Raw genomic sequence first — 55,663 nt, 5'->3', positions numbered from 1 at the left:
ATACCTTCGAGTGTCAGCGTTCCATCCGATAGTTTTGCTGATGCTGCGTGCTGAACGAACAGCGCCTTCGCCTCGCTTTCAGCAGACTCGGCAATGGTATAGGTCGCCATGCTGGCTAGTGCCGAAACCAAAACGGTGCCTTTGAGTAACGTGTTCATGGCTTTCCCTTCTCTGGATATCAATTTGTTTGATCCGGATTCATCAACTCTCTGTTGTATCGACGAGCGAGCGAACTGGGTGTTTCGGTTCCATACTTCGTCAGGAAATGACGCTTTACAAGCCGGTATTAACAAATCTTAACTTAGCGCAAAGGCAGAGATGAATTACTGGAGGGTAGAGACATTTTCAGCTGGGCGTTGCTCTAGAAGGCTTAAGGTGCTTACACTTTGGTTAACAACCTGAAATTGCGTTGTGCGCCCTGTAAAGAACAATCTGACGCTTTGACGTCGATCAGAAACAGACACTGAACTGCAGGAGATAAAAGGTGAAAAAACTTCTATTGTCATTTGTTGGAGTAGGCGCGTTGACTGCGTCTGTGGCGCTGGCCGACGACACCGTGCAGAAAAATTATCTGTTCGTTGAATCGGCGGACAAGGTCGAGCTGGTGGATGGCAAGCTTGTCCTGCACGGCGTGGATGATCAGGTGTCTGTCTTTGCAGACCGTCCCTATCGTGATGCGGGCGTTATCTCGATGGCTCACTTCCTAGATGTATGGACGTTTGGTGACGACAGCTTTGAGGCGGACCCGCCAAATGCCGCACTATCGGGTGAAATCGACGGTAAATCTCATGTTGTCATCGTCGAGATTTCTGCGCCCAAGGTAAACGGTGATAAACTCGAATATGCCTACAAAGTCATCGAAGGCGAAGACATCGGAACTATGGACAACGCAGTGATGTTCATCGATGGGTGGTGGAGTGAGTCTTATACTGGTCCCTTTGGCGGCTTGCCGGGAACCGGAGGCTGAGCAAGAAACAAACGCGCGCAACAGGGTAAGCCAAATTTGCGTTCTTACTTTGTGGCTGTTTGATTAAGACTTTCTCATGCTCTCTTGAAACGCGTGACGACCAACGCGAACTTGAGGGGAGTGAATATGTCTTAAGAACCACGTTCTTCGAGTAGAGACTTCCTTGTATTTACCCAAACGCAGAATGCCGCTTAGGGAGTGTGAGATGAAAACCACAGCCAGAATTCTCGGAACAGCAATGATGACTGGTGTGATCGCCACTGCGGTCGTGGCGCAAACGTCAGAGGACAAGAATGCGCCTGAAAGCTTTTTGTTTGTTCAGCATGCAGATGCAGCGACGTTTGTAGGCACAACGCTCACCTTAGAGGGCGCGGACAAAAGCATCATCGTATTTACGGATCGACCTCATCGGGCTGCATCCACTATACCGGTGTCTGAACTTGTAAAAAGATGGGGCGAAGGCGATGATAGTTTTGCCGCCGATCCGCCAAATGCCGCATTGGTTGGCGAAACCGAAAACGGCGATCCCGTATCCCTGATCGTCGAAGTAACCGCCCCGGCGCTCAGCGATGGTGCGATGAGTTATCAATACAGCGTCATCAAAGGCGAAGCTCAAGGGACAATCAAGAACCCCTATGTGGTGATCGATTTGAGCTATTTGGGCTTCAACGTCGCGTCGACGTTATCCACCGTTGACACAGCTGTCGGAATTCCGGCGCCGTCCGGCGAGCTGAACTGGGCGGATACGAATGACTAGGTTTTTTGCAGCAAAACAAGGTACTTACGCTGCGCTAAAGATGCTTCTTTCGAGGATCAAAAAATGAATCAGTACATTAAGCCTTGTTCCATCGCGATTGCCACAGTTGGCTTTGCAACCGCAGTCGTGGCAGAGTCATCCCAAGACTTTACGTCCACGGAAGGCGTTCTCCTTGTACAGCACAGCGACAAGGCCGCGATGTCCGGCGGTGTGCTCACGCTGGTGGGGGCTGACAAGAACCTCATTATGTTCACGGATCGTCCACATCGGGCCGCCGCAGCCATCCCAAGTGAGCATCTGGTCAAAATCTGGAGCGAAGGCGACGATAGCTTCGCTGCCGATCCTCCAAACGCCGCTCTGGTGGGCCAGAAAGACGGCAATCCTGTCTCGTTGGTCGTAGAATTGACAAACCCAAGGACATCAGGTGAGGACTTTGTGTTCGGTTACAAACTTATTGAAGGCGAGGAAGTTAGCGAGATAGATCAGGCCTACATCGTGATTGATGACTGCCTTGTCTGCTATTCTGATTTGGTTCAGTTTGCGACCGGTGATCCTATACCGTACATGATTAACCCAAATGACCCAAAATAACGAATACATCCGGGTCAACTCTTCGGTCTAATTCTTGTGAGGTGAACCTGGGGTTGTGACACGTGGGTAGTTCTAGTTATCTCCAAATGATTGCATAGAATGTATCTAGAATTTGTTGAGGTAATTGGCGGCCTCTTCAGGCTGACGAATTGAAAGATTTACGTTGCGCCACCGAACTCGGGTATGGATAGTGTTTATGCATTCTCGACCAAACTGCCGAGCCCTCGATGACTTCATTTGCCATATTTTTTACCGCTCTTGCTGTGCTTGGTCTCGCGAGCCCTGTCGTCGCGCAATCTGATGATCTAAATCAACCCAGTGTGGTTGTTGCTCTGGCGACAATGCAAGATTTACAAAAACAGGATGAGTTCGTGGGCCGGGTCGTCGCTGATCAAAGTGTCGACCTTCAGGCCAGAGTGGACGGCGTCCTGCAGGAGGTCAACTTCACCGAAGGTGGGTCTGTCAAAAAGGGCGATGTGCTGTTCCGCATCGAGAAAAGGAAATATGCGGCGGGTGTCGATAGCGCTCAGGCTGCTTTGAAAAGCGCTCAGGCTTCTGCACTGAGCGCCAAAACGGAACTCGACCGGCAACAGACACTTTTTGACAAAGGCGATGCTCCCAAATCCGTTCTGGACACAGCGAAGGCGACGTTTGATGAGGCTCAGGCCTCAGTGGATGAGGCACAGGCCGAACTTGAAATCGCGAAAATCGATCTGGACTATACTGAGATCGTCAGCCCTCTGGACGGGCGGATTGGGTTGTCAGTTGTCGACGAAGGCAACATCGTAGACTCGGACAGTGGTGTTCTGGCAACCGTCACAAGCGTTGATCCCATGCTGGTGAGCTTTTTTGTCAGTGAGCCCGTATTGCTGCGCGAACGACGCAATGGATCGATTTCGCCCCAGGGCATCAAACTGGCGACACAGATCACTCTGGCCGACGGTCAGACCTACGATACGGAAGGCAAAGTGATCTACGTGGGCGACAGCGTCAGCCAAGACACCGATACTATCGAGCTAAGGGCAACCTTCTCTAATCCTGACGGATTTCTTATTCCTGGTCAGTTTGTCATCGTCACGCTCAGTGGCTCGGACGACACCAAAGTGTTGACCGTGCCACGCAATGCGGTTCAGTTCGACAAGCAAGGCCATTTTGTATTCTCGGTGGATGACAAAAATACGGTTCACCGGAAAGATATTGAAATCGGCACTCAGACCGCGACCAGAGCCCAAGTGAATTCTGGCCTGAAAGATGGTGATCGGGTGGTCGTTCAGGGGCTGCAGAAAATTCACGACGGATTGGTCGTGCAACCTGTCGATAGTCAGAGTTAGGTCTTGGCTTGATCTCTCACTATTTCATCAATCGCCCGCATTTTGCCGCCGTCGTTGCGATTTTGATGGTTCTTTTTGGGGCGGTCTGCGTTCGGCTCATGCCAATCTCGGAATATCCGAACATTACGCCACCGCAGATATATGTGACCGCGACCTACCCGGGCGCAGATGCGCAAGTCATTCAAGAATCCGTGGCCACGCCCATTGAAGAACGCGTGAATGGGATCGACGGCATGCTGTACATGCAGTCCACAAGTTCGAATGACGGCAGCTATGAACTGAGTGTTTCGTTCGACTTGGGAACAGACCCCAATGTTGCGGCGGTGGAGGTGCAGAACCGCATTGCCCTGGCCAGCGCTGAATTGCCATCCGTTGTGCAACAGCAAGGTATCGAGGTCACCAAACAATCCGGAAACATGATCCTGGTGATCAACCTGACATCGCCTGACGGGTCGCGGGATGAACTGTACCTCAGCAATTACGCGGCCGACTTTTTGCACGATCCTTTGCAGCGTCTACCGGGGGTCGGTGGTGTATCTCAGTTCGGCCAGTTGGAATACAGCATGCGGGTGTGGATCAACCCGGTTCGCATGGCTGCGCTGAATATCACCGCCTCAGAGATTGCTGATGCGATTGAAAGCCAAAACGTTGTAGCCGCCGCCGGCCAAGTCGGAGCCCCGCCATTTGGCGATGCCCGCACAGATTTTCAATTCAAGCTTAGAGCCGAAGGTTTGCTGCGGGATGCAGAAGAATTTGGTCGGATCATCATTTCTACAAGCGACGACGGATCGATCACCCGACTGGAGGATGTGGCACGGATTGAGCTTGGTTCAGCAACCTACGCCGGGTCCTCCCAATTGAACGGCAAGGATACGGCGGCGATTGCGGTGCATCAGGAAAGCACGGCCAACGCGCTGGAGATTTCAGACAGCATCCACAACTTGATGGGCGAGCTTTCAAAGAAGTTTCCCGAAGGGGTCTCATATGAGATCACGTATGACGTTACGGATGCCGTCCGTGTTTCAATCGAAGACCTTCTGAAAACCCTGGCGCTGACTGCAGGTTTGGTGATCGCGGTCACGTTTTTCTTTCTGGCCAGCTTCCGAGCGACCATCGTTCCCGCAATTGCGATCCCTGTCTCACTATTGGGTGCAATCGCATTGATCTATGCGATTGGGTTCAGTGCAAACATGATCACACTGTTTGCTTTGGTTCTAGCTATCACTCTGGTGGTTGATGATGCGATCATCATCATCGAAAACGCCGAACGGATCATGACCGATGAGGGGCTTGAGCCGCGCGACGCGACGCTCAAGGCGATGTCACAGGTCAATCGTCCGATCATCGCGACCACTTTTGTGCTGGCAGCCGTGTTCGTTCCGGTGTGTTTCTTTCCCGGAGTGACCGGAACGATCTACTACCAATTCGCAGCGACGATCATCTTCGCTTTTGTGCTGTCCGCCGTGAATGCGCTAACCTTGGCCCCGGTGCTTTGCGCCATGGTGTTGAAATCGGGTGTGAAGCCGATTGGCCCGTTGCGGTTTGTGCCTGCGGCAGTGTCTTGGATTAGACAGCAGTATATGCGGCTTGTGTCACTAATGCTGCGATACATCGTTGTCTCTTTGCTTGTCTTTGCCGCTTGTGTCGGTGCCACCATTTATTTGTTTAAAACCGTTCCAACCGGCTTGATCCCACAAGAGGACAACGGTGTTTTGTTGGCGGCCATGGCACTGCCGGATGGGGCCTCGCTTCAACGGACCCAGGCTTTTATGTCTAAAGCTGGCGAGGTGATTCAAAAGGCGCCCGGCGTGGAGACCGTTACAACCGTGTCCGGTGCCAGCATGCTGACGGGTGTCCGCTCCAACGCTGGAATGGCGATCATCACGCTCCAGCCATGGGACAAACGCACCAGCCCGGATTTGCATTGGGATGCGATCATGCAGGATCTGGATCGGCAACTGGCCATTCTGCCCGAGGCACAAAGCTACGTGTTTCCCTTTCCAACCATCCACGGGCTTGGATCGACGGGTGGCATCTCGGTCGAGCTTTTGGATCTTGAGCAAGGAGACGGAGCGCAATTGGATTCCGTCATGAATGCATTCGTTACAGCTCTGAATGCCGCGCCGGAATTCGTTCGCGCAAATGGCAGCTTTTCGGGTCAGACTCCACAATACCGCTTGTCTGTCGATCGGGATCGCGCCGAAACGCTCGGCGTAAGCGTCTCGGACATCTTCACCGCATTGCAAGCCAATCTAAGCACCTTCTTCGTGGACAACTTCATCCTGTCGGAGCGGGTCTATTGGGTCGTCATTTCTGCAGATGCACAGTTTAGGCAAACGCTGGATGATGTGGAAAACATCTACGTCAAAAACAGCGCTGGTGAGTCTCTACCCTTACGAAACTTTGTGAGCAGCGAACCGGTTCTCGCACCGGATGCAATCCCGCGATATAACCTGTTCACAGCCGCCTCTGTCAGCGCACAGTTGGCAGACGGTGTCAGCTCGGGCGCGGGCATCCAAGCCATGCAAGAGATTGCTGACAAAACGCTGCCAGACGGCTTTCGGATCGAATGGTCGGGTGTGACCCAGCAAGAGGTCAAGTCTCAGGACATGGTGCCTTACATCATGCTGTCAGCGCTGATTTTGGCCTACCTGTTTCTTGTGGTGTTGTACGAGAGCTGGATACTGCCGCTGTCGATTATCAGCTCAGCCATATTTGCATTGCTGGGCGCGCTAATACCCATCGCCTATTTCCCGTTTCTCACCAGCAACATTTTCGCGCAGATTGGCATGGTGTTGCTGATCGGATTGGCCGCCAAAAAGGCGATTATGGTGGTCGAGTTCGCCAATCAAGAAAGGCAAACGGGGGCTAGCATCCGCGAAGCAGCTTTGAAGGCGGCGGAAATCCGGTTTCGCCCGGTCACGATGACCGGATTGTGTTTCATAGTGGGCGTCTTGCCGCTGGTATTGTCCAGCGGGGCCGGCGCTGCAGCACGTTTGTCCATTGGTTACCCGGTTCTTTTCGGCATGGTGTTGGACAGTACACTGGGTCTCTTGATGATCCCTGTTCTATTCGCGACGTTTCAGTCACTCAAAGAATACTTGATTGAGGCCGCTAAATCACGATAGCTTTCTCTGCCATTTCACCGACGCTGTGTTCCAATGTAGCGAAAGTTCAATCTAGAATTCGTTTGCGAACGCGTCGTATAGAGGTTGCTGCGTTGCACAATAGTTCCTGCGCTAGGGTCAGGATGCATTGATTCCTGCCGCGCCGCGTGATTCACGGCTCCGAAAACGGGGCGGTGATAAAGGCGATCTTTTCTGGCTAAGCGACGAGCAGTTGGCCAAGCTTTCCCCGTTCTTCCCTAAGTCGCACGGCAGGCCACGGGTTGATGAAGATAATCCCACTCAACACACGCCGATCGTCGACATAGGATTCGCCATGGGACTTTGGAAAGAAGGGCTCAAGACGCGACATCTGCGCATCCGTCAGCCAGAAAAGATCAGACATGTTCACCACTCGTTTTTGAGCCGTGAATCATGCGGCGCGATAGAAAACAATGGGTCCTGACCCTAGCAATCCTTTGATTATCCGATCTTGAGAGCGGTGCTCTGGCGAGTTGGAAGCTCTGGTTCGAAAACCACTGGCCGGGTGACGACGTCGAGCTTCTGCAATTGCTGAGAAGAGCTGGGAGCTACATATTGCCTTCGCGCTTTCCGAAAGACGAAGACACAGCTCGCTACCTCGCATTCTTCGAATGGGTCACGGCGACGAATGGTGAAGAGCTGGGCTAGGACAGGTTACACAGTTTCATCGCCTTTCTGTGCTGAAACCTAGAGGGGGGGATCAAAAGTTGCGAGCTTTAAGCCAAGGGACCGGCGGGGGTAACCAGATTTTTCCGCGTGGAAGTTATAAGGGGGGTGTCGAGGGAAAGAGGGCGGATATTCGAACTCCAGGTTTGAAGTGGGACTTTGCAATGCTTCGTTTTAACGGCAGATTTGTTCGCGTTTCGCCAATTCGACCTGCGTGTATTTTGCTTTCGCAGCGAACGCCCGGAAAGCGAGCTGCAATCGCAGCATCGGACGCCGTCGCTCAAGGTCGGCTCTGGGCCGGCCTTGTAGGGGTCGACGTGGGGGTTTGGCGAAGATGCGGCGGTGCATACAACAAGCAACTTGGCAATACCCAGTAGATGATTGTCTGGGTGGAATTATCGTCATCCGCAACTTGAAAGCGAATATCTAATCCTTCTGAACGACTATACAGCGGAAGCTGACTCAGGTCCAGGGTCGAACTGAGACGACAACTCGTCCGCCAGACCGGTCAATCACTTCGACGCATAGTGCTTCTCCGACATCGACCGATCCGAGTCCAGCTTTCTCAAGTACGTTTGTCTGCAAGAAACAGTCTCTGGTGTCATCGAAGACATTGACGAAGCCGTAGTTCTTTTCCTTGCAGAACCACCTGACCCTTGCAGGCAGCATTGAAGTCGGCTTGATGGGTTGGAGTCCAATTTGCTTGTTGTGCGGGACTGTCCAGGAAGCCTCCGACCGGATGCTCAGGATCTCAACGATTTGAAGTCCTCTCTGTTTGACACTTGCAAATGCCTCTAGTGTGCAGCCGTTTGCGATTGAGGTCTGGCCAAAATCATGCAGCGCGTTCTGATGCATTAAGGCATCCTCGCCCGACACATTGCAGGTCACAAAACCGTATCCTTTCATGGCCGAGAACCATTTCAAAGTTCCCTCAATATGCCGCAGTGTGGCATCCCCACCTATTGTTGATCCGTCCAAAACCAAATTACGTTCTAACGTTACAAGTTTCACGGGCTTACCCTTGTTCGGAAACGTGGAATTTGTTTGTCAAATTTATTAAGCTGTGTGAAAGGGTTGGGGGGCTACTTTCTGAGGCCAGAGAGTTCTGATTTGCTTGCCCATGTGTTTGCATATTCGGACAACAAATTAGTCTGCTCTTTGTGGAGTGCCATCAGAACACATGCCGCCCACATGGCCGCGCCATATTCTGAATCGCTGTCATGCAATCGTAGAGCATTCAATATAGCGGTTTCTGGGGTTGATGGCTCATGCACCGATTTTAATGTCCTTGTTCCTAGGCACTATTGAAGCTCGCAAGAATACCAACATTGATCTGAGTCGAAGCAGCACTGAAAGTCAGCAAAAAGTCTAACATCCGACCCCCAAAGCCCTCCCATTTTCTGGTTTTGCTGTCTTGTCGCCAAAGCGAACAATTCTCAATATGCAATGCTGCCATTGAATGGATGAGAAACACTTCGTTAACGTTCTATTCATAATTTCCCACGAATTGTGAAGAGCCTCGTTGGATCTATGGGATTGCTCAGACTAAACACATATCTTCTGCAGAAACTGCCATATGCGACAATACCACATGAGATTACCGGTTGTGTCGCAAATTTTTATAACGACCGGAGCTAGCGCGATGCTAGTTGCAGCTATCCTGCGATATCAGCAAACATCCGAAAGCTGGAAATCGTACCGTATCGCTAGAGAATTTCTTCTTGCGGATCATGTTAGCTACCTCAATGCCATCCAATGTTGCGGAAGCCGATCCGAAAGACTTGAACCAGCACATGTGCCGTACGCGCCGTTTGATATATCTGTGATCTTATTCAATCAAGTTGTTCAAATACTTGGACCTGATCGTCTGTACTTTGGCTTGATGGCCGAACCACTTCAGCATTCTGTTTTGTGCTTATCTTCGAACTCTTTGAGGACATCGAACAAGGATGCAACGTCAAAGGCGATCAGGGCCAACTCGGTGTCCCATCGGATGAGTCCCACGCAGACGCCTGCGCCAATGGTATCGCTTAGAACGGTCAGGTCGGGTTCAGGCACTTGGGGAGCTACTAGTCTTTCGACCGAGAGAAGTTGCTCAAGCCTGTTTTGCCGGAAATCCCTTAGATCAGAGAGCAAGCCTTCTGGGCCATTGGCGTGCTCTGCCCGCTCCATACCAAACTGCAAGGATGCCAAAGTAAGATTCTGCAACCTACGTACAACCACATCAAGCATTGAGCCGTGGTCAATGGAATTAGCCACACTAAGAATTCCTTGACGGATTGCCGTGACCGATACCATTCCGGAAACACCGTACAAATCGGAGCGCAATGGGCCTGGGATCAAAGCGAAATCAGATGTGGGGCCAATTGCGTCGGTGAAACTGACCATCAGATTCACGATGTCGTCGGAATTCACGATAGGTGCCTGGTCAATGATCCCTTGAAAACCCAGATTGCTGCAGTCAGAAACTAGAACCACTCGGCGGCCTGTGACCTGCAATTCCAGAATGTTCTCATCGGATACGAACCGCAGTGTTGTCCCAAGCACAGCGTTTTCGATTTCACGTAGCATTGCGGCCATTGGATCAGCAGCCTCCAACGGCAGCCTTCCATTTAGAAACGGAAAGCGGCATGTCGCTAACTTGGACAAATTGCTTTGAAAATCGGTCAAGTCAGGCATCGGGCCTCTCCGATCCGACCCGAGTTCTGGATCAGCTTGTCCCACTCGTCTGCGTCCAAAAGCTGAAACTCTGTGACACAGTTGCCGCTATCTTCGACGTTCAAGTGCAGTGACGTAACAACCGAAGTCCAGAGGTTAACGTCCGATAGCAACAGGCCTGGCTTGCCCACCATTGCATTGACTATGGATGTTTTGCCGGATTTGATCTGGCCTATGAACGTAATCTCAGGCAAAAAATTCTCAAGATCGCGTGACATCGATCGCAGTTTCTTTAGCGTGTTTCGACCGCCGAGGCTTGCAATATCTAACAGTCTCTCTTTGCTAAACTGAATGTAGCTGCTGAGATCGTTCAGAGGGCCCAAACCAGCATTCAGAAAGACCTGAGCTCCAGGAGCAAGTTGATCGGAACTGACTTGACTACCTGTACGCACTACCATGGACATAACCCTAATCATCTTTAACACACATGATGAGTTAAAGGGTCAATAGGTAGGCAATATGACTATATCGGGGCATCATTCGCATTTTTTGAGTTCTTGGCTCGGGACAATTCTCGCTTTAGTTGAATTGCGGCCATGATGGTTTCGGTTACATCTGCCCGTTCTGCTTCGATTCGGAACAACTCAACCAGGTCTGCAAGCTCGCGCAGCATCTGAAATGACCCCCGCATGTTCACGTCATCCGACCACGCGTCCAGATCGAGTTCAATCTCTTCCAGAATCTTTGCCATTTCGGTCAGAAATTCAGAGTTTGAAAATACGTTGCCTAGTGCGGGAGAGTCACTCAGTCGGGACAGTTTGTTAATTGCGTCATCTAAGTTGGGGGCTGGAATGGCATCTGGAATAGGACTAGCGGCAGGTGTTGGTTCCTCCACCGGCCGCGTAGGATCGGTCACCGTATTTCGAGCATCTTCAATACTAGCGTCGTCGGGACCCAAAAGGCCAACCGCACCTTGCAGGAACAGTTCAGCCTGCCCCGTTGCGTGCTCTCTCGCCGCGTCAATGTCGCGCCTTAGAATCGAGATCAGTTTGTGCCCGCCTGATGCGCGAAACAGGATCTTGTCCAGACTAGAGCCCGACCGGGCCTGCGAGGCGTCCTCAGGTGAAAGGCAAACAAAATCCAGAAACTCAGACCCAAATTCAGCGCAAAGGCGTGCTTCGGTTTCATCGCGCTCGCGTCCCGAGTTGATCGAAACCAGGATTGCATGATCCTTCAACCTATTGGGCATCTGTGCCCAAACCCGTTGATCTGTATGATCAAAATCATGGGTACACCATATCGCAATATCTGTTTGCAGGGCTAGCCATTCAATAGATGCACCTGTTAGATCCGCTGCCGCAGTGGCCAAAACAGATATCTTCTTCAGGGCTCTCGAAGGCAACGCCAAATTTACCTCAGTGGCATCGGTTTCTGCCAGTGCAATTAGGTCGAAGGGAGATGGGTAGTCGACCTTTGCTCCGTCGCGCTTCACAACCGTCAATTCTTCTTGCTCGGCAAAGCTTAGGCGAACGAAGTCGCACATGACGGTCTGCGGGAGCACGTCTTGCCCCAATACGAAATTTACCAGGTTGGCCCGATCGAGATACGTCGGAGCCAATATGGAAACGCGAATGGGTCTTGTAAGTGCTGCCAAATGCGCGCGTGCACGCGTCGCAACGTCTGCGTTTGCTCCGCCATTTGTCGCGGCAGCCTGCAGACGCGAGTGAAGGGCTAGCTGCGGGCATGATGGACTATTCATCTTACATGCCATTCCAGCAGGGTACCGACGACAAGGTCAGAGAAAATCAACCATATCCTCATCGTCATCTCCCACAATCCAGTTGAACGTCTTGTCGCACAACGCTTTGAACACCATTGTTGTTTCTCCGATGGAAATGCGATCACCGTCGTTCAATTTTTCGGTCGAGATGATTGGTTTACCCTGCAGGCGAACAATGTTTGTCTTGCCGCCGTGACCGAGGAAATAGCCGTTCTCTTCGGGGTCGTAAGCAATCGCGGCGTGATTGTCGCGCGAGACCGCCATATCTCCGAAATCCAGACAAATGGTCTGATCAGGGTTGCGACCGATCCGGGACAGCCCGGATCGAAGTGTGAATGCGTAGCCCCGACCGGGGCCGCTGACAATCACAAGCCACCCTACCGGCAAGGTTTGTTCAGGTTCAGGCGCATTGTCCGGGCTGAACAAATCCTTGGTTATACCTTCGGATGTGTCAAACCCGATCAGACGCGTACGCGTGCCGCGCGGGTTGGCGCTGACGGGTCTGGACACAGGTGCGGAGACAAGCTCTTCCATTGGTGTCTCGGTCATCCGCTGGAAAGGCTCCGCGCCAACATTCGGAGCGATGTCAGCGACACCGACCGCGCCAACCGAATGGTTAGGAGACATCAGACGCTGTCTCAAGTTCCGGGCGTGTTGGTCGGTGTCATCTTGTGGTGTAGTTGATATTGCAGATGATGCGTCTTCAGCAGGCAGCACCGACTCGGTTGCAGGCCTGCGGCGACGGTTCACTAAGGTATCGAACATACTCATATGCAACATCTTTCCTTTAAGAACTGGCCGTTAGACCAGTTCGGTTGATACGTCCTGCAGAAAGTCGAGCAGGCTGTCGGGGCTGACCGCTTCAGGGTTGACGGAATTCGACGGAAAGTACCGCAGGAAGATACTACGTGTTTCGCCTTCCATGCCTTCGTGGTGGCCCATCGACCAGGTCGGGAAAATCCGCTCGCGCACATCCTGACATGAAATCAGGATGATGTTCAGGTGCCGTGGGTCGGCAGAGATCCGATGATAGATCGAGCTGACTTCGGCGCGTCCGCCTTCCAGAACCTGCAGGAAGTAGTTGCCGTTAAAGTGAAGCATGCCGGTGACGTTCATTGCGGCGTTATTGCGTTTACAGACTTCCAGCAACTCGCCCAGATTCAGGCTCATGGATGGGTTGCGCTGGCTGTAGTAGATGAGACGAGTAAGATTCATTTTTCCACTCCGTTGAGAAACAGGTTTTCATTCGACGCGGCAGCCGTTGCCGGGATTGGATCAACGGGCCGGGTCTTGTTGCGGTTCTGTGTTGTTGGTTTGAAAGGCACCGTACCCGAAGGGGCCGACTGTGCCGGACGCCGTTCGACTGGTTCGAGACGCCGCCGCGTAGCACCCCGGCTCGAGGGCCCTTGATCTCGCAAAGCACGACGTTTGCGCTGTCGTTCGCGTTCCAGTTCCAGATGGGCGCGGCGCAACTCGCTGCGGGCTTGATGCGCGCGGCGATTGGCTGTCAGAAGCTCTCTCTGATAGGCTCCAACGAGGTCGGTTTGCACCCTGGTGATGCCCTTACGACCAGACCGGTAAAGCACCAGCAAAAGGATCACAAACGCACCCAGCATCAAATAGTCAGGCAACGGCGCTTCGAAGGCCTGAATATCTGCAAGCAAAGCCTTGGTCGGTGCTTCCAGTTGGGTGATTTGTTCAAGTATTTCCATAACTTCGACCTCTTTTACTGAACAACAAATTCGATTGACTGGTCCGAGGCGCTGGCCACTTGTAGGTCGGCATCAGGATTGCTGCTGTCGACGACAGCCAGGTCCAGGGTCCATGTTTCAAGGTTCCAGCTGACGCGCAGATCGGCGATTCCGGTGCCCGCCAATTCAAGGCTGCCAATGACTTGCAGACCCGCGTGCGAGCAGTCCAACGTGGTCTGGACAAGCTGGCTGACGTCATTCACCCGATTGTTCCATTCAGGGCCTGAAAGCGTTGCCGCGTGCAGCGACACCAAGCGAGACTCAATCCTTTGGATACAGTAGGGATCGTTCGAGTTGTCACCAACCATGGCCAGGAGACGGCCTTCTTTTGCGGGCTCTGCCGGGGGTTCGATGGTCTTGGCAACGGACGCTGTTTCGACCGGCACTTCAGACACAGCAGCGGTTGTCTGTTCTATCACAGGGGCCGGTTCGGCCACGGGTTCCGCAAGTGCGACCAGCCTTTTTGATAAGTCCAGGACGGGTGCGGTGTCAGAGCTTTCTGAATTGTTGAAGAATTTATTTAACGCCGTATTGCCCGGTGTCACCCCAAGCGAAACGATTGCAGCCACGGTCAGCAACCCGGTTGCCACGATAAAGTTCGGCCCGCGACCCTTTTTGGCCTCGGCGTTTTCTGCAAGTCGGTTGGCTCGAGCCAGTGGCAAGCCAGCGCGTTTGCCGGGAGCACCATCCATTTGGCGTGCCTTAGACATCATGCTTTCCTCTGAAATCTGAACAAAACGCTGCCGTTATTCGCTGCCAGCTTTTTGACATCGATGTTCATACCAGCCGCGACTTCGGTCAAAGTCTGCTCGTTATCCACCAGCGATACCGGTGAATTGTCGTCGGACAAAATCAGGTCTAACCCAAGTTCGACAACCATCTGCTGTAAAACGCCTTGAAGGCGATGAGAATAAAGGATCATTTTCAGTGTTTCCGGTTGCTTGCTGTTTCATCTGAAAATGATATTGGATAGTGTCATAATTGAGAAAAATGAGAGGCAATTACCAACAAAAGAGGGGTATTATTGTGATTACCTCTTTTTTGGCGTTCTGAGGTACTGAAAAATTAGAATTCTTTCGAGCGCCTCTCATGCTTTAGGTTTTGCTAAGTCTCGTGGGCAAAAAAACCGGACCTGAGGCCCGGTGTTTTTTTGGTTTTGTCGCTGGATCATGGGACCGATGGCTCAAAAGCTCACCCCTGAACGGTGCTTTCGATCCAGACCTCGACCCGCCGGTTCTTAATCCGTCCTTCGTGCGTTAGGTTGCAGGCTGCGGGTGCAATTTCGCCATATCCGACTGGGGATATTTCGATGCCCGGAAGCTGATCCGTCGCTTCGGTATTCAAGTAGGCCGCAATCCGATTGGCCCGGCGTAGAGACAGGCGTCTGTTGCTGTCAAAGGTTCCGACATCGTCGCTGAAACCGACCAGTTTGATCTTGGTTCCACTCGGTTGATCCTTGAGGAATTCCACCAAACGGGTGAGTTCCGCGGCCCCGCGATCATCCAATCGAGAGGAACCCGAACGAAAGTGAAAGGTGCTGGACAAGCGATCAAACTGACCTGCCGTTTCCAGCATTTCATCAACGACACCTTGCTCATAGGCGTCAGTTCTTGACGCGCGCAGGGTTTCACCACGCAATCCAGCCATGTGTTGCGGCAGCCTGCCGATGCTAAAGCTGGTGAAGCCAGCGACCGAAATCGCATCCTCGGCTTCTTCCGATTTGGCGAAACTCAGCAGACCCCGCGCAAAATCGTTGTCCAGATCGCTACGGTTATACAGATAGACCCGACGGACGAAGGGGTATTCCTCGGTCTTGGCATAAAAATCATTGGGTTCTGTTACTACGCCACAAGCGTCGATGATATTCATTGCCTTGGTGCCGCGCTGCACTCCGAACGGCAGGAAGCTGATCGCGCCGGGATTTTCCAAGACCTGCGTTGCGGCTTCAATGTCGGTACCCACCGCCGTAATGCCGGAAGGTGTGATGTCCGTGCCGTCGAACAAGACAGATTCAAATAGCTCGCGCGAGGCGGTTCCGGTGTCGCGGCCGATAACCTGAATCGGCACGTCAGGGCCATTCAACTGGGACCAGTTGGTTATTTTGCCCAGATAGACATCGCGCAACTGGTTCAGCTCAATCGCCGAAACCGGGTTATCCGGATGGGTCACGATTGCGATGCTTTCCAGCGCCAGCAAATGTTCCTGACCAACAGATGTCATGTTGCCCGCACCACTGGCGGCAAGGCCGCGCGCTTCTTGGCTCTCAATGCGTCGGGTCGACATGCCAATTTCGGCCTCGGCAGCTTCCAACGCATCAAACGCTTCACCGGAATTCGAAGGGATCACAAGGACGCTATCCAGATCATCCCCGAACCCTTCGGCGGTGACGAGGTTAAGCAGTTTATTCTGGCTGTTGGGAAGAAGCTGCGTCGAGATTTCATTGCCCACATGCACCGCATACCCGGCTATCAATAGGGGCATCAACTCGGTCGCCATGACACCTGATCCAGCGATCCGTAGGCTGACATCGCTGGTGTCAATTGTGGGGCAGCCTTCACCATTGCACGTCACCCGATCGGTGCTGACGCGCATCTCCCCAATGGGCGTTTTGATCAGAAAGTGGCCGTCAACGAGGTCCAGAAATTCGCCGGACAAACGCAGCGATCCGTCGGGAGCTGACAGTTCCACTTGCCCTGCCGCGGCTATCGTGGGCAGGGCACTGGCGATGGCAATGGCACTTGCAACGCTTTTGCTTAGCTTAAAGATGTTCGTCATAGTCAGATCTCCGTCTTCTATGGTTCGCAATCGGGGTGCGCGACGCTCGCTTCAGCGCGCCCTGTAGTTGGGTCATTCGCTTTGTGACTTGGCATTTTACAGCGCCATGGCCTGATTGATGATGTCCGGTGCCTCTTCGATATCCGGCACCAGCGCTGCCAGGATGGCATCCTCTTCGGCCGACCGATGGACTGGCTGTGTTTCAATTCGTCGTTCGGTTTTTGGTTCGGGTGACATCACGGGCATCTGGTCGATTTGCAGAACCATGACTGAGATATTGTCTTGTTCGGGCATTGCCGCGGCTTCGACAGCTGACATCAAGTTTTGGGTCACCACGGCGCTGCTGCTGGCCGCCGTTTTGTTGGCCAGTTTCAGGATTGTGCCGTCGGTCAGGGTCTGCAGACCATCGCTTGCCAGAATCAGGATATCGTCCGGCTCTAGAGCCATGGGCGTTTCCGGACAATCGATCCGCGGAATTTCCTCACCCAGCACAGCCGAAGTCAGGCAATTCCGATCCGGATGTTGTGCGGCAACCTCAGCGCTCAGCTGACCTGACGCTACCATCGCGTCAATCTGTGGCGCCATCGAGTGATCTTCGTTCAGTTTTTGGATTTCACCATTGCGGATCAGGTAGAGGGGGGAATCCCCGACAGACAACCAATAAAGCTGATTGTCACGAACAACGGTTGCGATCAGAGTGGCTCCCATCCCTTTGGAATCGGGGTTGTTCTTGATGAAATTTGACATGGCCGTATTAGCCTCTCCCACCGCTTTTTTGAGCAGAGCGGGAATGTTGGCGTCGCCGGATTTCAACATGTTCCGACGCATTTTTAACGCGGCAAACACCTGGCTGACCACCAAAGCGCTGGCCATATCGCCCGAGGCATGCGCGCCCATTCCATCGGCAAGCACACCTATGCCGTAGGACTCGCACATTGGGAAATCCGCCACAAGGCAATCTTCCTGATAGTCGCGTGCGCCGACATCAATTCCGGTCGAAACATCGAAACACGTTTTAGAACTGGCTTTCATCGCCGTCCTCCGTATGGCTGGTCATGTCCCATTGGAACGCGGTGTCACACAGCGCTTTGAAGTGCAGTTTGGTGTCTCCAATCTGAATCTCTGCGCCGCTTTGGACCGGTGTTGTCGTTGTGATCGGTGCACCATTCATGCGGACCAGATTGGCCTTGCCACCGTGACCCAGAAAAAACTCGTTGGTGATTGAGTCGTAGACAACGGCCGCGTGGTTATCTCGCGAAATCGATCTGTCGCCGAAATCCAGACACACCGCCTGATCTTCGCCCCGTCCAATCGTCGAAAGGCCCGCCATCAAGGGAAAGCTTTGACCGCGCCCCGGCTCGGTCGTTACGACCAACCAGCCGACGGGCATATAGCTTGGGTTTTCGACTCTTTGCTCGGCCTCCGGCGGCTCTAAGTCTCCTGGTCCGTTGCGGGTGTCAAATCCGATCAGCCGCGTTTTGCCCACGTTTTCCCGGGGGCGCGAAACAATGGCGGGCGAGGTACTCTGAGCCGTCGAAAAGGTGATCGGCTGTTCCATGATCGGGCTTTGCCATAGGTCATCAGTTTCAATCGGCAGAGATCGGCTGGGATTCAGGCTCCGGCTTTTGTTCTTCTTGAGAAATCGCATCAAGATGCCTCCGCCATGCGAATGCGAGTGATCATTGTCAGGCTCCTGTCTCGATGCTTTCGACCCACATTGTGCCTGCACGACTGATCGCCAGACGCACCTGATCCTGACCGGAGGTGATTTTCTGAGCCAGCAATCGCGCCATTGTGGCACCGTCCGAGATACGTTCATTGTCACCCACCATGGCCACCACCGTGTCGCCGGCCATAAGGCCGCTATCGGCGCCCGGTGGCACGTTTATGACCTGAGTCAGCCAGACAGAGCCGTCAAATTGGGTTTGAAAACGAAACCCATTCATGAGGTCGGTCAAATAGATGATCGGCGCGGATACCTGTGTATAAAGGCGGGCACCCGTTTCGGGAACTTCAGCGACAACGCGGAAATTGATCTGCATCCCATCACTTTGCCTGGCCAGTGTTCTGAGCTGGAGATCAAGGTCGGTGACCGGCGTGCCCTCAACTTCCAAAATACGGCTACCTATCGGCAGTCGATTTTCCAGGCTCTGCGTTACTTTAAGAACGAAGTTTTCTTGATCTAGACGAAACGGCAGATCCAGTTTCCAAGACGCTTCCACCTCTCCATCCGCATAGGAGTGAATGAAGTCCTGTAGGACTGGGTCAACTGCCACCTTTGTTGCTGAGGTATTTTCCGGAACAACAGCGGGCTGCTCGACGGGCACAGTCGCTGTGGGTGCCGTAGTTGAACCTGGCGTGACGGGCGGCAGAACTTGATCGAATGGCTCTACTGAAGCCAATTCTTGCAGAGATACCGGAGCTGCCTTTGTCGAGGCAGTGCCGATTTCAACCTGATCCTGATTCAATAGAAGATAGGCCGATCCCCCAACGATACCGGCTGCAATCGCAATCGCCGATGCACGCGCAACCAGTTTTGATGCGCTTCTGACCGGCTTGACCGGACTTTTAGTCGCTTGGCTTGCAGGACGGGTGGATTTGCGGCGCGCAGATTTCAATTGCTTGGAAACGCGGCTTGAGATCGTTTTGACCGGAGCTTCCATCAGCAGAGACCACTCCGCTGACGTTTTCATCCGGTCTTTGGGCAGAATGGCCATGGCTTTGTCGATCGCTGCGCAAAATGCCTCATCATAGTCCGAGGTCAGCTTGCCAAGCGGGATATAGGAATCCGGCTCCTTGGCCACATGCGCCGCGATCCGAACCTGGCTGTCCGGTGGGCGCTGTCCTGTGATCGCATGATAGAAGCTTGCCGCCAGTGAATAAAGGTCACTGCTAGGGTCCTGTTCACTGCCAGCGATGTAAAACTCTTGGGGTGAATACCCGTCCTTGACTACGCGCAGGGCCGATAGCGCGCGCGTGGCTTTAGTGGCCTGATCCCGTGCAGCGCCAAAATCGATTAGCACTGGGGTCAGCTCATCGGTTACGATGATGTTGTCTGGAGAGATATCCCGGTGCAGCATTCCGGCAGTGTGCACAAATCCGATTGCATCCAGCAATTTACGAAGGATCGCGCGAACCTGATCTGGCCGCAAAAGCATGACCTTCTGTTCAATAATGGCAAGCAGATCGTGGCCCTTGACGAAATCGATCGCCATATAGGCGGTATTGTTCTCTTCAAAGACTTGGTGCACGCCAACGATATAAGGGTGTTTGAGTTTCGCCAGCGCTCTTGCTTCTTGCGAAAAGAGCCGAACAATTGAGCGAAGCTCACCGACATAGGCCTCGGACCGGGCCTCAATCTGGCGCCCGTTGCGGCGGCAAAACGACTGGGGAAAACACTCTTTGATGACGATCTGTCGATCCAGACTGTCTGTTGCCAGATAGGTGATGCCAAACCCGCCGGAATTCAAATATTGCGTGATCTTGTATTGACCCCGCATCAACTCGGTACCGGGCTGAAGTTCGTCCCCGGCCGTGTGGTGATCCTGTTGCCGTGCGTCATCAACCATGGTCTTCCTCACAATACGAAACTCTTTGCTCACAGAAGATGATTGAGCTCCAAATCAGGCGAGAAAATGTTAGATAGCGGTCAAATTTAAGAAAATATCTCGCAAAGAGGGGTTTTTATCATCCAAATTTAGAACAAGCGCGCAGTGCGCCCATGTTTTGGGAAAATTCAAAAGGAGGGTTGGAATTACGACATAGTTGCGCGAAAAACTCTCTGACAGATTGTTCGTACCGCGCAAGCTTGGTAAATAGTCGTCACATTGATATCTCTAAATCATACAAAAGGCGGGTCCGATGAGCGCAAAGGAAGTCGTATTTCTGAAAGAGGCTCTTTCATCCGAAGATGTCTATGGGCATGTCGGGCAAAGACTGCGCGGATTGCGGTCTGAAAAGCGTATGACACAAGCGGAAGTCGCGCGCCTCCTGGAAATCAGCCCTCAACAATATCAGAAGTATGAAGATGCACAAAGCAAGTGCAGCTTGCCATACCTGATGAAGCTTGCCGCATTTTATCAAGTCCCTATTGAATCTCTTCTCCCACAATCTGAAAGCTCGGCCAACATGCCGAGCCCAACGGCAGAAATTCCTGTCGAGGCAGATTTGCTGGCCCGTTTGGTTAGTTCATTCGTGAAACTCTCAGACGTGAACGAAAAGTTGAGGTTGGTACAATTGGTTGAAGCGATTGTCTCTGCCGAACAGAAATAGGGGACTCGATGGAACAAAGTGACTTTAATCGGTTTGTGAAGGATCGCGGAGAAGAAGGTGCAAGCGAAGCCATCGGTTCGCATTCAGCGGTTGTTTGCCTCGCTCAACCGGGCGTTCCTGTTATCTACGTGTCCGACGCATTTGAGTCCCATACCGGCTATCGGCTTGAAGACGTAGCGGGGCGTAGTCTCGGGCTACTGCAAGGCCCTGATACCGAGCCCGAAGCAATTGACCACTTCAGAAACCTAATAAAAAACGGGCAATCTGGAACAGTCCGCATCACAAATTATCGGAAAAATGGTGAACGTTTTGTCCATGAATGCGAGTTGCGCCCGATTTTGGACGATGGGAAGAATGTGACACATTTCATCGCAATACAGAGACCGGTTTAGCGCTGGTTGTACCGAGAAGTCATAACTTGCCCATGCTCCTTGCGATTGCAGGCCAAGTTCCGCAATCAACGTGGAAAGTTAACGGCGTTGCTGCGCAAATTGGTTTAGATCAGTTTGAGACAAGTGTTCTTTTTTCTTAAAATCATCGACTGATGATTTCGGCGATTCAACTGCTCGCGGTACTTCTTTCGCAAAATGGTTCCTAAAACAATTCAAGATCGTTCGTTAGAGGAAACCAACAATGGATATGTGAGCGTCTCTTGGTTTCACGCCTAGGATAACGCGAGGCCGCGCTGCCCTCGTTCAGACGCCCTCTCGTCGAACCATCGAACCACTACTGCCCAGTCAGCTATCGGGTTCCGATAACAACAAATATGATGAGACGTAATACAGATTGTTTGTAGACTCTTGAGTGGTTCCACTTGACCTCCAAATTCACATGAAATAGGTGATGCCTTACTTGAGCGGGCGTTGTGTAGTGGTAAGACCTTAGCCTTCCAAGCTAATGACGCGGGTTCGATTCCCGCCGCCCGCTCCAAGCTACATTTTTCGACAGAATGCCCGAAAACGAAACTTCTAAGATCTCTCAAGTTTCTGTTTTTATGCAATAAATAAAAGATCAATGCGCTTGTCTTCCAAACAGGCTGTGTCGGTTCGATTCCGTCTACCCACCCCAGTTGTATCCCCCGCGATTTCTGCGTCAAATAGCCCTGAGGCTCGGGCAATTTCAGCGCGTGAGCTTGACCCCGGTTGCCTCTAGCGCCAAGAAGCAGAAACCCGGAATTGATCAGGAAACACAGGCCCGACATGGCAAGACAGACTGCGACCGGTCAGACACCATCATCACCTCCGGGGGCTAGTGAAGAGCGTGCCACCTCGAAAAAGCTGAGTGTTCTAAGGGCGCTTTGGCCCTTCATGCGCCCTTACGGCGCACTGATGTTTGGTGCAACGCTTGCTTTGTGTCTGACCGCTGGGATGACGCTGACCTTGCCATTGGCCGTGCGACGCGTGGTCGACAATTTCCGCATCCAGGATGGGGAACTGCTGGATTGGTACTTCCTTGCGGCGCTGGGCATCGCTGGTGTTTTGGCGGTGGGCACGGGCATTCGGTATGCGCTGGTCACGCGGTTGGGCGAACGCGTGGTGGCCGATATCCGCAAGGCGGTGTTTGACCGGGTCATTGGCATGAGCCCCGCGTTTTATGAGCGTATCATGACCGGCGAGGTGCTCAGCCGGATCACGACGGACACAACCTTGATCCAATCGGTTTTGGGCTCATCCGTTTCGATCGCTCTGCGCAATATGTTGATGTTTGTGGGTGGTTTGGCGCTGATGCTGCTGACATCGGCAAAGCTGACAGCGCTTGTCCTGTTGTTGATTCCTGTGGTGATCGTACCGATTCTGGTTCTGGGCCGTCGCTTGCGCGCCATTAGCCGTGAAAATCAGGATTGGATCGCGGCGTCCTCTGGTAATGCGGGTGAGGCGTTGGGCGCGGTGCAAACGGTTCAGGCCTTTACCCACGAACGGGCGAGCCGAGAGCAGTTTGGTGAGATGACGGAAACCTCCTATATCGTCTCGCTGCGCCGCATTCAAACCCGTGCGATCCTGACCGTGATCGTCATTTTTCTGGTGTTCTCGGGTATCGTCGGCGTGCTTTGGATGGGGGCCAATGATGTCCGCAACGGGGTGATGACCGAAGGGGTGCTGATCCAGTTCGTGATCTATTCGGTGATCATGGCAGGATCAGTCGCCGCGCTGTCCGAAATCTGGAGCGAGTTGCAACGCGCCGCTGGCGCAACCGAGCGGCTGGTTGAGTTGCTTAACGCCGAAGATACGGTCCTTGATCCTGTTCAGGCCAACGTGCTGTCACAACCGGTTCGCGGTGAAATCCGGTTTCAGGATGTCAGTTTCCGCTATCCTGCGCGGCCCGATGTGGTAGCGCTGGATAGCCTGTCCCTGCAGGTGAACCCCGGCGAAACCGTTGCCTTTGTTGGCCCTTCCGGGGCTGGCAAGACGACGGTTATTCAGATGATCCAGCGGTTCTATGACCCGAACTCCGGGTGTGTTCTGCTGGATGGGGAAGATCTGACCAGTTTGGATCGGACGGATTTCCGCCGCCATATTGCCCTTGTTCCGCAGGACCCGGTAATCTTTGCCGCCTCAGCGCGCGAGAACATCCGGTTTGGCCGCCTTGATGCCTCGGATGCCGAGGTTGAAACTGCCGCGCGCGCCGCCGCTGCGCATGAGTTCATTGCGGCACTGCCCGAAGGCTATGACAGTTTTGTCGGCGAGCGTGGCGTGATGCTGTCGGGGGGGCAAAAACAACGCATCGCCATCGCCCGAGCCATTCTGCGGGATGCGCCGGTGTTGCTGCTGGACGAGGCGACCTCGGCCCTGGATGCGGAAAGCGAACGGGCGGTGCAGGGGGCGGTTGATCAGATGCGCGCGGGCCGGACGACCCTGATTGTGGCGCATCGTTTGGCCACGGTGAAGAAAGCAGACCGGATTGTCGTGATGGAAGCGGGGCGCATTGTTGCGCAGGGCACGCATGACGATCTGGTGGCGCAAGATGGGCTTTATGCCCGCTTGGCGCGTCTGCAATTCACCGATGGGGTGGCCGCAGAATAGGATGACGTAGGGACAGATCAGTTTCCGCCGTAGCGTTATTCTACATTTTCAAGTTTTCCATCGCTAAGCCCTTGCTTGTGTCAGCCGGGTTGTGATCCCATCTATGTGAGGATCAAAACCGCGTGAGACACGTGGGAGAATACAAGACGGGGAGGAGCCACATGGCCTTTGTAGGGCGTGAAGACAAACTGCGTATCGAACAGGAAATGGCGTGGGAGGATCGTGATCTGCCGGTCACCTTCCATCAACTGTTGTCTCGGACAGCAGAGAAGTTTCCCAATCACAACGCGATCAGTTTCCAATTGTTTTCCGGTCCGACAGACAAGGCCGAAACGCTGACATGGTCTGATTTGCTGGGGCAAGTCAATCAGGCGGCGAACCTGTTCCGCTCGCTTGGCGTGGGCGAAAACGACGTCGTTGCTTATGTGTTGCCCAACTGCAATGAGACTTTGGTTACCATGATGGGTGGCGCGGTTGCAGGGATCGTGAATCCGATCAATCCACTGTTGGAGCCCGAACAGATCGCCGCGATCTTGCGGGAAACCGAAGCCAAGGTTGTGGTGACCCTGCGTTCCTTCCCAAAGACGGATGTGGCGCAAAAGGTGGAAGAGGCTGTGCGCCATTCGCCGAAGGTGCATACGATCCTTGAGATTGACCTGAACCGCTATCTGACCCCTCCGAAATCATGGATCGTTCCGCTGCTGCGCCCGAAAATGGGCGACAAGGAAAAGCTGGCCCATGCGGATTACAAGAATTTCAACAAAGAACTGGCGAAACAGCCCAAGACGCTGACTTTTGCAGACAGCACCGAAGATCGCGTCGCATGCTATTTCCATACTGGTGGCACGACCGGAATGCCGAAAGTGGCGCAGCATAAATATTCGGGCCTGATCTATAACGGCTGGCTTGGGCATACGCTGCTGTTTGATGAAAATGACGTCATCATGTGCCCGCTGCCGATGTTCCACGTCTTCGCAGTACATGTGATCATGATGGCGGCAGTCTCATCCGGGGCGCATGTGATCTTCCCGACACCGCAAGGGTATCGCGGAGATGGTGTTTTCGACAATTTCTGGAAGCTTATCGAACGCTGGAAAGTCAGTTTCATCATCACCGTGCCCACAGCGATTTCTGCGAAAATGCAGCGCCCGGTGGATGCAGATATCTCAAGTGTCAAAACCGCCTTTTCGGGGTCGGCGCCGCTGCCGGTTGAACTGTTCCGCCGTTTCGAAGAAGCAACCGGTGTGACGATCGTCGAAGGCTATGGCCTGACCGAAGCGACCTGCTTGGTCTCGTGCAACCCGGTTGATGGTGAGAAAAAGATTGGGTCTATCGGCATCCCGTTCCCATACACGGATGTCAAAATCCTGATGGATGGACCAGAAGGCCCCAAGGAATGCGCTGCTGACGAAATCGGAGAGATCTGCATCTCGAACCCTGGTGTCTTTCCGGGTCACACCTACACCGAGGTCGACAAGAACGAGAACCTGTATCACTTCAAAAAATACCTGCGCACAGGTGATCTGGGTCGTTTTGACGAAGACGGGTATCTGTGGATCACTGGACGCGCGAAGGATTTGATCATTCGTGGCGGACACAACATTGATCCGGCTGAAATCGAAGAAGCCCTGTTGGGGCATGAGGCCGTGGCCTTTGCCGGAGCCATCGGGCAGCCCGATGCTCATTCAGGTGAATTGCCCTGTGCTTTTGTCGAACTGGTCGATGGCGCTTCGGTCACCGAAGAGGCATTGTTGGAGTTCTGTAAGGTCCACGTACACGAACGTGCGGCACAGCCCAAACACATGACCATCCTTCCGGAACTGCCGAAAACTGCGGTTGGCAAAGTGTTCAAGCCGGACCTGCGCAAAAACGCGATCACGCGCGTTTACAATGGCGCGTTGGAAGAGGCTGGAGTGGCCGCTCGCGTGGTTTCGGTCATTGACGATAAGAAACGCGGACTTGTTGCGCAGCTTGACGCGAACGGTTCATCCGAAGACGATGTCAGCAAGGTGCTGGGATCGTTCACCCGGCCGTGGGAGTGGGCTGCCTGACCGGGAGGTAACATGGATTATGAACGTCTGATCGATGAAGAAACATGGGCGTTCATAAGACGCACGGCAGAAAGCTATCCCGACAACGCGGTTGATCTGTCGATCGAAGATCAACGCAAGGTCTATGACGCGATGTGTCAGACCTTTCGCCAGCCGCGCCCGAATGGAGTTGAAACACAGGACCGGTCCGCCAATGGCGTGCCGGTCCGCGTTTATACAGCGGGCGATCCGACCCGCGTTGTCATCTATTTTCATGGCGGTGGCTTTGTCGTGGGCGGGTTGGACAGCCATGATGACGTCTGCGCCGAAATCTGCGCCCAAACCGGGTATCGCGTTGTTTCAGTGGACTACCGGCTATGCCCGGAACACGTGCATCCTGCGCAGTTTCAGGACAGTGTGGCAGCGGTCGAGTGGGCGGTTGCCGAATACGGCGTTCCGATTGTGTTGGCGGGTGACAGTGCCGGTGGCAATCTGGCTGCGGCGGTTGCCCATCACATGAGGGGCCGACCAGCTGAGGTGCTGGGGCAGGTTCTGATCTATCCGGGCCTGGGCGGGGACAGCTCTGCCGGGTCTTATTTGGAGCATGCGCAGGCGCCGCTGCTAACCCGCGATGAGATTCTGTTCTACGAAAAGGTTCGTTGTGGTAGTGCTGTGCCCAAAGGCGATCCAACCTTTGCGCCACTTCATGACACCGATTTCTCGGACCTGCCTCCAACTGTAGTGATCACCGCTGATTGCGATCCGTTACGAGATGATGGGGCTGTTTATTGTGAGCAGATAACTCGGGCAGGCGGTCGGGCCTATTGGATCAACGAAGCGGGTCTGGTGCACGGCTATCTGCGCGCCCGCAACAGCGTGAAACGCGCAGCTGACAGTTTCGAACGTATCTCCGTGGCCATCGAAGCATTGGGGCAAGGCATTTGGCCCTATGGTTAGGCCCTGATCATTTCAGGAATGGTTCACCCTTCATTGTGTCCGCAATCGGTGCGCCCATCCGGGTCAGGATTGTGGGGGCCAGTTGCAACTGGTCAATCACCGCATCGGCCTGCGGGCCGTCGGCATCGCCAAAATAATAAAGCGCCGTTTCCTGCTGCAAAGCGCCCCGCCCACCGTGGTGTCCGCGTTCATCCTGTCCGTGATCGGCGGTTATGATGACCTCATATCCCAACTGTCGCCAGCGGGGGATGAAAGGGGCCAGCATTTCATCGGCGACAAAACAGGCATGGTCCATCTCCTGGCAGTCGTGAAAAAACCGATGGCCCATACTGTCCAGGGTGCAGGCATGCAGGATGCCGTAGTCCAGGCCAAAGCGCAGGCACAGGTTTGTCAGAGTGGCAAACAAATCAACGTCCGAAGGCGTCATTTGGTTGTCCTTGCCATAGCCCGTCATTGTGTGGAACCGGCCGTGGTTGATGGTTTTGCTATCCGGCTCATCATATTCAACGTCGCGGACATAGTCGAACGGGTGCCGGTTGAAGAACTGTGACCAATAGCTATGCGTGACAGCCCCGGTGATACCGCCAGCCACCCGCACTTGGCTGAATACATCCTTATGGCTCAGGCGGAACACGTTGCCATTGCCGGTACATCCGTGTTCCTGCGGTGTGACGCCCGTATGGATTGATGCATAGCAACTGGCGGAGATCGATGGCAGCACAGCTCGCAGCTTCCAAACGCGCGCCTCACCGCTGTCCACCCAACCTTCGAGATTGCCGAACAGGCGGCGGAAATTGCGCCAGGGGACGCCGTCCAGGATGATCAAAAGAAGTTTGCGGTCCATCAGCTTACCTATCTGATTAGATGTTCTACCGACCCTAGCGGAATCGCGGTTTCACGGCCGTTCATTCGCGCCCCAAATATCAAAATCCCGACACCTGCAATGGAGCAAGATGCCGGGATTTCGAAACTTCATGGAGCTGTTACAGTGTGTTCAGTTCCCGGCGCTCTCCATCTTGCGATGGGCGACGACCTCTTCCAGCCAACCCAGATGCATCTCGGGGACCGAGCTGAGCAGAAGATCGGTATAGTCATCGAATGGGGGGCTCAGGACCTGGCTCTTGGGCCCATAACGAACCACACGACCCTGATACATCACTGCGATACTGTCGCTGATCGCGCGGACCGTCGCCAGATCGTGGGTGATGAACAGGTAAGCCACATCCTCTATCTTCTGAAGATCCAGCAGCAGCTTCAGGATGCCGTCGGCCACAAGTGGGTCAAGGGCCGAGGTGACCTCATCACAGATGATCATCTTGGGCTTGGCCGCCAGCGAGCGTGCGATGCAGACACGCTGTTTCTGACCACCAGACAGTTCAGCCGGGTAGCGGTCGATGAACTTCTCGCCCAGCTCGATCTCATCCAGCAGTTCAACCACGCGCTTGCGCTTTTCCGCGCCCCGCATGTTGAAGTAGAACTCCAGCGGACGGCCGATGATCGTGCCAACGGTCTGGCGCGGGTTCATTGCCACGTCCGCCATCTGGTAGATCATTTGCAGCTCACGTAGGTCCTCACGCGTTCGGCCTTTCAGGTCCGCGGACAGTTTACGCCCATTGAACGTGATTTCACCATCGCGCGGTGGCAGCAGACCAGTGATCACGCGGGCTAGCGTAGACTTGCCCGAGCCGGATTCACCCACAACCGCCAGTGTCTGCCCCGGATGAAGCTCGACATTGACGTTGTGCAGCACGTCGAAGTTCAGCCCCTTATAGCGCGCGGTGATCCCGTCGACGCTCAGCACCGGTTCCGATGTCGGCTGTTTCTCTTCGTGCTCGATGGACCGGACCGAGACCAGAGCCTTGGTATACTCCTCTTGCGGGTTGTTGATGATCTGATCGGTGTTGCCATATTCGACCGTATTGCCCATGCGCAGCACCATGATGTCGTCACTCACCTGCGCCACGACAGCAAGGTCGTGCGTGATGTAAAGCGCGGCAACGCCGGTATCTGCGATGGCTTCCTTGATCGCCATCAGAACATCGATCTGAGTGGTCACGTCCAGCGCCGTGGTCGGTTCGTCAAACACCACCAGATCAGGTTCGGGGCACAACGCCAACGCGGTCATACACCGCTGCAACTGACCACCCGACACCTGGTGCGGGTAGCGATCTCCGATATTATCCGGATCCGGCAGACCCAGCTTGGCGAACAGCTCGCGCGCACGGGCCTCGGCCTCTTTGCGCGAGAACTTTTTGTGCTCAACTGCCGCCTCGACGACCTGATCCATGATCTTCTTGGCCGGGTTGAAGGACGCAGCGGCGGATTGCGAGACATAGCTGACCTCACCACCCCGCAGATTGCGAATATCGCCAAGGGCGGACTTCATGATATCGCGCCCGTTGACCCAGACTTCGCCGCCGGTGATCTTCACACCGCCCCGGCCATAGGCCATCGAGGCCAGACCGATGGTGGATTTACCGGCCCCAGATTCACCGATAAGCCCCAGCACCTTGCCGCGTTCGAGGTCGAAGCTGACCCCGTGTACGATTTCGATGTCATGGGGCTTTTCGCCCGGCGGATAGACGGTCGCGCCGATCTTGAGGTCGCGGACCTTGAGAAGGGTATCACTCATCCCCGGCCTCCTTTCAGCGATGTGGTGCGGTTCAGGACCCAGTCAGCCACCAAGTTGACCGAGATGGCCAGTGTCGCAATGGCTACCGCAGGATAAAGCGCTGCGCCGATGCCATAGACGATGCCATCCTTGTTTTCCTTCACGATGCCACCCCAGTCCGCCAGCGGCGGCTGTACGCCCAGACCCAAGAAAGACAGGGTCGAGATGAACAGAACCATGAAGATGAACCGCAGGCCGAATTCAGCCACCAAGGGTGACAGGGCGTTTGGCAGGATTTCCCGGAAGATAACCCAGCCGCGGCCTTCGCCACGCAGTTTGGCAGCTTCGACATAGTCCATCACGTTGATATCCACGGCGACAGATCGTGACAGGCGATACGGGCGCGTCGCGTCCAGCAGACCCATTACCAAGATCAGGATCGGTACGGTCACCGGAACGATCGCCAGGATAACTAGCGCCAGGATCAACGTCGGGATCGACATGACCAGATCAACCGCTCGGCTGAGCACTTGATCGGCCCACCCACCCAGTACAGCCGCCAAAAGGCCCAGAGAGGTGCCGGTGACAAAGCTGAGGATGGTGGCCGCTGCCGCGATAAAGATCGTGGTGCGCCCGCCATAGATCATGCGGGTCAGTAGATCGCGCCCGATATTGTCGGTGCCCAGCAGATGTTCGGCGCTTGACGGTTCCCATACATCGCCAACCACTTCGGCCATGCCGTAGGGGGCGATCAGCGGGGCTGCAAAGGCGATGAAAAAGTACAATCCTGTAAAGAACAGACCGATCATTGCCGAAATAGGAATATTCTTCATCATTTCGGATGCCTCAGTCTTGGGTTGGCCAGGATCGAGACGATGTCAGCCACCATGTTCAGCCCGATATAGACGGCGGCAAAAACCACGCCGCAAGCCAGAACAACCGGTACGTCACGCTTGGTCACCGAATCCACTAGGTATTGACCCATGCCGGGATAGACGAACACTACCTCGACCACGACGACGCCGACGACCAGATAGGCCAGGTTCAGCATCACTACGTTGACGATGGGTGAGATTGCATTCGGGAAGGCATGGCGCGCGATGACTTGAAAGTTCGACAGGCCCTTCAACTCGGCCGTCTCAATGTAAGCGGATTGCATGAGGTTCAAGATCGCCGCGCGGGTCATGCGCATCATCTGCGCCAGCACGACCAGAGTCAGAACAAAAGCGGGCAATGCGATCGCGTTCAGTTTCTCTCCGAACGACATTGTGTCGTTGATCATCGCCAGAGACGAGAACCAACCCAGCTTCACGGAAACGAAGTAGATTACCACGTAGCCGATCAGAAATTCCGGGATCGAAACCGTTGTCAGCGTGATGGCAGAGATCAGCTTGTCCGGCCAGCGATTGCGGTAACGCACGGCCAGCAAACCCAGAAAGATGGCAAGAGGAACAGAGACGACTGCGGCAGCACAGGCCAGAAACAGGGTGTTGCCCAACCGTTTGCCAATGCTTTCAGCAATGTCGAGCTTGTTGGTCAGGGACTGACCCAGATCGCCCTGCACAATACCACCCAACCATTCGGCATAACGGGTCAAGGCCGGGCGGTTCAGGCCCATTTCTTCGCGCAGGTTCTCCAGCGCCTCGGGGGTTGCGGATTGTCCAAGGACTGCTTGTGCCGCGTCCCCAGGAAGAGCTTCGGTGAGGCCGAAAATCAGAGCCGATGCACCGAAGAGAAGCAGGAGTCCCAGCGCGAGGCGCTGGGAAACCAGTTTGATGATAGGATGCATGATCCGTGGCCCGAGTTACGCGAACCACATCTTGCGGGACATGTTGCCGTTCATCATCTCTTGGGTCGGGTCGCTTTCCCAACCAGCCAGATCATTGCTGACACCTTCAACAAAGTCGTTGAACATCGGGCAGATCAGGCCGCCTTCGTTGCGGACCATCTGGCCCATCTGGCTGTAGATGTCCTTGCGCTTGTCGTTGTCCAGCTCGGCGCGCGCAGAGAACAGCAGTTCGTCGAAAGCGGGCACTTTAAAGCGCGTGTCGTTCCAGTCTGCGCTTGACAGATAGGCGGTGGAATACATCTGATCTTGAACCGGACGACCACCCCAGTAAGAGGCGCAGAACGGCTGAACGTTCCAAACTTCGGACCAGTAGCCATCATTGGGTTCGCGCTTGATCTCGAGTGGGATGCCTGCCTGTGCTGCCGTTTGTTGGAACAGGGCTGCGGCGTCCACCGCACCCGGGAAGGCGCCATCAGCAACACGCAGGATGATGGGTGAGCCGTCATGGCCGGATTTCTGGTAGTGCTCAGCCGCTTTTTCGATGCTGAACTCACGCTGCGGGATCGAGCCGTCGAACAACGGATACGCGGCGTTAATCGGCATGTCATTCCCGATCGAGCCATAGCCACGCAGCACTTTGTCAACCAGTTCCTGACGGTTGATCGCATGCTTCAGCGCCAAGCGTAGTTCGTTTTCATCGAACGGTGCAGTGTCACAGTGCATGATGAACACATAGTGGCCACGGCCAGCGGTCGAGTGCACGGTCAGGTTGGGTGCGCGTCCCAGCAGATCGGCCACCTTGGGCTCGACCCGGTTGATCGCGTGAACCTGACCGGATTGCAGCGCGGCAGTACGAGCAGTCGCGTCGTTGATGACGACGATTTCAACGCCGTCAAAATGTCCAAAATCAGAGTTCCAGTGGTTTGCGAATTTTTTGTAGGTATGACGGACGCCGGGCTCGTTGACCTCGACCTGATAAGGACCGGTGCCGATGCCAGCACCCGGATCTTCCATGCCGCCATCGGGTTGGACGATCAGGTGATAGTCGGCCAACAGATAGGGTAGGTCAGCATTTGGCTCGTTCAGGGTAACTTGGAAGTTGTCGCCATCGGCCTTCATCGACTCGATGCCGCGCATGATACCCAGCGCACCGGATTGCGAATCTTCGTTCGAATGGCGCTGCATGGTCTTCAGCACGTCTTCGCTGGTCATGGTCTTGCCGTTGTGGAACTCAACGCCCTGACGCAGTTTGAAGGTCCAAACTTTCGCATCGGCGCTGCCTTCGACACTTTCCGCAAGGCGCGGCTCGATGGTTCCATCTGTTGCAACTTCGACAAGCTGGTCGCCAAACTGCTTACCGTTCTGGAACGGAACCGAGCTTGCATAGGTTGCCGGATCAAGCGAGTTTGTGGATTCGCCGCCCTGAAGGCCGAATTTCAGAACGCCACCTTTTTTCGGGCTGGCGGCACGCGCAGCATCGGCGAACATCGTGCTGGCGACAGCGGCCGACACGCCCAGAGCGGCAGCTTTGCCCATGAACTCACGGCGCGTCAGTTTCCCCGCAGTGACCTGGCCTGCCATATGGGTTAGTTGTTCTTTCATCTGTAATCTCTCCCAGTTGAGTGAATATTGCCCTTCAAGGGCTTGTTATTGACGCATGAGTCAACGTTGGCGCATTTGGACCAGCCCGGCAAGATTTAATATCTCACTTGGACGTGTGGCGCATTGCGCTTTGTTTCTTTGATTTTAGCCATTCGAACATGTATCCGACGGAGCCGCTTGGCACCGATCAGACCAAGATGGCGAATGAAATGTGCTTAGTGACATTATAAACGGCAAATCAGTCGCGGATTGCGACAATGAGGTCCATTACATTTGTTCCGGTGGGTCCAGTCACCAACAGCGCATTGACCTGTTCTAGGTAAGTGCCGCTATCTGCTGCATTCAGGGCATCTTGGGCGTTATCTGTCCAGGTCGTTCCAGTCACAACACCGCCTGCCGCGTTGGTGGGACCATCTGTGCCATCCGTTCCGCCCACAACAACGGTAAGCCCTTCCAGACCAGCGATTTCTTTGGCCAACGCCAGCGCCAACGCCTGATTTCGACCGCCGCGACCGGGGGTGGGAGGCAGAACAACAGTGGGCTCACCACCAAACACCATTGCACCGCATTCCATGCTGCGCAGTTTCGATCCCACCTCTGCTGCAACGGCCAGATAATCATCGTGCATGGCTTCTTCATTTGCCCATACCTGCACGCCCGCTGTTTGTGCGGCCTTTGCAGCAGCAGCCCGGGCATGGGCGTTTGAGGCGATGACGCGGGTGGTTGCGTCGAACTCATAGGTCTGGGGCAGGGCGCCGATGCCTGACCCGATCACATTCAAATCATCGCCGGGCACATCCGAAATCGCCAGCACCGTGGCCCTCGCGCCGTTGAAGTGAGACAGCAACCCGCCCCCTTTGACCCGCGACAACTTCCGCCGTTCGGCGTTCATCGCCACGATATCCAACCCTTCCGCCAGCAACTGGCGGTTCAATTCGGCAAGGTCTTCAAGCGATTTCCCCGGCACAAGATCTTCGGCTAGCGAAGACGCGCCCCCCGACACCAACAGCAATAGATGAGAGCCTGGTTCCATCGCCTCAACCGCTTCACGCAAGGTGCGACCACCGTTCAGGCTGCGTCGATCCGGCACAGGATGCGAGGCTTCGATCACCTCGACATCCACGGGCAGATCGCGCCCATGATCATCTTTGGTGACGACAAGCGTAGGCACGTCGCCAAACTGATCCAATGCCGCACGCGCCATTGCAGCGGCGGGTTTTCCAACGGCAAGGATACGATCGGGCCGCGCGATACCGGGCAGGGCAGTCTTGGTGGCTGTGAAACCATCAACCGCGGCAACACCTGACTTCCAAAACTCGATTGCTTGTTCAGTGCGGGTCATCAGTTTTCCATCCAGATCGTAACCGGGCCGTCATTGACCAGTTCAACTGCCATATCTGCGCCGAATTGCCCGGTCTCGACGGCAATGCTGTGCGACGACAGGTATCGGGCGAAGGCAAGATACAGACGCTCACCATCTTCGGGAGGTGCGGCGTTGGCAAAGCCCGGGCGATTGCCGCGCGAGGTGTCTGCGGCCAGCGTGAACTGGCTAACCACTAACGCGGACCCACCGGTATCGAGGATCGAGCGGTTCATTTTGCCCGCCTCATCCTTAAAGATACGCAGCTTGGCAATCTTTGCAGCCAGCTTTTCCGCGTGCTCTTCGGTATCGCCCTGCATGGCACAAACCAAAACCATCAGCCCCGGACCAGATTGTCCGACAACTGCTCCATCCACCGAAACGCGGGCCTGTGAAATGCGTTGTAGAAGCGCGCGCAAAAGTTCTCTCCCCAGTATTCCCAGTGGGTTTAACCGCGCCAATCGACAATGTCACCCAACGCGGCACGATCTGTTCGAAAACTGTTGGCCGGGTGGTCCGTATCGGAATACCCGAATGAGAGTGCACATAAGATCAGGCGATCCTCGGGGATATCAAAGTATCGATGCAGAAACGGCCCATAAGCGGCAACTGCTGCCTGAGGAATGCTAGCAATTCCAAGCGCTTGAGCTGCTAGTGTGAAAGCGGTGACAAAGCCGCCGCAATCCATAGCGCCATAAGGGCCGAGTTCAGCCGGGGTGGACAGGATCGCGCAATGGGGTGCCTTAAACAGCGAATAGTTTTCCATCATTTGCTTTGCGGATCCTTCCCGGTCTCCACGCTCGACGCCGACTGCCTTGTAGAGTGCCCAACCGCAGGCGCGGCGACGGTCTTGATAAGGGCCGGAATAGGAGGTCGGGAAGGGAATGTCAGGGGTGGGCTGTCCGGTTGCAACCTCGTTTTGCAAGGCTTGCCGGAAGCGGTCTGTTTCCTCACCTCGTGTGATCACCAATTGCCAGGGCTGCGCATTGCACCAGCTGGGCACGCGCAAGGCGCTGGCGACGATCTGCTCTATCTGCTCCGTCGGGACCGGGTCCGGGCGAAAAGCCCGGCAGGAATGTCGCTGCTCTAGCAGATTGTTCAAAGCAGACAATGTCATAAACGCATTCTCCCTGGCAGAATTCCGGCTGAGGATGACTGCTGCCCTGATCCTGCGCAAGGGGGACCCTATTGCTGACCCGTTGCCACGAGGTAGCCAACACCGGCCGCGACGATCAGGCCCAGCCCCACAGCAATCGCGATCTTGACCGCAGACCAAGGCCGTTCACCCTGCACGCGCCCGGTGCGACCGTTGACAACAAAACGGTAGGTTTCACCCCGGTATTTATAGGCGGCCATCCAGACCGGCAGCAGGATATGTTTGAAAGTCACATCCCTGACATCGGTGTCAACCGAATGGATGCGCTGGCGGTCTCCGCCGATGTCAAAGCGCACATCTCGTTCGATCACTCGGGACATATGATGGCGTGCTTCGGTATATCCGTCTCGCAACTCGACCGTGTAGGCCTCGGCCCGGAACCCAGCCAGATATTCAGGCTGATACGGTTCCAGAGCGGGCAGATCCCAGGGCTCCAACGCATCTGTGTAGCTTTTGGGTAAGGAATGAGAGGCCAGCACCAGAACATCGTCAAAGAACCGCGCAACCCGATCGGATTTTGGTGTCCAGCGGACCTTGGGCACCTGTTGCTGAACCCGTTTGCCATCGCGCATCACTGTGCGGGTTTCGTAATAAACCACCCCGCGCTCGCCGCGATAGCTGGATTTGGTATCCGCATCAAAGGTCCAGTAGGGCACATAGATACCCTGCATCTTGCGTCCTTTGCGCGCGTATTCCTGCAACCCGTTTGGCGCAAACCACAGCTTGCCCAGCCAATCATTCATGGCTTTTTGGGCGGTGCGTTCGTTCAGCGCAAATGGCAGCACGCCCTTCGGTTTGATATGACGGTTCACCCCGGTATCTGTGACCACAGGTGTCGCGCAGAACGGGCATTCAGCGGCATGGGTGTTGGGGTCGAACTCGACCTGAGCGGCGCAGTTGGAACAGGTCAGAACCCGCGTTTCTTCGATCTCACTGTCAGGCAGCCGATCTGCAATCGCGGCATCAAAATCCAGCTCACGCAGGCTTGCACCGCCCCATGGCCCCGAGCCAATCGGCTCGGAATGACCGCAATGATCACAGGTTAGCGTGCCATCACCCGGACTGAACCGATAATCTGCGCCACATTGGGCGCAGGGGAAACGGTGTTCTTCGGTCATATTGCGGCTTAGGCTCCGGGCGGAGGCGGCGGCAATATGGTAAACAACTGCGCCAGTTCCTGCACGTCCCCGGCCTTTTTCCAGCCATCCTGACCGGCGGTCCAGACGTGGGTGTCGCGCGTCAGCTCTCCGTACGCGGCCATGCGACCCATCTTGGCCTTGGAAAACGGCCCGCTTGTTTGACCGTCCACTGCGATATGCCACACATGCTCAACCGGGGGCGGGGGCGGCGGGGCCATCTGTGCAGCCGGTTGTGGGGCAGCGGGGGCGGAAGATCCCCACGGTCCGCTCGGCTGGCCCGCTGCCATGTTCGCCATTTGATTGGCCATCGCCATGCCCATTCCCATGCCAAGACCCGCGCCCATGCCGCCGCCCTGACCGGGATTATTGGCGGCTGCCGTCATGGCCTCGGCTGCTGAATACTGGGTGAACTTGCCCAGATCACCTGCCAGCCCCATCGAGGTACGTTTGTCCAAAGCGGCCTCAACGGCGGGCGGCAGCGAGATGTTTTCGATGTAAAACTCGGGCATTTCCAACCCGTAGCTATCCAATACGGGCGACACATCAGCGGCGATCAGCTTGCCGAGATCGGCGGTATTGGCGGCCATATCCAGAACCGGGATGCCCGATCCCGCGATCACGCGGCTAAATTCCTGCACGATGATGTTGCGAATCTGAAAGCTGATCTCGTCCATGGTGAATTCACCATCGGTGCCGACGATCTCGACCAGAAACTTGGCCGGGTCCTTCACCCGCACGGTATAGGTGCCATAAGCCCGGATCCGCGTCGGGCCGAATTCCGGATCGCGCAGCATGATCGGGTTCTTCGTGCCCCATTTCAGGTCGTTGAACCGGGTGGTGTTGACGAAATACACCTCGGATTTGAATGGCGACTGAAAGCCGTGATCCCAATGCTGAAGCGTCGTCAGAATCGGCATATTGTTGGTCTCAAGCATGTAAAGGCCGGGCGTGAACACATCCGCCAATTGCCCCTCGTGCACAAACACGGCCGCCTGGCCTTCGCGCACGGTCAGCTTGGCACCGTACTTGATCTCGTGCCCCTCACGCTCGAACCGCCAGACCATGGTATCGCGGGTGTCATCCACCCAATGGATGACATCAATGAACTCTCCGGTCAGAAAATCGAAAATTCCCATTTGGGGTCTCCTGTCTTTTAGGGGTCAGAGCGGCTGACCCATCAGTTCACGCGCAATGATCCGCACCACGGGGCGGGCCTGATCGACCGATACACCGGGCTTGAGGCGCGGATCGTAAAGCATTTGCAGCAGTTTCTCATCATGACTTGTCAGCAGTGCAAACTCGTCATCGTCGTTAAAGATGGACGGGCGCGCGGCGGGGCTGTCATTGGACAGGCCCAGACCTTGCGCAATCTCTTCGTGAATACAACTGAGCCGCACTAGATCGGGCAGCTCGGACCGTATCAGGGTGACCGCCCGCACATATTTGTTCGGCGATGAGGTATTTGCCGAGGCGAATACAAAACAATCGAAATTCGAACGGGGGTTGGCCACCAGATCAAGCGAGGCCTGGCTTATGTTTGGAATCAACTGCCTGAGACGTGACACCACATAGGCGCTGTCATCCTTGCCTGCGAAGAATACGTGGAAATTGGGCTTGCGGGTGACGATCGAAATCGAATGCCCGGTGAGCCGCGCCAGTCGCGCCGAATAGGACTGCACGTCTGCGGCATCTTTCTGACGTGTGGCCGGCAGTATCGATGGTCCAAACTCGGTCTGGATGCGAACTGGGCCAACCCAACGGCTGAGCTGCCCGTCAGTCTGGCGCGACCCGATTGAGATACTGTGGTTCGGGTATTCGCTGTAGAATGCAATCGCCTCGAAGTTACGTTCCAGATCGCTCGCGTCATATGGTGTATCCGGGCCGCCCCCGTCAGTTCGCAATAAACCGCGTGCCAACAAGTCGCGCTCGATACGTTGATAGAAACGCGCAAGATCCTGACTGGCGGCAGACGGCGGCACATAGGCATTGGCCGCCGGCGGCGGGGGCACTGGGCGCGGTTCCGGCGCGGCCGAGGGCGTCAGAACCTCTTCACAGCCGATCAGTGCCAGCAGCGCAGCGACCCCGAGGCCCAGCTTCATATGGGTCAAAGGCCGCACCCCTGCCTGCCTTATCCTGGAACGGCCGTTCCGGCGTTGTCGCCAGTGCCGTCGCGTCGGGCTTTAGCTGCAGCAAGGGTATCGCGCAGTTCGGTTTCCATCTTCTTAAGCTCTTCCTCGGCTGCCGCGCGCTTGGCTTTGCCCTCATCGGCAATGGCAAGGCTTTCATTGATCGTTCCAATCAGATCGGCATTGGCCTGTTTGACGGCCTCGATATCGAAGACACCACGCTCCATCTCTTCGCGGATCATCTTGTTGCTTTCGCGCAGATTGGCCGCGTTTGCGGTCAGAAGTTCGTTGGTCAGGTCATTGGCATCCCGCACAGCAGCCGCAGCTTCGGCGCTGCGCTGAATGGTGACGGCCTGTGCCAGCTGGGTTTCCCACAGAGGCACGGTGTTCACCAGGGTCGAGTTGATCTTGGTGACCAGCGATTTGTCGTTCTCCTGAACCAATCGGATTGATGGCAGCGACTGCATTGTCACCTGACGGGTCAGTTTCAGGTCATGTACCCGGCGTTCAAGATCGTCCCGCGCGGCGCGTAGATCACGAAGTTCCTGTGCCTTCATCACCTGTTCTTCCTCGGGCGCGGCCTGAACCTCGGCTTCCTTTTCAGGAATGTCATGACTGTCCAGCTCGGTCAGCTTCTCTTCGCCCGCTGCAATATAAAGCGCCAATTCGTCATAGAAACTCAGCGTCTTTTCATACAGCAGGTCCAGTGATTTGATGTCTTTGAGCAGCGTATGTTCGTGGCTCAACAGATTGTCCGTTATGCGGTCGATCTGGCTTTGAACCTCTTCGTATTGCGCGGTGAACTTGGCAAAAGGCGCGGCCTTGCCCAGCAGTTTTTCCCACCAACTGCGTTCGCGTCGAACATCCAGTTCGCTGACTGAGAACCCACGGATCGTGGTCACGATATTGCGCAGGCTATCCCCGGCGGGGCCCACATCCTTGTTGCGCACATCGGCCAGCATGGCCTGGCTGATTTCCTGCAACTCGGCCTGAGCAGAAGATCCGAAAGACACGATCGAGTTGGTGTCACCCATGTCGATTTCGCCCATGCGTTTGCGAATCTCAGCCCCGACTGGTTCGTCGGCTTCTTCCAGCGAGACAAGCTCGGTCGTTGGTTCGGGCAGGGCGACGGCAGTGACTTCCTGCACCAGGGTTTCGGCTTCGACCGCCTTGTTCTTGATCTCATCGGACATGGGGATGTTCCTCGCTTACTGTGTGGCCGGTCAGTCCAACCGGACGCCTTCGCGCTGCAGCCTGTCGCGCAACACGTCAATTTCAACCGTCAGATCACTGCGGTCATCCAATAGCATTTTGCGCGTGCGCGCGGCGAAATTCTGCTCAAGATCATCCAGCAGAGCCGAATAGTCAGCCAGGGCCTGACCATCCCGGGTGCGGGCATAAACATCGGCGAACTTAACGGTCGCATCGCGGGCACCCTGCAAATACACGGTCAGATATTTTCGCGCTCCGGCCAGATCGCGCGGGTCTTCTTCGACCGTGCGAAACAGATCGCGGGCAGTGTCCTGAAACCGTTCAACCCGCGCTTCGATCCGGCGATCACCGGCGCGTTTGATCGCATCGGTCATCTGGGTTAGATGCTTTTCTGCATCATCAACAACGCGGGCAACGCGGTCTTGCTGAAACGTGTCAATGCCTTCCATGCCTTTGTGCTTCAGCGGATCAAAGCCAAAGGAGACCGAATGCAATACAGTGGCCGCTGTGCCGAACAACACTGGCGCCAACAGGCTGGCATGGCCAACGGCCTCGGCATCCAGATACTCGCTCCGATAAGCGGCCAGCGCGGTGCCGAGACCGGTCAGTATGCTGGCAAAGATCTTGCGCGGAAAGGCCGGGCGGCGTGCGGTTTTGCGTGCGTTGTAGGCTGCTTCGGCCCGCAGCCCCTCGCGTAGCAAAAAAGCCGCAGCGGTCAGCAGGCCAGCGGCCACAAGGCCCATGGTCATGCCAATTGCGCCATCATTCAACGACAAAAAGACCAACGGGATCGCTGGAATGAACAGGACGTTGGCCCGTGCACCAGCAGGCTCAACCCGCGCCCCATCAAACTGGCCGCGCGGCGGTGGTCCATCTGGTTCAGACCCGCTCTGCGGGCTGTATTTGCCACCAAACCGTTTGGCCATGGCTACAGCCCCCCCAGCAGCCCGGTGCAGACGCCGAACAACAGCACCAGCAGGGCCGCATAGGCCAGTTTTTGCACTCCGCTCCCGGACATTCAGCCCCCTAAATCGCAGCGTTCCCAGAAAATCTAGGGGATACGCAGGCTTGGCGCTAGGGGGAAGGTTGCTAAACCCGCATCACTTGCGGGGTTTCTTGCCGATCGCCGGCCGTTTTCGCTGCGGGCGCGTGGTTCGTTTGGCGGTGCCCTCGGGTTTGGCACCTCCATCTAACCCCAATTGATCGCGCATAACACGGCGGCGGACCTCTTCAACCTGACCGGGTTTCAGATCACCCAACTGGAAAGGGCCATACGAGACGCGGAGCAGGCGGTTTACGGTGAAACCTATATCCTCCATTGCGCGGCGAATCTCTCGGTTCTTGCCTTCGCGCAGACCGATGGTCAGCCAGGCATTCGCACCTTGCTGGCGATCCAGCGACACGGTCATAGGCTGGAACCGCTCTCCGTCGATCACCAGCCCTTTGCGCAGGGGGGCGAAATCCTCTTCCTTGGGGCGCCCGTTGACCCGCACGCGGTATTTGCGCAGCCACCCGGTTGAGGGCAGTTCCAGTTTGCGCTTGATGCCGCCGTCATTGGTTAGCAACAGCAACCCTTCCGAGTTCAAGTCCAGCCGGCCAACGGACATCACCCGAGGCATGCCTTCGGGCAATTCGTCAAAGATCGTCGCGCGGCCTTTTTCATCCTTGGTCGTGGTCACCAGACCGGTCGGCTTGTGATAGAGCCATAGGCGCGAGGGTTCGGGTTCAGAAACCGGTTTGCCGTCGACCACAATTTTGTCTTTGCCGGTCACGTTCAGGGCGGGGCTGTCGATCACCTTACCGTTTACCGCGACGCGGCCTGCTTCGATCATGCGTTCAGCCTCGCGCCGCGAGGCGATGCCTGCGCGGGCCAGCACTTTGGCGATCCGATCGCCGGGAGGAGGGGTGTTGCTCATGGCAGGGCCATACCCCATCCCGCCCGCTTGCGAAAGGCAGGTTTCTGAGGCAGTCAGGGGCATGGAATTCAAATCACATATGGACAAGGCGTTGGCCGAGGCGCGCGCAGCCGCCGAACGGGGCGAGGTTCCGGTCGGGGCCGTCATCGTTTCGACCGATGGCCAGGTTGTTGCTGCGGCAGGTAACCGAACGCGCGAGTTGAACGATCCAACGGCCCATGCCGAAATACTGGCCTTACGCGCTGCCTGCGCCGAAGCCGGGTCAGAACGGCTGCCGGGGCATGATCTTTATGTCACGCTGGAACCTTGCGCCATGTGTGCGGCGGCGTTGGCCGCAGCCCGCATCCGCCGTATCTACTACGGCGCGTCTGATCCGAAATCGGGAGGCGTTGCCCACGGTGCGCGGGTGTTTTTGCACCCTCAGGCCCATCACCAGCCCGAAATCTATGACGGCATCGCTGCAGAGGAATCCGCCGAATTGCTGAGAAGTTTTTTTGCAGCTCAACGCGCTTAAGGCTTCACCACCATCTCACGCGGGATATCGGCCAGTGGTTGCCCGCCATTGGGGGTCACGACAAAACTTTCGGTAATCGCCAAACCCCAGTCTGGTGTCCACAGACCTGGCATCAAATGAAACGTCATGTTTTCCTGCAATTCCGTTGTGTCGCCGGGCCTCAGGCTCATCGTGCGCTCGCCCCAATCCGGCGGATAGCTGAGCCCGATGGGATATCCGGTGCGGTTGCGCTTCTCATATCCGGCACGGGCAAAGCTATCATAGACGCAGGCGGCGATTTCCTCGCACGTGGTGCCGGGGCGTGCGGCGGCCAAAGTGGTATCGATTGCGGTCAGAACCGCCGCTTCGGCCCGGCGAATATCGTCTGGCGGGTTACCCAGAAACAGGCTGCGGCTGGCTGGACAGTGATAGCGGCGGTAGCAGCCTGAGATTTCGAAATAGGTTGCCTCGCCACGTGCCAAAGGCCTGTCGTTCCAAGTGATATGCGAGGCCGAGGCTTCGCGGCCCGACGGCGCAATTGGCACAATCGCGGGGTAGTCCCCAGCCAAGCTGGGCAACCCGGCAATACCTGCCGCTTGCACTTCGGCAACCAGTTGGTTTTTGGGCAGACCTTCACGAAACGCCGCACGCAATACTTCGTGCATATGCGCCGTCAACTGACCCGCCTTGCGCATCATCGCGATCTCGGCGTCGCTTTTGACCGCACGCTGCCAGTTCACGAGGCCGGTGGCATCGATCAATTCGCCAAAGGCGCGTTCAAGAATCTGGTGGCTGGCGGCCGAGTAGTAATAGTTGTCCATCTCGACACCCAGCCCGGTGTTCCACCCTCGGTCGCGCAGCGTAGTCACCAGCGCGTCGACGGGGTGGTGATCAGGGTGCTGAACATGGTCTTCGGGCCAGTCCAACAGGTCAGACGGGTCCAGCCATGTGGTCTGGGCTGCCCCTGCTTTGTCCTGCGTGCGCCCCCACCAAAGGGGAGCGCCTTTTGCAGGCAGAATCACCATTTGGGGTACATAAAAACTCCATCCGTCATAGCCCGTCAGCCAGGCCATGTTGGATGGATCGGTGATCAGCAAGGTCTCAACCCCGCGCTGAGCCATTGCTGCGCGAGTCTCTACCAAACGGTCCGCGTATTCCTGCGTGCTGAAATCCGAGGCCGGCATTAGAGGGAGATTGCCTTCATAACCTCGGGTTCTATCACATCGACCCCCGGCAACCCGTCAACAAGCGCCTGGGCAGATTGTTCTAGGATCGGGAAGGTCTTGTAGTGGCAGGGGATCACCGTTTTGAAGTCGAAATATCGCTTGGCGGCATAGGCCGTCGCCTTCATATCCATGGTAAAATGGCCACCCGCCGAGAGGATGCCGATATCCGGTTTGTAATAATCGCCCATCCAATCCATGTCGGCCATGATGTCCGTATCGCCCGATACATAAAGCATGCGCCCCTCGGCGGCGATCATATAGCCGACCTCGCTACCGCCAGTCCGCAGCCCTTCAGGTGTGGAGAATGTGGAGCTGTGCGATGCAGGAACCATTGTGACCTTGACGCCGTTCAGGTTGACGGTTCCGCCTTTGTTAAACCCGATGGTTTCGATCTCTTCGGCCTCGGCCCAATAGCCCATCAGATCGTACTGACCAACAACTGGGACCTTCAGGTGCTTGGCCAAAGGCAGCACATCGACCACGTGGTCGAAATGCGTATGGGTCAGCAAGATATGCGTTGCCCCGTCCAATGCGGCGTCATGCTGGTCTTCGGGCAGAACCGGGTTGCCCGTCAGCCAGGGATCAATCAACAGCACTTGACCGCCGGTCTCGATGCGGAAACTGCCATGTCCCAACCAAATGATGTTCATGCTGAAATCCTCCAATGATGCCTATTGGCATCAGCCTAGCATCCGCTATGTAAAATTCTATGGATTGGATGCAGGAAATCGACAGCTATTGTGAAAGACTGTCAGCCGCTTATTGGGCCGAGCCGATCAATGCGATCACCAATGCCACCTTTCTGATCTCAGCCTTTATCATGTGGCGGCGAGTGCGCGGGCAAGACATGCCTCTTGCGATGGGGCTGGTTCTGGTGCTTGGTATCATCGGTGTCGGCAGCTATTTGTTTCATACCCATGCACAGGTCTGGGCGGCCGTTGCCGATGTCACGCCGATCCTGCTGTTCATCTTGATCTACATCTTTGCCGTAAACAAAAACATCTGGCGCATGCCATGGGTATATGCGCTGGGTGGGACCATTCTGTTTGTCCCCTACGCGGCGGCGACGGTCCCTGTGTTCCAGTGGGTGCCTGGCCTTGGCAGCTCGGCCGCTTATGCACCAGTGCCCTTATTGATCCTGATCTACGCGTATCTACTGCGCAACCGGCAACCGCAGTTTGCCAGGGATATGACGATTGGCGCGTTCATTCTGATCCTGTCGATCACGTTCCGTTCTTTGGATCACCCGATCTGTTCGCAGTTTCCGATTGGCACACATTTCATGTGGCACATTCTGAATGCCACTATGCTCGGTTGGATGATTGAGGTCTATCGCAGAGCTTTGATCCGCATGCGAGCGGGCGCCGTCAAATACCCTGCGCTTTGATAACGGCTGCAACGCGCTGACCGATGATCCGGCTGGATTTACGCGATGGGTGAATCAGGTCAAACGAGAAATATGAGGCATCGCCGGGCTGCGCGACATCCTGAGATGAGACGAAGGTAATCCCCTCATCCTGCTGTGCCAGTTTGGCAATGCGGGCTTCAAATTCGTCGCCTTCGGCTTTGCAGTGTTCGATCGGTGTGATCAGATTGGGACTGCGCAGGTAGCCGATATAAATCACGCGGGTGCCAGTCGCCCGGATCTGGCGCAGGAACTGCGGTATTTGACCATGCTGACCATCAGCCGAGATCATATTGTCCAGAACGGTATCACAGCGTGTGCAACCGCAACCCAGCATCAGATCGTTACCGCCGCCGTTTACAATAGCCCAGGACCAGTCCCCTTTGACATATTGTGCTTGAACCCCAGATTCAGGTGCGCCATCCGGGTCAAATTTCGTTTGCAGCCAAGCTGCAGACACCGTGCGGTCAACGACCGGTGCACCAATCGTTTCTTCGATAACATCGGGGATTGATGAACCGGAGGGCGAGTTCCACGCCATCAGCGAATCGCCGACCGCAATGACTTTTGCATCCGGTTTGCTGGCAGGCATTTCCTGACATCCGACCAAGGCAAATAGAATGCCGACGACAAGACACAGATTTCTGGACATCTTTGACCCGGAAATTGGAGTTAAGAAGCGCCCGTGCGGGCTGAATATGGTTCATGCTCAGTTAACCTGGCGTTGGTTAACGCACGATTAATGAACTTGGTTCAGTGCAGCCTCCGTATCAGCCACGAAAGGCGGCAGCTAAGGGCTTCGGCAGGTCAAATTCAACTAAAACCCGGGCGCGCCCTTCGGGTGACATTTTGCGTGCGGTCTTTTCGACAATGCGCTGGATTTTTTCCGGGGAATGCTTGTCTGCGAATGGCTGGAAATACCATTTCAGAAAGACAAAGCAGATCACATCTTCCAGTGCCTGAACCTCGGCGTCGCGTTTGATGCCCTGCTTGCGCAACATGCGGCCTGCGGCGTCGATCTCCGGTTCGCTGTAGCCGCCTTCGGTCATCAAGGACATTACGGTATTTGCATGATGTACACCCTGCGCCTTGCGCCAAGCCAGATATCCGGCGCGACCCTCGGGATACTCGCTCCGCGCCAGTTTCCAGCGTTCGATATGCTGACCGCGCGCTGCAATCTGTAGCGCGTCCGAGGCCTCGGGAAACAGCCGGTCCATCTCTGCACTCATGCGTTTGCCGTATTGCAAAGCTTCGGGCTGTCCATCATCAACATTGGGATCATGTGAATTGGCCGCGTCGATGGCATCCAGAACTGCTTGTTTGCGCGCGCTCATGTTTTACTCCGTTGGCTTTTGCGGCTCTGGGCGATCCGCACAGTCTTGATAAGCCACCGTAGCGAGATGCCACAACATGTGCAGCACCCAATTCTGTCATTGCCGGGTCAGATGAGGGGGTATTCTGACCCGGCAGAGGGGCAGGTGATCTGCTTACTTGCCCGGTTTGACCTGATCTTGCGTGACCGGCTCGGTGATCGGGGTCGGGAAGGTCAGATCACGGGTCAGGTTCAGTGAACTGATGCCCATCGCCATGGCCGGTGCGGCCAGAAGAGAGGCGGACAACGTAACGGCAGTGATGAGGCTTTTCATGTTCTGTCTCCAGGTTTGCGTCGTTTCACAATAGATGAAATGAACAGTACGGTTTAGTTTTTCAAGATTTGAAGTGAACTAATTGGTTTACTTTTGCGCATACCGGCTATTCACCAGCGAATGGGTGGTGAAATCCGGCACGATAACTTGTCCCTTCTTGGGGCCTACTGGCCTTGCGACTGCGGCAACAGACAGGTAAATGCCCCCTAACGCATATGAGGGTTTCCGATGTCGATTGACCAAAGCACCGCCGCCAAGGTGGCGAAACTGGCCCGTATCAAGGTCGAGGATGACGCGCTGCCGGCGCTGGCGTCCGAGTTCAACACCATTCTTGGGTTCATCGAGCAACTCAACGAAGTCGATGTCGAAGGTGTCGAACCGATGGTCTCGGTCGAACCGATGCGCCTGAAGCGTCGTGAAGATGTGGTCACCGACGGAAACCAGCAGGACAAGGTTCTGGCCAATGCACCCGACGCGCGCGAAGGCTTTTTCGCCGTCCCCAAAGTGGTGGAGTAAGACATGAGCGATCTGAACAAACTGGGCCTGGCCGAAGCCCGCGATGCGCTGCGCGCCGGTGATGTGACCTCGGTTGAGCTGACGGAATCCTGCCTGAAGGCCATTGATGACGCCGACGCGCTGAACGCTTTTGTCCACAAAACGCCTGAAATCGCGCTGGAGCGTGCCAAGGCCGCGGACGAGCGCATCAAGGGCGGCGACGCGCCAGCCATGTGTGGCTTGCCGATTGGCATCAAGGACTTGTTTTGCACCAAGGGCGTGCCCTCGCAAGCAGCGTCGAAAATATTGGACGGGTTCAAGCCCGAATACGAATCCACCGTATCGCAGCAACTGGCTGATGCCGGAGCCGTGATGCTGGGCAAGCTGAACATGGACGAATTCGCGATGGGCTCGTCCAACGAAACCTCGACCTATGGCAACGCGGTCAGCCCCTGGCGGCGCGGCAATGACGACGCGCAACTGACACCGGGCGGTTCCTCGGGTGGCTCAGCATCCGCCGTGTCGGCTGACCTGTGTCTGGCCGCGACCGGCACCGATACTGGCGGTTCGATCCGCCAACCGGCTGCTTTTGTTGGCATCACCGGTATCAAGCCGACCTATGGCCGTTGCTCGCGCTGGGGCATCGTTGCTTTTGCCTCTTCGCTGGATCAGGCGGGGCCGATGACCAAGAATGTACGCGACGCGGCGATCATGCTCGAAGCGATGTGTGGTCATGACCCGAAGGATTCCACCAGCACTGAACTGGCCGTCCCGAATTTCGAGGCGATGCTGACAGGCGATATCAAAGGCAAGAAGATCGGTATCCCGAAAGAGTACCGCATGGACGGTATGCCCGCCGAGATCGAAAAACTGTGGGCCGACGGTGCGGCGATGCTGAAAGACGCCGGGGCCGAGATCGTTGACATCTCACTGCCCCATACGAAATACGCGCTGCCCGCGTATTACGTGATCGCGCCTGCCGAGGCATCCTCGAACCTCGCCCGCTATGACGGTGTCCGCTATGGGCGCCGCGCGCAGCTGGCGCAGGGCGACGGCATCACCGAAATGTACGAAAAAACCCGCGCTGAAGGCTTTGGCCACGAAGTTCAGCGCCGTGTGATGATCGGCACCTATGTGTTGTCCGCTGGCTTCTACGACGCGTATTACAACCGCGCCCGCCGCGTACGCACCCTGATCAAGAAGGACTTCGAGGATGTCTTCGCTGCAGGTATCGACGCGATCCTAACTCCGACCACCCCGTCCGCCTCCTTCGGTCTGGGCGAAATGACCGAGGCCGATCCTGTTCAAATGTACTTGAACGATGTCTTTACTGTGACCGTGAACCTTGCCGGTCTGCCGGGCATCTCAGTACCCGCAGGCCTTGACAAACAAGGGCTTCCGCTGGGTCTGCAACTGATCGGACGGCCTTGGGATGAAGGTGACCTGCTCAACACCGCCTATGCGTTGGAAAACGCGGCAGGCTTTGTGGCAAAACCGGCGAAATGGTGGTAAGCCTCAGGTTGCCTGATCACGAGTAACGGAGCGGTTGAATGCGTGTTTTTGCTTTGGTTCCTGTCATCGCCCTAGTCGCGGGTTGCGATACGGTCGCGCCGGTGCAGGGAACGGGATTTAACACGCCAGCCTATCAGGCCCAACGTGAGGCACAATTGGCCGGGCAAGGGACCGTCGACAACCCATTGCTGGCACCAGTCGATGTCTCGCAACAGCCCTTGGGCGCACCGGGTTCTGCCTTGCCGCAATCACTCGCCACTGGCGAAAATGCGGATATCGCGAACCAGGCTGCGGCTGCGCTGGCCAGCACCTCGGGCCAGACTGCTCAAACCGGTCCAGCGCCCAGCAATTCGGCGATTTCTGACGAACAGGATTTCGCGGCTGTATCGGGCCGTCGCAGCATCGAATCTGACGCGGCGCGGATTGAGAAAAACCGCGAGACCTACGAGGTTGTCGCCCCAACCGCCGTGCCTGAGCGTGGCGCAGATGGCCAACCCAACATCGTGCAATACGCGCTCAGCACCACAAACCCTGTTGGAACCCAGCTCTACAGCCGGGCGGGCTTTAATCTGCAAGCCAAGGCGCAACGCAATTGCGCCCGGTTCCCCTCGGCGGATCAGGCGCAGATCGAATTCCTGACCAGCGGCGGCCCACAGCGCGACCGCAGCGGGCTGGACCCGGATGGGGATGGCTTTGCCTGCAACTGGGATCCCAGCCCGTTCCGCAGTGCTGTCAGCAACTGATCACCCCTCAGCCATCTGGCATCCGTCGCCCAATTTCGGCGCGCGACGGGATGGCCTTAGTCCTCAGCTAATTGTCCTTCACTACACCGCGATGGACAGCGCAGGGATCGCGCTGGACCGGCTCTGCGATCCACAGGCCGAGGTCTCGGCGCACTACCTGATCGGCAATGACGGAACCCTCTGGCAGATGGTGCGCGAAGAAGATCGTGCCTGGCATGCCGGAGCAGGGGAGTGGCGCGGGCAGGATGACATAAATTCGCGGTCCATCGGGATCGAACTGGATAACGCAGGGACGCACCCGTTTTCTAACCCTCAGATGAGCGCATTAGAAAACCTGATGCGGGGAATCGTGACCCGCTGGTCCATCCAGCCCGAGGACGTCATAGGTCACTCTGACATGGCCCCCGGCCGAAAAATTGACCCTGGCCCCCGCTTCGATTGGCAGCGTTTAGAGCGGCAAAACCTTGCGACGCGACGCGGATATGACCAGGGACCCGCAGATGCGCCCGTAGATATCTTCCGCGCCCTGGCCAGAGATGCAGGTTTCACGGCGGATGTTGACGACGAAACCCTCCTCGCTGCCATTCGCCTCAGGTATCGACCCTGGGGAAAAGGTCCGCTTTGCCCGGCAGATTTTGCTCCACTCAATCGTTTTGATCTTCGAAACTGATCCAGTCTTCATCTGGCCAAAAATATCCCGGGGTTGAATTGGCCGCAGGCCAAGAAGGGGCTGGCCCATTCCTCCGTCCCATCCACTCTTGACGCGACTGGGAACACAGCATACCCAGCCCACGCGCGGAGGGTCGGATGGCCGCTGGGGTCGCAAGGCCCGAGAGGAAAGTCCGGACTCCACAAGACAACGGTGCCGGGTAACGCCCGGGCGGGGCAACCCGACGGAGAGCGCCACAGAAATCAGACCGCCTGCGGCTTCGGTCAAAGGTAAGGGTGAAACGGTGGGGTAAGAGCCCACCGCGCCCCTGGCAACAGGGGCGGCACGGCAAGCCCCACCGGGAGCAATGCCAAATAGGGTCCCCGCGCGGGCCGGTCGGCGCAAGCCGATACCGCCGCTAAGCACGTCTTGGCCCAGAGGGACCGGGTTGGCAGCTTGAGCCGCGCAGCAATGCACGGCCTAGAGGAATGGTCATCGAAGGGGGCAACCCCGGAACAAGATCCGGCTTACAGGCCCTCCGCGCGTATCTCAAATCACCCGACCGCTAAGTGGCGATCCGCCCACAGCCACACACCCAGTATTCTCAGAACCCGTCTGCTGTTACCCTGACGTACATGGATTTTGTGAACCCGGGAGGAGCGGTATGAGTTTCCTAAAAACACTGGCATCCGTTGCGGTTGGTTTTGCAGCGGCAAAGGGTATGGAAAAATACAAGGAAATGGGCGGCATGGCCGGCTTGCAAAACATGATGCAAGGCACAGGCGGTGGTCTCGGCATGGACCAGCTTGGAAAAATGGCCGAGCAGTTTGGCATGCCGGGCGGCGCATCTGGATTGCAGGACATGATCGGCAAGATGGGGCTGGGCGGCGGGGCAGCCGGGGCTGCGGGCTTGGGCGGTTTGCTCAACGCGATGCAGGGTGCAGCCAAGACTAGCGGCCAGCAAACTGCCGATATGATGGAAACCGTGCTCAGCGGCACGCCAGCCGGGGCTGCGATGGAGGAGCAGGCCAAACTCATGCTGCGCGCGATGATCCAGGCCGCCAAGGCGGATGGAGAGCTGGACGAACAGGAAAAGCAAACGATCATCGGCGAATTGGGTGATGACATCAGCGACGAGGAACGCGCCTTTGTCCTCGACCAGATGGAGGCGCCGATTGATGTCATGGGACTCGCTGCTGATGCGGGGGCGCCCCTCAAGGCACAGATCTACGCAACCTCTTTGGCCGCGATTCGTTTGGATAACGAACGTGAGGCATCTTACCTGCTTCAATTGGCAACCGCTCTGGGCCTATCAGATGCCGAACGGGATCAAATTCACACCTATATGGGCGCGCCGACCTTGCCTCGTTAGGTCAGCAACGAAACCTGCGCATTGCAGGTGTGATTGGCCTTGACATGGGCGGTGCACAGCGTAAAAGCGCACGCTCATAGGAATTCAACCGAAGGGCCCTGCCTTTTCGGACGCAGGAGATAACCATGGCGAAGCCGACGACAATCAAGATCCGTCTGAACTCGACCGCGGGCACGGGCCACTTCTACGTGACCAAGAAAAACGCGCGCACCATGACCGAGAAAATGACCGTTCGCAAATACGACCCGGTCGCTCGCAAGCATGTCGAGTACAAGGAAGGCAAGATCAAGTAATCTGCCCTTCTGCTAAGACTTTCGGGAAAGGCTCTGCTTTGGCAGAGCCTTTTTTTCTTGCCCGGTGACAAGCAATACAGCGATCCGATCGGTCAACGGGCCGTTGCAGCGACGCATCACGCCTGGGGCCAATCGTTTTGCCTGCGGCTTGCTTTTTACCAAATCCTGCAAGTACGGTTCAGCAAACCGCCACAAAATGTTGAGCGCCATGAAGAAAATCTTGTTATCCACAACCATCGTTCTGGCCCTTGCGGCCTGTGAAGATCCCTTTAACCGTCAAGGTGTCGGGTTCACTGGAATTGACGGTGAACCTCGCACCATCTCGGACGTTCCCGGCGCGGTCGCCTTTGTGCCGCCGGCGACCAATGTTCCGGCAGAGCTGGCCGAACTGCCAACCATCGCTGTAATCAGTGATCAGGTTGACCCTATCAAAAAGGCGCGGGTGGCTATCGACAATGGTGGTGTGAGCCCGGACAACGCGGTGCAATTGTCTGGCAGCGCTACCGATCTGTTCCTCAGCACGGTCGACGTGAACGGCACGGTCTATGGTGTTCTGCGCACGCGCAACAGCGCGACGCGCGTGGATAACTCGATCGGTGCAATCTTTGGAGACGAGACCGAACGCTTCACAGGCTGTCTGGCAGCTGGTGATGTTTTCGGAAAAGGATCTTCAAGCCGCAGCTCTGGTTTTGCCGTTCCACTGAACTGCAGCTAGTACAGCCAACAGTCTTTAGTTCGGATACCCCCGCTCAGCAGGCGGGGGTTTTCTTTTGCAACATGTCGTTGGAAAAAAGAAAAGGGCCGGTCTTTCGACCGGCCCATATGCATTTGCAATGCTGTAAGGCTTTATTCCTGTTGCCCCATGAACATCAGCAGGAACTGGAACATGTTCAGGAACGAGATATACAGGCTCAGCGCGCCGTCAAAGGCGGCTTTGTCCAGCCATTCCTGATCGCCATGTGCGGCATGTGCGACATATGTGTTCTTGATGTCCTGCGTGTAGTAGGCGGTCAGACCCGCAAAGATCAGGATACCGATGGCCGAAATGGCCAGCATCATCACGCCCGACTGGAGGAACAGGTTGATCACCATCGCCACCAGCAGGCCGATCACACCCATCATCAGGAAGGTGCCCATGCCGCTGAGGTTCCGCTTGGTGGTGTAGCCATAGAGGCTAAGACCACCAAACGCGATTGCGGTGACCAGGAAGGTCTGTGTGATCGAGTAGGGGGTAAAGATCATAAAGATCGAACTCATCGACACGCCCATCACGGCCGCGAAGACAAAGAAGCCCAGCTGAACAGTCGCCGCCGAGCCGCGGCGCATCAGTGCACCCCAGCCGAACAGGATAAAGGCCAGCGGGGCAAACATGACAACCCATTTCAGCGGTGACAGGAACAGAGTTCCGCCCAGGCTGGTCAGGTAGCGGTCAGCGCCGATTTGTGCCACTGCATTTGACGGGTCGCTGGTGACCGCAAGCCCGGCAATCGCCCAGGCTGCCAATGCTGTTATCAGCATGCCGACGGACATTGTGCCGTAGACTTTGTTCATATGGGCGCGCAGGCCCTGATCAATCTCGGCGGCGCGCGCGCCGGATACCGTCCGGACCGTGTCGAATTGTGCCATCAAAGGGTCTCCCTTTAGCTCGTGTTATTACGCCCCGGCAAAGCGGGGCGGTTTCTCGTTAAATATCGGCAACTAGCGGCTGTATTTCAAGAGTTTCCGGCGGAAAACCGACTAAAACACGCAACAAAAAAGGCGATAGGCAACTCAGCGTCACCTATCGCCTTAAAAACATGAGCATACGATTCATCTTTTCCAGTAGTTTGGGGCATCCCAAAGGTAACGGCGTGCTTCTTCCATCGCCTCTTCTCGGGTAATTCCAATGTCTTCCAAATACGTGTTGTCCAGTTGCACCAACCTGCGGCGCTGGCGCCTCACTGCAAACATGTGATGGATCAACGACATCATAGGGCGCGTTGCGTTTTGACGGGTCTGTTTGAGCGCAATTTGGGTCATAATTATTGTCCTTTCTGCATTCTCTGATGGTTTCCCAAAAATAGATCAACTTCCTTGATGTATATGGCAAGGCATGTCATATTTTAAAAACGAATATTTTTGATGAGTCACATAAGGGATCGTGAAGATGCGAAATTTGGACATTACCACCTTGCGCTCGTTCATGGCGGTTGCAGATCAGGGTGGGGTCACCCGTGCGGCTGGTTTTCTGCATCTAACCCAGTCTGCAGTTTCGATGCAGCTTAAGCGGCTGGAGGAGTTGCTGGGCCTTGAACTGCTGGATCGCAGTGGGCGCACGATCGCGCTAACCGCCTCGGGTGAGCAGTTACTGACCTATGCGCGTCGAATGATCGCGCTGAATGACGAGGTGATCTCGAAACTGACCGATCAGGCGTTCGAGGGCGAAGTGGTGCTGGGCGTACCACATGACATTGTCTACCCGGCCATCCCACGTGTTCTGCAACGGTTCAACACCGATTTTCCGCGCGTTCGTGTGCAACTGGTGTCATCCTATTCGTTACAGTTAAAAGACATGCTCAAGCGGGGCGAATGCGATGTGATCCTGACCACCGAGCCGACTCCTGTTGACGGCTCCGAAACCATCGCTGAATTACCGCTGCGCTGGATCGGTGCGCAGGGCGGGTCTGCCTGGCGGAAGCGTCCGTTGCCCTTGGCTTTGGGGCGCCGATGCCTGTTCCGCCCGCAGGTGATCGCGGCGTTGGACGCGGCTGGCATCCCTTGGGAATTGTCGGTGGAAACCGAGAATGATCGAACCATCGAAGCCACCGTCAGTGCCGATTTGGCTGTTCATGCCATGCTGGACGGAACCGAGGCCGCGCATCTGGAACAGATCGAATCAGGTGGCGCGCTTCCGGAATTGCCCGCCCATATGATCAACCTCTATGGTGGCAATGAAGGGCGGGACCCGATTGTCGACGCCCTGGCGCATCTGGTCAGGCAGAATTTCCGCCTGTTGGGGGGCAGCCAGCTGCGTGCGGTCGCGGGATAGGGCGTTTAGATTGTTATGACGACCTTGCCGGTGGACTTGCGTTCTTTCAGCAGCTGCATTCCCTGGGCGACCTCGGACAAGGGCAAGATGTGGCTTATATGTGGCTTGATCTTCCCTTCACCGTGCCAGCGAAACAACGTGTTGAAACTGTCCCTTACGATTTCGGGCCGGAAGGTCAGATAACCGCCAATATAGAAGCCAATCACCGTCAGGTTTTTGACCAGTAGGTGATTGGCGGGGATTTGCGGAACCTCTCCACCGGCAAACCCGATGGGCAGCAGACGCCCTTCGGGGTTGGTGGCCCGAAAGGCCGCTTTGAACACGTCGCCGCCGATTGCGTCATAGACGACATCTGCGCCACCCAGCGATTTGACCGCGTCTCTTAGGTCTTCTGAGGTGTCGATCAAGTGATCTGCGCCCGCAGCTTTGGCAATGGCCAGCTTGTCCGCCCCGCGTGCCTGCGCGATCACGGTTGCCCCCATCAACTTACCAATCTCGACCGCTGTCAGGCCAACCCCGCCCGCCGCGCCGGTAACCAGAAGTGTTTCACCCGGCTGCAACCTGGCGCGGTGATCCAGCGCCAGGTGGCTGGTTCCATACGCGATCTGGATCGCCGCCGCCTCTTCGAAGCTGATCGTGTCGGGCAGTGATATCACCCGTGCTGCGTCAAAAACCCCAAATTCCGCCAGCCCACCCTGACCTGAATAGACGGCCACGCGATCACCAATGCTGATGCCGCTTACATCGGCGCCCACCGCATCTATGACACCCGTAACCTCCATCCCCAATGTGAACGGAGCGGCGGGCGTGTCCTGATATGTCCCTTTTTGCATCAGCAGGTCGGCAAAATTCAGCCCGCAGGCTTTGATCGCAACGCGCACCTGACCCAAGGAGGTTTTAGGTGTGGTGATCTGGCAAAGCTTGGCCTGCTCACCTGCGGATTGAATGTGAAATGCCTGCATAATCTGATCATCCCCCTGCACCGGGCATAGGTGCGTTTTGTGCTGAACTTGTCAATGATATTGGGCGGCCGAGCTTGACCCAAAAAGCAACAGGGTGTTCGCGGCTTTGGCAAGCAGGGGCACAACCATAAACAATCGTTCTGGCTGCATGACTCAACCATCTTGAAAAATGATCAAAAAAAAGTAATAAAGGCAGCTAGTGCTGTAATCGGGGGAGGCACGATCCG

At 55.9% G+C, this 55,663-nt stretch carries 57 protein-coding genes, 1 tRNA gene, 1 other RNA gene and 2 pseudogenes (1 of these 61 cut by a window edge); 22 read left to right on the top strand and 39 right to left on the bottom strand.

Annotation, left to right across the window (positions count from 1 at the left end; translation table 11 throughout):
* Positions 1-158 carry the 5' portion of a hypothetical protein gene (locus ABLN87_RS15215; protein WP_353011580.1) on the bottom strand. It extends 412 nt beyond the left edge of the window, so the window shows 158 of its 570 coding nt (coding positions 1-158); its start codon is at positions 156-158; the stop codon falls past the left edge of the window.
* Positions 159-484: 326 nt separating this feature from the next.
* Between ABLN87_RS15215 and ABLN87_RS15210 the strand changes: the two genes are divergently transcribed.
* The 5 genes from ABLN87_RS15210 to ABLN87_RS15190 all read left to right on the top strand — a co-directional run bounded on the left by ABLN87_RS15210 (position 485) and on the right by ABLN87_RS15190 (position 6,774).
* Positions 485-967 (top strand): hypothetical protein, encoded by a 483-nt coding sequence (locus ABLN87_RS15210; RefSeq protein WP_353011578.1) that lies wholly within the window; start codon positions 485-487, stop codon positions 965-967.
* 205 nt (positions 968-1,172) lie between these two features.
* Complete coding sequence (locus ABLN87_RS15205; protein WP_353011576.1) at positions 1,173-1,724, top strand: hypothetical protein; 552 nt, start codon at positions 1,173-1,175, stop codon at positions 1,722-1,724.
* Between the two features lie 63 nt (positions 1,725-1,787).
* Positions 1,788-2,315 carry a hypothetical protein gene (locus tag ABLN87_RS15200; RefSeq protein ID WP_353011575.1) on the top strand — a complete coding sequence of 176 codons (528 nt, stop codon included), beginning with the start codon at positions 1,788-1,790 and terminating at the stop codon, positions 2,313-2,315.
* Between the two features lie 227 nt (positions 2,316-2,542).
* Entirely contained in the window at positions 2,543-3,646 is a 1,104-nt protein-coding gene (locus tag ABLN87_RS15195) for an efflux RND transporter periplasmic adaptor subunit (RefSeq protein ID WP_353011573.1), read from the top strand.
* A gap of 8 nt (positions 3,647-3,654) precedes the next feature.
* Entirely contained in the window at positions 3,655-6,774 is a 3,120-nt protein-coding gene (locus ABLN87_RS15190) for an efflux RND transporter permease subunit (RefSeq protein WP_353011571.1), read from the top strand.
* 259 nt (positions 6,775-7,033) lie between these two features.
* Here ABLN87_RS15190 and ABLN87_RS15185 read toward each other — a convergent pair.
* The 15 genes and pseudogenes from ABLN87_RS15185 to ABLN87_RS15115 all read right to left on the bottom strand — a co-directional run.
* Positions 7,034-7,156, bottom strand: a pseudogene (locus ABLN87_RS15185) (IS5/IS1182 family transposase); the annotation flags it as partial.
* A 764-nt stretch (positions 7,157-7,920) separates the two neighbouring features.
* The gene (locus tag ABLN87_RS15180) at positions 7,921-8,469 is read right to left on the bottom strand and encodes a cold-shock protein (RefSeq protein ID WP_353011569.1); all 549 of its coding nucleotides are present in this window, start codon (positions 8,467-8,469) and stop codon (positions 7,921-7,923) included.
* A gap of 634 nt (positions 8,470-9,103) precedes the next feature.
* A pseudogene (locus ABLN87_RS15175) lies at positions 9,104-9,325 on the bottom strand (DDE-type integrase/transposase/recombinase); the annotation flags it as partial.
* Positions 9,326-9,354: 29 nt separating this feature from the next.
* A complete protein-coding gene (locus tag ABLN87_RS15170; protein WP_353011567.1) occupies positions 9,355-10,137 on the bottom strand; it encodes a hypothetical protein in 783 nt (260 codons plus the stop codon).
* Positions 10,125-10,394: a hypothetical protein gene (locus ABLN87_RS15165; protein ID WP_353011565.1), complete on the bottom strand. Its 270-nt coding sequence runs from the start codon at positions 10,392-10,394 to the stop codon at positions 10,125-10,127. The genes ABLN87_RS15170 and ABLN87_RS15165 overlap by 13 nt, the downstream gene beginning before the upstream one ends.
* 245 nt (positions 10,395-10,639) lie before the next feature.
* On the bottom strand, positions 10,640-11,659 hold the full coding sequence (locus ABLN87_RS15160) for a hypothetical protein (RefSeq protein ID WP_353011563.1): 1,020 nt from the start codon (positions 11,657-11,659) through the stop codon (positions 10,640-10,642).
* A 252-nt stretch (positions 11,660-11,911) separates the two neighbouring features.
* Positions 11,912-12,523 (bottom strand): FHA domain-containing protein, encoded by a 612-nt coding sequence (locus tag ABLN87_RS15155; RefSeq protein WP_353011561.1) that lies wholly within the window; start codon positions 12,521-12,523, stop codon positions 11,912-11,914.
* A gap of 174 nt (positions 12,524-12,697) precedes the next feature.
* Positions 12,698-13,111 carry a BLUF domain-containing protein gene (locus ABLN87_RS15150; RefSeq protein WP_353011559.1) on the bottom strand — a complete coding sequence of 138 codons (414 nt, stop codon included), beginning with the start codon at positions 13,109-13,111 and terminating at the stop codon, positions 12,698-12,700.
* Positions 13,108-13,608, bottom strand: a complete 501-nt coding sequence (locus ABLN87_RS15145; RefSeq protein WP_353011558.1) for a hypothetical protein — start codon at positions 13,606-13,608, stop codon at positions 13,108-13,110. Before ABLN87_RS15145 ends, ABLN87_RS15150 begins: the two co-directional genes overlap by 4 nt.
* Positions 13,609-13,622: 14 nt before the next feature.
* Positions 13,623-14,357, bottom strand: a complete 735-nt coding sequence (locus ABLN87_RS15140; RefSeq protein ID WP_353011557.1) for a hypothetical protein — start codon at positions 14,355-14,357, stop codon at positions 13,623-13,625.
* Positions 14,357-14,569, bottom strand: coding sequence for a hypothetical protein (locus tag ABLN87_RS15135; RefSeq protein ID WP_353011555.1), 213 nt, complete (start codon positions 14,567-14,569; stop codon positions 14,357-14,359). The genes ABLN87_RS15140 and ABLN87_RS15135 overlap by 1 nt, the downstream gene beginning before the upstream one ends.
* Before the next feature lie 269 nt (positions 14,570-14,838).
* A complete protein-coding gene (locus ABLN87_RS15130) occupies positions 14,839-16,422 on the bottom strand; it encodes a phosphate ABC transporter substrate-binding/OmpA family protein (RefSeq protein ID WP_353011553.1) in 1,584 nt (527 codons plus the stop codon).
* 96 nt (positions 16,423-16,518) lie between these two features.
* Positions 16,519-17,454: a PP2C family protein-serine/threonine phosphatase gene (locus ABLN87_RS15125; RefSeq protein WP_353011551.1), complete on the bottom strand. Its 936-nt coding sequence runs from the start codon at positions 17,452-17,454 to the stop codon at positions 16,519-16,521.
* Positions 17,438-18,070: an FHA domain-containing protein gene (locus tag ABLN87_RS15120; RefSeq protein ID WP_353011549.1), complete on the bottom strand. Its 633-nt coding sequence runs from the start codon at positions 18,068-18,070 to the stop codon at positions 17,438-17,440. The genes ABLN87_RS15125 and ABLN87_RS15120 overlap by 17 nt, the downstream gene beginning before the upstream one ends.
* A gap of 37 nt (positions 18,071-18,107) precedes the next feature.
* Positions 18,108-19,991 carry a serine/threonine-protein kinase gene (locus ABLN87_RS15115; RefSeq protein WP_353011547.1) on the bottom strand — a complete coding sequence of 628 codons (1,884 nt, stop codon included), beginning with the start codon at positions 19,989-19,991 and terminating at the stop codon, positions 18,108-18,110.
* 292 nt (positions 19,992-20,283) lie between these two features.
* On the opposite strand from ABLN87_RS15115, the gene ABLN87_RS15110 reads away from it, so the two are divergent.
* From ABLN87_RS15110 to ABLN87_RS15085, 6 genes are all read left to right on the top strand, one after another.
* Complete coding sequence (locus ABLN87_RS15110) at positions 20,284-20,694, top strand: helix-turn-helix domain-containing protein (protein WP_353011545.1); 411 nt, start codon at positions 20,284-20,286, stop codon at positions 20,692-20,694.
* 8 nt (positions 20,695-20,702) lie between these two features.
* Positions 20,703-21,086 (top strand): PAS domain-containing protein, encoded by a 384-nt coding sequence (locus ABLN87_RS15105; protein ID WP_353011544.1) that lies wholly within the window; start codon positions 20,703-20,705, stop codon positions 21,084-21,086.
* A gap of 464 nt (positions 21,087-21,550) precedes the next feature.
* Positions 21,551-21,624 (top strand) — tRNA-Gly (locus ABLN87_RS15100).
* A gap of 269 nt (positions 21,625-21,893) precedes the next feature.
* Entirely contained in the window at positions 21,894-23,714 is a 1,821-nt protein-coding gene (locus ABLN87_RS15095; RefSeq protein ID WP_353011543.1) for an ABC transporter transmembrane domain-containing protein, read from the top strand.
* 161 nt (positions 23,715-23,875) lie between these two features.
* Entirely contained in the window at positions 23,876-25,765 is a 1,890-nt protein-coding gene (locus tag ABLN87_RS15090; protein ID WP_353011541.1) for an acyl-CoA synthetase, read from the top strand.
* 12 nt (positions 25,766-25,777) lie between these two features.
* Entirely contained in the window at positions 25,778-26,701 is a 924-nt protein-coding gene (locus ABLN87_RS15085; RefSeq protein ID WP_353011539.1) for an alpha/beta hydrolase, read from the top strand.
* A 7-nt stretch (positions 26,702-26,708) separates the two neighbouring features.
* On the opposite strand, the gene ABLN87_RS15080 is transcribed toward ABLN87_RS15085, so the two are convergent.
* The 14 genes from ABLN87_RS15080 to ABLN87_RS15015 form a co-directional block, all read right to left on the bottom strand.
* Positions 26,709-27,545 carry an alkaline phosphatase family protein gene (locus tag ABLN87_RS15080; protein WP_353011537.1) on the bottom strand — a complete coding sequence of 279 codons (837 nt, stop codon included), beginning with the start codon at positions 27,543-27,545 and terminating at the stop codon, positions 26,709-26,711.
* 150 nt (positions 27,546-27,695) lie between these two features.
* The gene (locus ABLN87_RS15075) at positions 27,696-29,333 is read right to left on the bottom strand and encodes an ABC transporter ATP-binding protein (RefSeq protein ID WP_353011535.1); all 1,638 of its coding nucleotides are present in this window, start codon (positions 29,331-29,333) and stop codon (positions 27,696-27,698) included.
* On the bottom strand, positions 29,330-30,145 hold the full coding sequence (locus ABLN87_RS15070; RefSeq protein WP_170533053.1) for an ABC transporter permease: 816 nt from the start codon (positions 30,143-30,145) through the stop codon (positions 29,330-29,332). The genes ABLN87_RS15075 and ABLN87_RS15070 overlap by 4 nt, the downstream gene beginning before the upstream one ends.
* Positions 30,145-31,101, bottom strand: a complete 957-nt coding sequence (locus tag ABLN87_RS15065; protein WP_353011533.1) for an ABC transporter permease — start codon at positions 31,099-31,101, stop codon at positions 30,145-30,147. Before ABLN87_RS15065 ends, ABLN87_RS15070 begins: the two co-directional genes overlap by 1 nt.
* A gap of 15 nt (positions 31,102-31,116) precedes the next feature.
* On the bottom strand, positions 31,117-32,703 hold the full coding sequence (locus ABLN87_RS15060; RefSeq protein WP_353011531.1) for an ABC transporter substrate-binding protein: 1,587 nt from the start codon (positions 32,701-32,703) through the stop codon (positions 31,117-31,119).
* Between the two features lie 238 nt (positions 32,704-32,941).
* Entirely contained in the window at positions 32,942-34,045 is a 1,104-nt protein-coding gene (locus ABLN87_RS15055) for a DUF4147 domain-containing protein (RefSeq protein ID WP_353011529.1), read from the bottom strand.
* On the bottom strand, positions 34,045-34,482 hold the full coding sequence (gene dtd, locus ABLN87_RS15050; RefSeq protein WP_353011527.1) for a D-aminoacyl-tRNA deacylase: 438 nt from the start codon (positions 34,480-34,482) through the stop codon (positions 34,045-34,047). Before dtd ends, ABLN87_RS15055 begins: the two co-directional genes overlap by 1 nt.
* Positions 34,483-34,511: 29 nt before the next feature.
* Positions 34,512-35,180: a nitroreductase gene (locus ABLN87_RS15045; protein WP_353011525.1), complete on the bottom strand. Its 669-nt coding sequence runs from the start codon at positions 35,178-35,180 to the stop codon at positions 34,512-34,514.
* 68 nt (positions 35,181-35,248) lie between these two features.
* Positions 35,249-36,337, bottom strand: a complete 1,089-nt coding sequence (locus ABLN87_RS15040; protein WP_353011523.1) for a TFIIB-type zinc finger domain-containing protein — start codon at positions 36,335-36,337, stop codon at positions 35,249-35,251.
* Positions 36,338-36,345: 8 nt separating this feature from the next.
* Entirely contained in the window at positions 36,346-37,494 is a 1,149-nt protein-coding gene (locus ABLN87_RS15035; protein ID WP_353011521.1) for an SPFH domain-containing protein, read from the bottom strand.
* A 24-nt stretch (positions 37,495-37,518) separates the two neighbouring features.
* Positions 37,519-38,457, bottom strand: coding sequence for a DUF2927 domain-containing protein (locus ABLN87_RS15030; protein ID WP_353011703.1), 939 nt, complete (start codon positions 38,455-38,457; stop codon positions 37,519-37,521).
* 29 nt (positions 38,458-38,486) lie between these two features.
* Positions 38,487-39,677 (bottom strand): toxic anion resistance protein, encoded by a 1,191-nt coding sequence (locus ABLN87_RS15025; RefSeq protein ID WP_353011519.1) that lies wholly within the window; start codon positions 39,675-39,677, stop codon positions 38,487-38,489.
* Between the two features lie 30 nt (positions 39,678-39,707).
* Positions 39,708-40,622 (bottom strand): 5-bromo-4-chloroindolyl phosphate hydrolysis family protein, encoded by a 915-nt coding sequence (locus tag ABLN87_RS15020; RefSeq protein ID WP_353011517.1) that lies wholly within the window; start codon positions 40,620-40,622, stop codon positions 39,708-39,710.
* Between the two features lie 174 nt (positions 40,623-40,796).
* Positions 40,797-41,675 (bottom strand): pseudouridine synthase, encoded by an 879-nt coding sequence (locus tag ABLN87_RS15015; RefSeq protein WP_353011515.1) that lies wholly within the window; start codon positions 41,673-41,675, stop codon positions 40,797-40,799.
* Between ABLN87_RS15015 and ABLN87_RS15010 the strand changes: the two genes are divergently transcribed.
* A complete protein-coding gene (locus tag ABLN87_RS15010; RefSeq protein ID WP_353011513.1) occupies positions 41,674-42,126 on the top strand; it encodes a nucleoside deaminase in 453 nt (150 codons plus the stop codon). The genes ABLN87_RS15015 and ABLN87_RS15010 overlap by 2 nt on opposite strands.
* On the opposite strand, the gene ABLN87_RS15005 is transcribed toward ABLN87_RS15010, so the two are convergent.
* Both ABLN87_RS15005 and ABLN87_RS15000 read right to left on the bottom strand, forming a co-directional pair.
* Positions 42,123-43,289, bottom strand: coding sequence for a M24 family metallopeptidase (locus ABLN87_RS15005; RefSeq protein ID WP_353011511.1), 1,167 nt, complete (start codon positions 43,287-43,289; stop codon positions 42,123-42,125). The genes ABLN87_RS15010 and ABLN87_RS15005 overlap by 4 nt on opposite strands.
* Positions 43,289-43,981, bottom strand: coding sequence for a metal-dependent hydrolase (locus ABLN87_RS15000; RefSeq protein ID WP_353011509.1), 693 nt, complete (start codon positions 43,979-43,981; stop codon positions 43,289-43,291). The genes ABLN87_RS15005 and ABLN87_RS15000 overlap by 1 nt, the downstream gene beginning before the upstream one ends.
* Positions 43,982-44,040: 59 nt before the next feature.
* Between ABLN87_RS15000 and ABLN87_RS14995 the strand changes: the two genes are divergently transcribed.
* Complete coding sequence (locus ABLN87_RS14995) at positions 44,041-44,718, top strand: ceramidase domain-containing protein (RefSeq protein ID WP_353011507.1); 678 nt, start codon at positions 44,041-44,043, stop codon at positions 44,716-44,718.
* On the opposite strand, the gene ABLN87_RS14990 is transcribed toward ABLN87_RS14995, so the two are convergent.
* From ABLN87_RS14990 to ABLN87_RS14980, 3 genes are all read right to left on the bottom strand, one after another.
* Positions 44,699-45,328: an SGNH/GDSL hydrolase family protein gene (locus tag ABLN87_RS14990; protein WP_353011505.1), complete on the bottom strand. Its 630-nt coding sequence runs from the start codon at positions 45,326-45,328 to the stop codon at positions 44,699-44,701. The two genes, ABLN87_RS14995 and ABLN87_RS14990, sit on opposite strands and share 20 nt — an antisense overlap.
* A gap of 178 nt (positions 45,329-45,506) precedes the next feature.
* Positions 45,507-46,070: a DUF4202 domain-containing protein gene (locus tag ABLN87_RS14985; RefSeq protein WP_353011503.1), complete on the bottom strand. Its 564-nt coding sequence runs from the start codon at positions 46,068-46,070 to the stop codon at positions 45,507-45,509.
* 153 nt (positions 46,071-46,223) lie between these two features.
* The gene (locus ABLN87_RS14980; protein ID WP_170531829.1) at positions 46,224-46,382 is read right to left on the bottom strand and encodes a hypothetical protein; all 159 of its coding nucleotides are present in this window, start codon (positions 46,380-46,382) and stop codon (positions 46,224-46,226) included.
* A 228-nt stretch (positions 46,383-46,610) separates the two neighbouring features.
* On the opposite strand from ABLN87_RS14980, the gene gatC reads away from it, so the two are divergent.
* The 7 genes from gatC (at position 46,611) to rpmG (ending at position 51,446) form a co-directional block, all read left to right on the top strand.
* On the top strand, positions 46,611-46,898 hold the full coding sequence (gene gatC / locus ABLN87_RS14975; protein ID WP_170325838.1) for an Asp-tRNA(Asn)/Glu-tRNA(Gln) amidotransferase subunit GatC: 288 nt from the start codon (positions 46,611-46,613) through the stop codon (positions 46,896-46,898).
* A 3-nt stretch (positions 46,899-46,901) separates the two neighbouring features.
* Positions 46,902-48,389 carry an Asp-tRNA(Asn)/Glu-tRNA(Gln) amidotransferase subunit GatA gene (gene gatA, locus ABLN87_RS14970; RefSeq protein WP_353011500.1) on the top strand — a complete coding sequence of 496 codons (1,488 nt, stop codon included), beginning with the start codon at positions 46,902-46,904 and terminating at the stop codon, positions 48,387-48,389.
* 38 nt (positions 48,390-48,427) lie between these two features.
* Positions 48,428-49,132 carry a hypothetical protein gene (locus tag ABLN87_RS14965; RefSeq protein WP_353011498.1) on the top strand — a complete coding sequence of 235 codons (705 nt, stop codon included), beginning with the start codon at positions 48,428-48,430 and terminating at the stop codon, positions 49,130-49,132.
* On the top strand, positions 49,077-49,802 hold the full coding sequence (locus ABLN87_RS14960; protein WP_417750403.1) for an N-acetylmuramoyl-L-alanine amidase: 726 nt from the start codon (positions 49,077-49,079) through the stop codon (positions 49,800-49,802). Before ABLN87_RS14965 ends, ABLN87_RS14960 begins: the two co-directional genes overlap by 56 nt.
* A 125-nt stretch (positions 49,803-49,927) precedes the next feature.
* Positions 49,928-50,327, top strand: an RNA gene (gene rnpB / locus ABLN87_RS14955) — RNase P RNA component class A.
* Positions 50,328-50,445: 118 nt separating this feature from the next.
* Positions 50,446-51,153 (top strand): DUF533 domain-containing protein, encoded by a 708-nt coding sequence (locus tag ABLN87_RS14950; protein WP_353011494.1) that lies wholly within the window; start codon positions 50,446-50,448, stop codon positions 51,151-51,153.
* A 125-nt stretch (positions 51,154-51,278) separates the two neighbouring features.
* Positions 51,279-51,446: a 50S ribosomal protein L33 gene (gene rpmG / locus ABLN87_RS14945; RefSeq protein ID WP_005630270.1), complete on the top strand. Its 168-nt coding sequence runs from the start codon at positions 51,279-51,281 to the stop codon at positions 51,444-51,446.
* A 12-nt stretch (positions 51,447-51,458) separates the two neighbouring features.
* Here the strand turns inward: rpmG and ABLN87_RS14940 are convergent, their stop codons facing one another.
* Complete coding sequence (locus tag ABLN87_RS14940; protein ID WP_353011491.1) at positions 51,459-51,656, bottom strand: hypothetical protein; 198 nt, start codon at positions 51,654-51,656, stop codon at positions 51,459-51,461.
* Here ABLN87_RS14940 and ABLN87_RS14935 point away from each other — a divergent pair.
* Complete coding sequence (locus ABLN87_RS14935; protein WP_353011489.1) at positions 51,655-52,161, top strand: hypothetical protein; 507 nt, start codon at positions 51,655-51,657, stop codon at positions 52,159-52,161. The genes ABLN87_RS14940 and ABLN87_RS14935 overlap by 2 nt on opposite strands.
* 131 nt (positions 52,162-52,292) lie before the next feature.
* Here the strand turns inward: ABLN87_RS14935 and ABLN87_RS14930 are convergent, their stop codons facing one another.
* The gene (locus ABLN87_RS14930; protein WP_170531842.1) at positions 52,293-53,072 is read right to left on the bottom strand and encodes a Bax inhibitor-1/YccA family protein; all 780 of its coding nucleotides are present in this window, start codon (positions 53,070-53,072) and stop codon (positions 52,293-52,295) included.
* Positions 53,073-53,255: 183 nt separating this feature from the next.
* On the bottom strand, positions 53,256-53,465 hold the full coding sequence (locus tag ABLN87_RS14925) for a DUF1127 domain-containing protein (protein ID WP_353011486.1): 210 nt from the start codon (positions 53,463-53,465) through the stop codon (positions 53,256-53,258).
* A gap of 127 nt (positions 53,466-53,592) precedes the next feature.
* Between ABLN87_RS14925 and ABLN87_RS14920 the strand changes: the two genes are divergently transcribed.
* Entirely contained in the window at positions 53,593-54,474 is an 882-nt protein-coding gene (locus tag ABLN87_RS14920; RefSeq protein ID WP_353011484.1) for a LysR family transcriptional regulator, read from the top strand.
* Between the two features lie 5 nt (positions 54,475-54,479).
* On the opposite strand, the gene ABLN87_RS14915 is transcribed toward ABLN87_RS14920, so the two are convergent.
* Positions 54,480-55,436, bottom strand: a complete 957-nt coding sequence (locus tag ABLN87_RS14915) for an NADPH:quinone oxidoreductase family protein (protein ID WP_353011482.1) — start codon at positions 55,434-55,436, stop codon at positions 54,480-54,482.
* Positions 55,437-55,663 lie beyond the last annotated feature (227 nt).

Origin of the sequence: Ruegeria sp. SCP10, assembly GCF_040329495.1 — a bacterium.
Lineage (GTDB): Bacteria > Pseudomonadota > Alphaproteobacteria > Rhodobacterales > Rhodobacteraceae > Ruegeria.
Note: the sequence above shows the minus strand (reverse complement) of the source record. Positions and strands in the feature narration are given on the sequence as shown.

Excerpts from the sequence above, each read along its gene's own strand:
- ABLN87_RS15205 (WP_353011576.1), top strand. The coding sequence starts at position 1,173 with ATGAAAACCACAGCCAGAATTCTCGGAACAGCAATGATGACTGGTGTG.
- ABLN87_RS15200 (WP_353011575.1), top strand. The coding sequence starts at position 1,788 with ATGAATCAGTACATTAAGCCTTGTTCCATCGCGATTGCCACAGTTGGC.
- ABLN87_RS15195 (WP_353011573.1), top strand. The coding sequence starts at position 2,543 with ATGACTTCATTTGCCATATTTTTTACCGCTCTTGCTGTGCTTGGTCTC.
- ABLN87_RS15170 (WP_353011567.1), bottom strand. The coding sequence starts at position 10,137 with ATGCCTGACTTGACCGATTTTCAAAGCAATTTGTCCAAGTTAGCGACA.
- ABLN87_RS15165 (WP_353011565.1), bottom strand. The coding sequence starts at position 10,394 with ATGTCACGCGATCTTGAGAATTTTTTGCCTGAGATTACGTTCATAGGC.
- ABLN87_RS15160 (WP_353011563.1), bottom strand. The coding sequence starts at position 11,659 with ATGTGCGACTTCGTTCGCCTAAGCTTTGCCGAGCAAGAAGAATTGACG.
- ABLN87_RS15155 (WP_353011561.1), bottom strand. The coding sequence starts at position 12,523 with ATGTCTCCTAACCATTCGGTTGGCGCGGTCGGTGTCGCTGACATCGCT.
- ABLN87_RS15150 (WP_353011559.1), bottom strand. The coding sequence starts at position 13,111 with ATGAATCTTACTCGTCTCATCTACTACAGCCAGCGCAACCCATCCATG.
- ABLN87_RS15145 (WP_353011558.1), bottom strand. The coding sequence starts at position 13,608 with ATGGAAATACTTGAACAAATCACCCAACTGGAAGCACCGACCAAGGCT.
- ABLN87_RS15140 (WP_353011557.1), bottom strand. The coding sequence starts at position 14,357 with ATGTCTAAGGCACGCCAAATGGATGGTGCTCCCGGCAAACGCGCTGGC.
- ABLN87_RS15135 (WP_353011555.1), bottom strand. The coding sequence starts at position 14,569 with ATGATCCTTTATTCTCATCGCCTTCAAGGCGTTTTACAGCAGATGGTT.
- ABLN87_RS15130 (WP_353011553.1), bottom strand. The coding sequence starts at position 16,422 with ATGACGAACATCTTTAAGCTAAGCAAAAGCGTTGCAAGTGCCATTGCC.
- ABLN87_RS15125 (WP_353011551.1), bottom strand. The coding sequence starts at position 17,454 with ATGAAAGCCAGTTCTAAAACGTGTTTCGATGTTTCGACCGGAATTGAT.
- ABLN87_RS15120 (WP_353011549.1), bottom strand. The coding sequence starts at position 18,070 with ATGCGATTTCTCAAGAAGAACAAAAGCCGGAGCCTGAATCCCAGCCGA.
- ABLN87_RS15115 (WP_353011547.1), bottom strand. The coding sequence starts at position 19,991 with ATGGTTGATGACGCACGGCAACAGGATCACCACACGGCCGGGGACGAA.
- ABLN87_RS15110 (WP_353011545.1), top strand. The coding sequence starts at position 20,284 with ATGAGCGCAAAGGAAGTCGTATTTCTGAAAGAGGCTCTTTCATCCGAA.
- ABLN87_RS15105 (WP_353011544.1), top strand. The coding sequence starts at position 20,703 with ATGGAACAAAGTGACTTTAATCGGTTTGTGAAGGATCGCGGAGAAGAA.
- ABLN87_RS15095 (WP_353011543.1), top strand. The coding sequence starts at position 21,894 with ATGGCAAGACAGACTGCGACCGGTCAGACACCATCATCACCTCCGGGG.
- ABLN87_RS15090 (WP_353011541.1), top strand. The coding sequence starts at position 23,876 with ATGGCCTTTGTAGGGCGTGAAGACAAACTGCGTATCGAACAGGAAATG.
- ABLN87_RS15085 (WP_353011539.1), top strand. The coding sequence starts at position 25,778 with ATGGATTATGAACGTCTGATCGATGAAGAAACATGGGCGTTCATAAGA.
- ABLN87_RS15080 (WP_353011537.1), bottom strand. The coding sequence starts at position 27,545 with ATGGACCGCAAACTTCTTTTGATCATCCTGGACGGCGTCCCCTGGCGC.
- ABLN87_RS15075 (WP_353011535.1), bottom strand. The coding sequence starts at position 29,333 with ATGAGTGATACCCTTCTCAAGGTCCGCGACCTCAAGATCGGCGCGACC.
- ABLN87_RS15070 (WP_170533053.1), bottom strand. The coding sequence starts at position 30,145 with ATGAAGAATATTCCTATTTCGGCAATGATCGGTCTGTTCTTTACAGGA.
- ABLN87_RS15065 (WP_353011533.1), bottom strand. The coding sequence starts at position 31,101 with ATGCATCCTATCATCAAACTGGTTTCCCAGCGCCTCGCGCTGGGACTC.
- ABLN87_RS15060 (WP_353011531.1), bottom strand. The coding sequence starts at position 32,703 with ATGAAAGAACAACTAACCCATATGGCAGGCCAGGTCACTGCGGGGAAA.
- ABLN87_RS15055 (WP_353011529.1), bottom strand. The coding sequence starts at position 34,045 with ATGACCCGCACTGAACAAGCAATCGAGTTTTGGAAGTCAGGTGTTGCC.
- ABLN87_RS15045 (WP_353011525.1), bottom strand. The coding sequence starts at position 35,180 with ATGACATTGTCTGCTTTGAACAATCTGCTAGAGCAGCGACATTCCTGC.
- ABLN87_RS15040 (WP_353011523.1), bottom strand. The coding sequence starts at position 36,337 with ATGACCGAAGAACACCGTTTCCCCTGCGCCCAATGTGGCGCAGATTAT.
- ABLN87_RS15035 (WP_353011521.1), bottom strand. The coding sequence starts at position 37,494 with ATGGGAATTTTCGATTTTCTGACCGGAGAGTTCATTGATGTCATCCAT.
- ABLN87_RS15030 (WP_353011703.1), bottom strand. The coding sequence starts at position 38,457 with ATGAAGCTGGGCCTCGGGGTCGCTGCGCTGCTGGCACTGATCGGCTGT.
- ABLN87_RS15025 (WP_353011519.1), bottom strand. The coding sequence starts at position 39,677 with ATGTCCGATGAGATCAAGAACAAGGCGGTCGAAGCCGAAACCCTGGTG.
- ABLN87_RS15020 (WP_353011517.1), bottom strand. The coding sequence starts at position 40,622 with ATGGCCAAACGGTTTGGTGGCAAATACAGCCCGCAGAGCGGGTCTGAA.
- ABLN87_RS15010 (WP_353011513.1), top strand. The coding sequence starts at position 41,674 with ATGGAATTCAAATCACATATGGACAAGGCGTTGGCCGAGGCGCGCGCA.
- ABLN87_RS15015 (WP_353011515.1), bottom strand. The coding sequence starts at position 41,675 with ATGCCCCTGACTGCCTCAGAAACCTGCCTTTCGCAAGCGGGCGGGATG.
- ABLN87_RS15005 (WP_353011511.1), bottom strand. The coding sequence starts at position 43,289 with ATGCCGGCCTCGGATTTCAGCACGCAGGAATACGCGGACCGTTTGGTA.
- ABLN87_RS15000 (WP_353011509.1), bottom strand. The coding sequence starts at position 43,981 with ATGAACATCATTTGGTTGGGACATGGCAGTTTCCGCATCGAGACCGGC.
- ABLN87_RS14995 (WP_353011507.1), top strand. The coding sequence starts at position 44,041 with ATGGATTGGATGCAGGAAATCGACAGCTATTGTGAAAGACTGTCAGCC.
- ABLN87_RS14990 (WP_353011505.1), bottom strand. The coding sequence starts at position 45,328 with ATGCCTGCCAGCAAACCGGATGCAAAAGTCATTGCGGTCGGCGATTCG.
- ABLN87_RS14985 (WP_353011503.1), bottom strand. The coding sequence starts at position 46,070 with ATGAGCGCGCGCAAACAAGCAGTTCTGGATGCCATCGACGCGGCCAAT.
- ABLN87_RS14980 (WP_170531829.1), bottom strand. The coding sequence starts at position 46,382 with ATGAAAAGCCTCATCACTGCCGTTACGTTGTCCGCCTCTCTTCTGGCC.
- gatC (WP_170325838.1), top strand. The coding sequence starts at position 46,611 with ATGTCGATTGACCAAAGCACCGCCGCCAAGGTGGCGAAACTGGCCCGT.
- gatA (WP_353011500.1), top strand. The coding sequence starts at position 46,902 with ATGAGCGATCTGAACAAACTGGGCCTGGCCGAAGCCCGCGATGCGCTG.
- ABLN87_RS14965 (WP_353011498.1), top strand. The coding sequence starts at position 48,428 with ATGCGTGTTTTTGCTTTGGTTCCTGTCATCGCCCTAGTCGCGGGTTGC.
- ABLN87_RS14960 (WP_417750403.1), top strand. The coding sequence starts at position 49,077 with ATGGCTTTGCCTGCAACTGGGATCCCAGCCCGTTCCGCAGTGCTGTCA.
- ABLN87_RS14950 (WP_353011494.1), top strand. The coding sequence starts at position 50,446 with ATGAGTTTCCTAAAAACACTGGCATCCGTTGCGGTTGGTTTTGCAGCG.
- rpmG (WP_005630270.1), top strand. The coding sequence starts at position 51,279 with ATGGCGAAGCCGACGACAATCAAGATCCGTCTGAACTCGACCGCGGGC.
- ABLN87_RS14935 (WP_353011489.1), top strand. The coding sequence starts at position 51,655 with ATGAAGAAAATCTTGTTATCCACAACCATCGTTCTGGCCCTTGCGGCC.
- ABLN87_RS14940 (WP_353011491.1), bottom strand. The coding sequence starts at position 51,656 with ATGGCGCTCAACATTTTGTGGCGGTTTGCTGAACCGTACTTGCAGGAT.
- ABLN87_RS14930 (WP_170531842.1), bottom strand. The coding sequence starts at position 53,072 with ATGGCACAATTCGACACGGTCCGGACGGTATCCGGCGCGCGCGCCGCC.
- ABLN87_RS14925 (WP_353011486.1), bottom strand. The coding sequence starts at position 53,465 with ATGACCCAAATTGCGCTCAAACAGACCCGTCAAAACGCAACGCGCCCT.
- ABLN87_RS14920 (WP_353011484.1), top strand. The coding sequence starts at position 53,593 with ATGCGAAATTTGGACATTACCACCTTGCGCTCGTTCATGGCGGTTGCA.
- ABLN87_RS14915 (WP_353011482.1), bottom strand. The coding sequence starts at position 55,436 with ATGCAGGCATTTCACATTCAATCCGCAGGTGAGCAGGCCAAGCTTTGC.